General features: G+C 59.2%; 51 protein-coding genes and 1 pseudogene (1 of these 52 only partly in view). 37 read left to right on the top strand and 15 right to left on the bottom strand.

Annotated features, from left to right (window positions below; all coding sequences use genetic code 11):
• Window positions 1-82 precede the first annotated feature (82 nt).
• The 7 genes from ACL2XF_RS00530 to ACL2XF_RS00500 all read left to right on the top strand — a co-directional run bounded on the left by ACL2XF_RS00530 (window position 83) and on the right by ACL2XF_RS00500 (window position 8767).
• Window positions 83-853: a glutamine amidotransferase gene (locus ACL2XF_RS00530; RefSeq protein ID WP_413727798.1), complete on the top strand. Its 771-nt coding sequence runs from the start codon at window positions 83-85 to the stop codon at window positions 851-853.
• A gap of 52 nt (window positions 854-905) precedes the next feature.
• Complete coding sequence (locus tag ACL2XF_RS00525; RefSeq protein ID WP_413727797.1) at window positions 906-1784, top strand: nitrilase family protein; 879 nt, start codon at window positions 906-908, stop codon at window positions 1782-1784.
• A gap of 249 nt (window positions 1785-2033) precedes the next feature.
• The gene (locus ACL2XF_RS00520) at window positions 2034-3563 is read left to right on the top strand and encodes a sodium:solute symporter family protein (RefSeq protein WP_410013835.1); all 1530 of its coding nucleotides are present in this window, start codon (window positions 2034-2036) and stop codon (window positions 3561-3563) included.
• A gap of 10 nt (window positions 3564-3573) precedes the next feature.
• Window positions 3574-4347, top strand: coding sequence for a glucosamine-6-phosphate deaminase (locus tag ACL2XF_RS00515; protein WP_413727796.1), 774 nt, complete (start codon window positions 3574-3576; stop codon window positions 4345-4347).
• Complete coding sequence (locus ACL2XF_RS00510; RefSeq protein ID WP_413727795.1) at window positions 4340-5497, top strand: N-acetylglucosamine-6-phosphate deacetylase; 1158 nt, start codon at window positions 4340-4342, stop codon at window positions 5495-5497. Before ACL2XF_RS00515 ends, ACL2XF_RS00510 begins: the two co-directional genes overlap by 8 nt.
• Before the next feature lie 72 nt (window positions 5498-5569).
• Window positions 5570-6706 (top strand): ROK family protein, encoded by a 1137-nt coding sequence (locus tag ACL2XF_RS00505; RefSeq protein ID WP_410013832.1) that lies wholly within the window; start codon window positions 5570-5572, stop codon window positions 6704-6706.
• Between the two features lie 207 nt (window positions 6707-6913).
• Complete coding sequence (locus tag ACL2XF_RS00500) at window positions 6914-8767, top strand: hypothetical protein (protein ID WP_413727794.1); 1854 nt, start codon at window positions 6914-6916, stop codon at window positions 8765-8767.
• A 47-nt stretch (window positions 8768-8814) separates the two neighbouring features.
• Here the strand turns inward: ACL2XF_RS00500 and ACL2XF_RS00495 are convergent, their stop codons facing one another.
• Window positions 8815-10971, bottom strand: coding sequence for a putative bifunctional diguanylate cyclase/phosphodiesterase (locus ACL2XF_RS00495; RefSeq protein WP_410013830.1), 2157 nt, complete (start codon window positions 10969-10971; stop codon window positions 8815-8817).
• 375 nt (window positions 10972-11346) lie between these two features.
• Here ACL2XF_RS00495 and ACL2XF_RS00490 point away from each other — a divergent pair, with 375 nt between their 5' ends.
• Genes ACL2XF_RS00490 through ACL2XF_RS00480 form a run of 3 tightly spaced genes read left to right on the top strand, consistent with a single transcriptional unit; the run spans window position 11347 to window position 15510 of the window.
• Complete coding sequence (locus tag ACL2XF_RS00490) at window positions 11347-12978, top strand: MFS transporter (RefSeq protein ID WP_410013829.1); 1632 nt, start codon at window positions 11347-11349, stop codon at window positions 12976-12978.
• Between the two features lie 10 nt (window positions 12979-12988).
• A complete protein-coding gene (locus ACL2XF_RS00485) occupies window positions 12989-14098 on the top strand; it encodes an HlyD family secretion protein (protein ID WP_410013828.1) in 1110 nt (369 codons plus the stop codon).
• Entirely contained in the window at window positions 14098-15510 is a 1413-nt protein-coding gene (locus ACL2XF_RS00480; protein WP_413727793.1) for an efflux transporter outer membrane subunit, read from the top strand. Before ACL2XF_RS00485 ends, ACL2XF_RS00480 begins: the two co-directional genes overlap by 1 nt.
• Window positions 15511-15601: 91 nt before the next feature.
• Here ACL2XF_RS00480 and ompC read toward each other — a convergent pair whose 3' ends face one another.
• The 3 genes from ompC to ACL2XF_RS00465 form a co-directional block, all read right to left on the bottom strand.
• Window positions 15602-16690, bottom strand: a complete 1089-nt coding sequence (gene ompC / locus ACL2XF_RS00475; RefSeq protein WP_410013826.1) for a porin OmpC — start codon at window positions 16688-16690, stop codon at window positions 15602-15604.
• Between the two features lie 124 nt (window positions 16691-16814).
• Complete coding sequence (locus ACL2XF_RS00470) at window positions 16815-18380, bottom strand: MFS transporter (protein WP_410013825.1); 1566 nt, start codon at window positions 18378-18380, stop codon at window positions 16815-16817.
• A 326-nt stretch (window positions 18381-18706) separates the two neighbouring features.
• Window positions 18707-19357, bottom strand: a complete 651-nt coding sequence (locus ACL2XF_RS00465; protein WP_413721275.1) for a TetR/AcrR family transcriptional regulator — start codon at window positions 19355-19357, stop codon at window positions 18707-18709.
• 127 nt (window positions 19358-19484) lie between these two features.
• Here ACL2XF_RS00465 and ACL2XF_RS00460 point away from each other — a divergent pair, with 127 nt between their 5' ends.
• Window positions 19485-20306, top strand: a complete 822-nt coding sequence (locus tag ACL2XF_RS00460) for an alpha/beta fold hydrolase (protein ID WP_413727792.1) — start codon at window positions 19485-19487, stop codon at window positions 20304-20306.
• A gap of 27 nt (window positions 20307-20333) precedes the next feature.
• Window positions 20334-21137, top strand: coding sequence for an SDR family oxidoreductase (locus ACL2XF_RS00455; RefSeq protein WP_413721277.1), 804 nt, complete (start codon window positions 20334-20336; stop codon window positions 21135-21137).
• Between the two features lie 66 nt (window positions 21138-21203).
• Here ACL2XF_RS00455 and treA read toward each other — a convergent pair whose 3' ends face one another.
• Entirely contained in the window at window positions 21204-22856 is a 1653-nt protein-coding gene (treA, locus tag ACL2XF_RS00450) for an alpha,alpha-trehalase TreA (protein WP_410013824.1), read from the bottom strand.
• 187 nt (window positions 22857-23043) lie between these two features.
• Window positions 23044-23283 (bottom strand): hypothetical protein, encoded by a 240-nt coding sequence (locus ACL2XF_RS00445; protein WP_413727791.1) that lies wholly within the window; start codon window positions 23281-23283, stop codon window positions 23044-23046.
• A 64-nt stretch (window positions 23284-23347) separates the two neighbouring features.
• Between ACL2XF_RS00445 and fucO the strand changes: the two genes are divergently transcribed.
• Window positions 23348-24499: a lactaldehyde reductase gene (gene fucO / locus ACL2XF_RS00440; RefSeq protein WP_413721278.1), complete on the top strand. Its 1152-nt coding sequence runs from the start codon at window positions 23348-23350 to the stop codon at window positions 24497-24499.
• Window positions 24500-25527: 1028 nt separating this feature from the next.
• On the opposite strand, the gene ACL2XF_RS00435 is transcribed toward fucO, so the two are convergent.
• Complete coding sequence (locus ACL2XF_RS00435) at window positions 25528-25728, bottom strand: hypothetical protein (protein ID WP_410013822.1); 201 nt, start codon at window positions 25726-25728, stop codon at window positions 25528-25530.
• 474 nt (window positions 25729-26202) lie between these two features.
• On the opposite strand from ACL2XF_RS00435, the gene ACL2XF_RS00430 reads away from it, so the two are divergent.
• Both ACL2XF_RS00430 and ACL2XF_RS00425 read left to right on the top strand, forming a co-directional pair.
• Window positions 26203-26778, top strand: a complete 576-nt coding sequence (locus tag ACL2XF_RS00430; protein WP_413727790.1) for a S1 family peptidase — start codon at window positions 26203-26205, stop codon at window positions 26776-26778.
• A gap of 81 nt (window positions 26779-26859) precedes the next feature.
• Window positions 26860-27954, top strand: a complete 1095-nt coding sequence (locus tag ACL2XF_RS00425) for a LacI family DNA-binding transcriptional regulator (protein ID WP_413721280.1) — start codon at window positions 26860-26862, stop codon at window positions 27952-27954.
• A 14-nt stretch (window positions 27955-27968) separates the two neighbouring features.
• Here the strand turns inward: ACL2XF_RS00425 and ACL2XF_RS00420 are convergent, their stop codons facing one another.
• A complete protein-coding gene (locus ACL2XF_RS00420; protein ID WP_413727789.1) occupies window positions 27969-28298 on the bottom strand; it encodes a DHCW motif cupin fold protein in 330 nt (109 codons plus the stop codon).
• Window positions 28299-28375: 77 nt separating this feature from the next.
• A complete protein-coding gene (locus tag ACL2XF_RS00415) occupies window positions 28376-29014 on the bottom strand; it encodes an RpiB/LacA/LacB family sugar-phosphate isomerase (protein ID WP_410013818.1) in 639 nt (212 codons plus the stop codon).
• Between the two features lie 613 nt (window positions 29015-29627).
• Here ACL2XF_RS00415 and ACL2XF_RS00410 point away from each other — a divergent pair.
• Window positions 29628-29975 carry a helix-turn-helix domain-containing protein gene (locus ACL2XF_RS00410; protein WP_413727788.1) on the top strand — a complete coding sequence of 116 codons (348 nt, stop codon included), beginning with the start codon at window positions 29628-29630 and terminating at the stop codon, window positions 29973-29975.
• Between the two features lie 307 nt (window positions 29976-30282).
• Here ACL2XF_RS00410 and ACL2XF_RS00405 read toward each other — a convergent pair whose 3' ends face one another.
• On the bottom strand, window positions 30283-31851 hold the full coding sequence (locus tag ACL2XF_RS00405) for a hypothetical protein (RefSeq protein WP_410013816.1): 1569 nt from the start codon (window positions 31849-31851) through the stop codon (window positions 30283-30285).
• A gap of 158 nt (window positions 31852-32009) precedes the next feature.
• Between ACL2XF_RS00405 and ACL2XF_RS00400 the strand changes: the two genes are divergently transcribed.
• From ACL2XF_RS00400 to ACL2XF_RS00385, 4 genes are all read left to right on the top strand, one after another.
• On the top strand, window positions 32010-33290 hold the full coding sequence (locus ACL2XF_RS00400; protein WP_413727787.1) for a Gfo/Idh/MocA family protein: 1281 nt from the start codon (window positions 32010-32012) through the stop codon (window positions 33288-33290).
• A gap of 297 nt (window positions 33291-33587) precedes the next feature.
• On the top strand, window positions 33588-34280 hold the full coding sequence (locus ACL2XF_RS00395) for an ABC transporter ATP-binding protein (RefSeq protein ID WP_413721285.1): 693 nt from the start codon (window positions 33588-33590) through the stop codon (window positions 34278-34280).
• A 71-nt stretch (window positions 34281-34351) separates the two neighbouring features.
• Entirely contained in the window at window positions 34352-35284 is a 933-nt protein-coding gene (locus tag ACL2XF_RS00390) for an ABC transporter substrate-binding protein (protein WP_413723489.1), read from the top strand.
• A gap of 8 nt (window positions 35285-35292) precedes the next feature.
• The gene (locus tag ACL2XF_RS00385) at window positions 35293-36945 is read left to right on the top strand and encodes an ABC transporter permease (RefSeq protein ID WP_413727786.1); all 1653 of its coding nucleotides are present in this window, start codon (window positions 35293-35295) and stop codon (window positions 36943-36945) included.
• A gap of 62 nt (window positions 36946-37007) precedes the next feature.
• Here the strand turns inward: ACL2XF_RS00385 and ACL2XF_RS00380 are convergent, their stop codons facing one another.
• The gene (locus ACL2XF_RS00380; RefSeq protein WP_413721287.1) at window positions 37008-37334 is read right to left on the bottom strand and encodes a glucose PTS transporter subunit EIIB; all 327 of its coding nucleotides are present in this window, start codon (window positions 37332-37334) and stop codon (window positions 37008-37010) included.
• Window positions 37335-37689: 355 nt separating this feature from the next.
• On the opposite strand from ACL2XF_RS00380, the gene ACL2XF_RS00375 reads away from it, so the two are divergent.
• The 4 genes from ACL2XF_RS00375 (at window position 37690) to epmB (ending at window position 41294) form a co-directional block, all read left to right on the top strand.
• Window positions 37690-38211, top strand: a complete 522-nt coding sequence (locus ACL2XF_RS00375) for a hypothetical protein (protein ID WP_413727785.1) — start codon at window positions 37690-37692, stop codon at window positions 38209-38211.
• A 10-nt stretch (window positions 38212-38221) separates the two neighbouring features.
• The gene (locus ACL2XF_RS00370; protein WP_410013810.1) at window positions 38222-38671 is read left to right on the top strand and encodes a DUF421 domain-containing protein; all 450 of its coding nucleotides are present in this window, start codon (window positions 38222-38224) and stop codon (window positions 38669-38671) included.
• Between the two features lie 445 nt (window positions 38672-39116).
• Window positions 39117-39905, top strand: a complete 789-nt coding sequence (locus tag ACL2XF_RS00365) for a fatty acid desaturase family protein (protein WP_410013809.1) — start codon at window positions 39117-39119, stop codon at window positions 39903-39905.
• A gap of 366 nt (window positions 39906-40271) precedes the next feature.
• On the top strand, window positions 40272-41294 hold the full coding sequence (gene epmB, locus ACL2XF_RS00360; RefSeq protein ID WP_410013808.1) for an EF-P beta-lysylation protein EpmB: 1023 nt from the start codon (window positions 40272-40274) through the stop codon (window positions 41292-41294).
• Between the two features lie 49 nt (window positions 41295-41343).
• On the opposite strand, the gene ACL2XF_RS00355 is transcribed toward epmB, so the two are convergent.
• Window positions 41344-41760, bottom strand: coding sequence for a winged helix-turn-helix transcriptional regulator (locus ACL2XF_RS00355; RefSeq protein WP_413727784.1), 417 nt, complete (start codon window positions 41758-41760; stop codon window positions 41344-41346).
• Window positions 41761-41862: 102 nt separating this feature from the next.
• Between ACL2XF_RS00355 and ACL2XF_RS00350 the strand changes: the two genes are divergently transcribed.
• Window positions 41863-42984, top strand: a complete 1122-nt coding sequence (locus tag ACL2XF_RS00350) for an NADH:flavin oxidoreductase (RefSeq protein ID WP_410013806.1) — start codon at window positions 41863-41865, stop codon at window positions 42982-42984.
• A gap of 393 nt (window positions 42985-43377) precedes the next feature.
• Window positions 43378-43875, top strand: a complete 498-nt coding sequence (locus ACL2XF_RS00345; protein ID WP_410013805.1) for a ferritin-like domain-containing protein — start codon at window positions 43378-43380, stop codon at window positions 43873-43875.
• Window positions 43876-44192: 317 nt separating this feature from the next.
• Here the strand turns inward: ACL2XF_RS00345 and ACL2XF_RS00340 are convergent, their stop codons facing one another.
• Window positions 44193-44702: a ferritin-like domain-containing protein gene (locus ACL2XF_RS00340; protein WP_410013804.1), complete on the bottom strand. Its 510-nt coding sequence runs from the start codon at window positions 44700-44702 to the stop codon at window positions 44193-44195.
• Window positions 44703-45139: 437 nt separating this feature from the next.
• On the opposite strand from ACL2XF_RS00340, the gene urtA reads away from it, so the two are divergent.
• The 10 genes and pseudogenes from urtA (at window position 45140) to cho (ending at window position 55327) form a co-directional block, all read left to right on the top strand.
• The gene (gene urtA, locus ACL2XF_RS00335; RefSeq protein ID WP_413721289.1) at window positions 45140-46408 is read left to right on the top strand and encodes an urea ABC transporter substrate-binding protein; all 1269 of its coding nucleotides are present in this window, start codon (window positions 45140-45142) and stop codon (window positions 46406-46408) included.
• Window positions 46409-46553: 145 nt separating this feature from the next.
• Window positions 46554-48140, top strand: a complete 1587-nt coding sequence (gene urtB / locus ACL2XF_RS00330) for an urea ABC transporter permease subunit UrtB (RefSeq protein WP_413727783.1) — start codon at window positions 46554-46556, stop codon at window positions 48138-48140.
• Entirely contained in the window at window positions 48140-49216 is a 1077-nt protein-coding gene (urtC, locus tag ACL2XF_RS00325) for an urea ABC transporter permease subunit UrtC (RefSeq protein ID WP_410013801.1), read from the top strand. Before urtB ends, urtC begins: the two co-directional genes overlap by 1 nt.
• Window positions 49213-50010 (top strand): urea ABC transporter ATP-binding protein UrtD, encoded by a 798-nt coding sequence (gene urtD / locus ACL2XF_RS00320; protein WP_410013800.1) that lies wholly within the window; start codon window positions 49213-49215, stop codon window positions 50008-50010. Before urtC ends, urtD begins: the two co-directional genes overlap by 4 nt.
• Window positions 50011-50095: 85 nt before the next feature.
• Window positions 50096-50794 (top strand): urea ABC transporter ATP-binding subunit UrtE, encoded by a 699-nt coding sequence (gene urtE / locus ACL2XF_RS00315; protein ID WP_410016740.1) that lies wholly within the window; start codon window positions 50096-50098, stop codon window positions 50792-50794.
• A gap of 78 nt (window positions 50795-50872) precedes the next feature.
• Window positions 50873-51271: pseudogene (gene nikR / locus ACL2XF_RS00310) on the top strand (nickel-responsive transcriptional regulator NikR); the annotation flags it as partial.
• Window positions 51272-51596: 325 nt separating this feature from the next.
• Window positions 51597-52676, top strand: coding sequence for a cobalt transporter CbiM (gene cbiM / locus ACL2XF_RS00305; RefSeq protein WP_413721291.1), 1080 nt, complete (start codon window positions 51597-51599; stop codon window positions 52674-52676).
• A 3-nt stretch (window positions 52677-52679) separates the two neighbouring features.
• Window positions 52680-53543, top strand: coding sequence for a cobalt ECF transporter T component CbiQ (gene cbiQ / locus ACL2XF_RS00300; protein ID WP_413721292.1), 864 nt, complete (start codon window positions 52680-52682; stop codon window positions 53541-53543).
• A 29-nt stretch (window positions 53544-53572) separates the two neighbouring features.
• Entirely contained in the window at window positions 53573-54358 is a 786-nt protein-coding gene (locus ACL2XF_RS00295; RefSeq protein ID WP_413727782.1) for an energy-coupling factor ABC transporter ATP-binding protein, read from the top strand.
• Window positions 54359-54463: 105 nt separating this feature from the next.
• Entirely contained in the window at window positions 54464-55327 is an 864-nt protein-coding gene (gene cho / locus ACL2XF_RS00290; RefSeq protein WP_410013796.1) for an excinuclease Cho, read from the top strand.
• Here the strand turns inward: cho and ACL2XF_RS00285 are convergent.
• Both ACL2XF_RS00285 and ACL2XF_RS00280 read right to left on the bottom strand, forming a co-directional pair.
• Window positions 55324-55839 (bottom strand): DUF1097 domain-containing protein, encoded by a 516-nt coding sequence (locus ACL2XF_RS00285; RefSeq protein ID WP_413727781.1) that lies wholly within the window; start codon window positions 55837-55839, stop codon window positions 55324-55326. The genes cho and ACL2XF_RS00285 overlap by 4 nt on opposite strands.
• A gap of 433 nt (window positions 55840-56272) precedes the next feature.
• Window positions 56273-56734 carry an Lrp/AsnC family transcriptional regulator gene (locus ACL2XF_RS00280; protein ID WP_413727780.1) on the bottom strand — a complete coding sequence of 154 codons (462 nt, stop codon included), beginning with the start codon at window positions 56732-56734 and terminating at the stop codon, window positions 56273-56275.
• Between the two features lie 150 nt (window positions 56735-56884).
• Here ACL2XF_RS00280 and yedA point away from each other — a divergent pair, with 150 nt between their 5' ends.
• Window positions 56885-57671, top strand: the 5' portion of a protein-coding gene (gene yedA / locus ACL2XF_RS00275) for a drug/metabolite exporter YedA (RefSeq protein ID WP_413727779.1). It continues 152 nt past the right edge of the window; 787 of the gene's 939 nt are visible here — the first part of the coding sequence; its start codon is at window positions 56885-56887; the stop codon falls past the right edge of the window.

The following is a 57671-nucleotide window of genomic DNA, read 5'->3' as shown; positions in this document are numbered from 1 at the left end:
AAACGGTTCAACTTCTCTTAAATGCTGCGCTAAAAAGGGGCGGGCCGCACAAAAATGATCCATGCCTGTGGAGGGTAATAACATGAGTCGGAAACAGATATTATTAGTGGGAGAGACATGGGTGTCGTCAGCGACCCATTTCAAGGGATTTGATCAGTTCGGCAGCGTCACCTTTCATTCGGGCGCCAAGGCGATCATCGCGGCGCTGGCCGGTACGGAATTTGCCCTGACCCATATGCCGGCGCACGTGGCGGTGGAGGAATTCCCTTTTACCGGGCAAGAGCTTAGCCGTTATGACGCCATCCTGCTGTCGGATATCGGCGCCAACTCGCTGCTGCTGCATCCGGATGTCTGGCTGCACGGTAAAACGGTGGCCAATCGTCTTGACTTACTGCGCGACTGGACTGCCGCCGGCGGTGCCCTGGCCATGTTCGGCGGCTACCTGAGCTTCCAGGGCATCGACGGCAAGGCGCGCTGGCACCGCACCGCCGTGGAGCAGGCGCTGCCGGTGGAATGCCTGCCTTATGACGACCGCATCGAGGTGCCGCAGGGGTTCCGTCCGGTTATCGACCCGCGAAAGCAGGGACATGCGCTATTTAACAATATTACCGGCGATTGGCCGCTGCTGCTGGGCGCCAACGAGGTGGTGCCCAAGGACGGCAGCGATGTGTTGGCGCGCCTGCCGGATGAGCTGGGCGGACACCCGCTGCTGGTGACCGGTGCCCACGGGCGCGGGCGCACGCTGGTCTGGACCTCGGATATCAGCCCCCATTGGCTGCCGCAGAATTTTATCGACTGGCCCGGTTATAAACAGCTGTTGCTCAACATGCTGGGCTGGCTGACCACCCGTTAATCCGCCGATTAGCAGGGATCCTCGTTACCGACATTATCCTCCGGAGGCCGCCATGGCGCCTAAACCGAATGAAGCCTTAGTCACCGTAGCCTGCTTGCAAATGGAGCCGGTTTTTGGCGAGACCGTGCGCAACGTCAACACCTCCATCGCCATGATCGAACAGGCGGCGGCGCGGGGGGCGAATCTGATGGTGTTGCCCGAGCTGTGCAATACCGGCTATGTGTTCGCCACCCGCGACGAAGCCTTCGCGCTGGGAGAAGCGCTGCCAGACGGCCCTTCCTGCCGCGCCTGGATCGACTGCGCCCGCAGGCTGGGGGTGTATATTGTCGCCGGCATCACCGAGCGCGAGGGCGAACTGCTGTATAACGCCGCCGCTATCATCGGGCCGGAAGGGTTTATCGGCCGCTACCGCAAAGTGCATCTGTGGGGGGATGAAGCTATTTATTTCGCGCCGGGCAACCTGGGTTTCCCGGTATTCAAAACCCGCATCGGCACCCTGGGGTGCCATATCTGTTATGACTGCTGGTTTCCGGAAAGCTTCCGCCTGGCGGCATTGCAGGGTGCCGAGATTGTCTGCGTCCCCACCAACTGGGTGCCGATCCCGGGCCAGGATCCCAACCGCGAGGCCATGGCCAATATCATCTGCATGGCGGCGGCGCATACCAATTCGGTATTTGTAGCGGCGGCGGATCGGGTAGGCGTGGAACGCCATCAGCCTTTTATCGGCCAGAGCCTGATTGTCGGCTATACCGGCTGGCCGGTGGCGGGACCGGCCAGCGCCACGGATACCTATATCATCATGGCGACCATTAACCTGGCCGATGCCAAACGTCATCGCAACTGGAACGCCTTTAACCAGGTGCTGCGCGACCGCCGCACCGATGTGTATGATCAGATGCTCGGAACGTCCCATCAACCGGGCAATTTTTAGCCGCGGCGGCGGGTCATATCAAAGTCCTATGGCCCGCCTCCTGCGCCGGCAGATAAATGTGATATAACTCTCTTTCGGGCTTCTCAAGCTATGCTAACGTCAATTAGTCATTATTTAGGATTAATTTAGCTATCAATGAGAAGATTCCAAATAAAAATTTAATCAATTAGTCCTAATTAAGGATTATATGTCGCGCTGGGCGGTCACGCTGCCTCGTTGCGCTAACCCCACCCGCTACCGGAGTGAGCTATGAACGGAACAGATTATGTGGTCATGGCGCTGTATGCGCTGATGATTGTGGCGATCACGCTTTGGGCCATGCGCAAAGTGGGCAGCACCAAGGACTTTTTTGCCGCCGGCGGTAAAATGCCCTGGTGGCTTTCCGGCATTTCACATCATATGTCGGGTTATAGCGCGGCGGTGTTCGTGGCTTACGCCGCGGTGGCCTACAGCTATGGCATCACCATTTATTTCTGGTGGGCGCTGCCCATTTCCATTGCGGTGTTTATCGGCTCGTTTATTTTCGCCCCGCGCTGGGCGCGGCTGCGCATCCACATGCATATCGAATCGCCGATGGAATATCTCGCCACGCGCTACAATGTGCCGACGCAACAGCTGCTGGCCTGGAGCGGCGTGCTGCTGAAAACCTTTGATGTCGGCGCCAAGTGGGCGGCCATCGCCATTATCATTAATGTCTTCACCGGGCTCGCGCCGGTATACGGCATCGCGATATCCGGCGCATTATGCCTGTTTTATACCGTGATGGGCGGGTTATGGGCCGATGCCTGCAACGACTTCGGCCAGTTTATCGTGCAGTTTATCGCGGCCATCGTGATGGTGGTGGCGGTGGCGGCCCATCTGGGCGGCGCGCACGAACTGCTCACCGTCTGGAACCAATTGCCGCCGGCCCATACCGATATTATCCGCGAGCCCTATACGCTCGGCTTTATGCTGGCCTATTTTGTCATCTATACCCTCAGCTACAACGGCGGCACCTGGAACCTGGCGCAGCGGTTTATCGCCTCGCCGCGCGGGCGGGACGCGCACAAGGCCGCCCTGCTGTCCTCGGTGTTGTACCTGGTATGGCCGCTGGTGCTGTTTTATCCCATGTGGGCGGCGCCGGTACTGTTCCCCCATATCGCCGATCCGACGCAATCCTACTCCATCATGGCGATGCAGCTATTGCCCAACGGCCTGATAGGTCTGGTGCTGGTGGCGATGTTTACCCATACCCTGTCGATGACCTCATCGGACTCCAACGCCATTACCGCCGTGGTCACGCGCGATATCCTGCCGGTTTTGTTTCCGCGCCGGTTCGGCAACGGCCAGTCTTCCCTGGTGGTGGCGCGGGTAACCGTGGTGCTGTTTATCCTGACCACCCTGCTTATCGCGGTTAACGCCAGCCGGTTCGGCGGCGTGCTGACCCTGCTTATCGTCTGGTTCGGCGGCCTGGTCGGCCCCATCTCGATCCCCATGCTGCTCGGCCTGCTGCCCTGGTTCAGAAAATGCGGCCCGACGGCGGCCATTGCCTCATGGGCGGCCGGGGTGGCGGCATTTTTCGCGGTAAAATTCGTCGTGCCGGGCATGAGCACCACGCAAATCGTCGCCATCCCGGTCTTCACCTCGTTGATTGTCTATACGCTGGCGGGGATGTTGCGGCGTAGTCCGGTCAGCCCGCAGGTGGACATTCTGCTGGCCGCGTTAAACCAGGATCAGGGCACGGCGCAGGCTGCCGAACCCATCCACAACCTGCGTAAACCCGAATCCGGCCAAAACTAAGGAGCTTGGTATGTCATTGCCGCTACTGAACCGTCGGTGCGAGAATTTATCCGTCCAGGTGTTTGCCGATCGCCGGCAAATGGGACGCCACGCCGGCGAGGCCGCCGCCGCCTGCCTGCGTAACCGCCTGAACGCCCAGGATAACGTCAGGATTATTTTTGCCGCCGCCCCTTCGCAAAATGAGTTCCTGGCCACCCTGGCGGCGGCCGGGGATATAGACTGGTCGCGGGTGACGGCGTTTCATATGGATGAATATATCGGCCTGCCCGCCGATTCACCGCAGCGCTTTAGCCACTATCTTAAGCGGCATCTGTTCGATATCGTCCGCCCCGGGCAAGTCCATCTGATCCCGACGGGCGACGCAGGCCGCGTGTGCCGCGAATATGCCGCGCTGATTAGCCGCGCGCCGGTGGATATGGTTTGCCTGGGGGTGGGAGAAAACGGCCATCTGGCGTTTAACGATCCGCCGGTGGCGGATTTTCACGATCCCGCCGTCATGAAAGTGGTGGCGCTGGACCCGGTCTGCCGCCAGCAGCAGGTCAACGACGGCTGCTTCGGCGAGATAAACGCGGTTCCCACCCACGCGCTGACCCTGACCATGCCCACCCTGATGGCGGCATCGCGCCTGTTTTGCATGGTGCCGGGCAGCAGCAAACGCGCGGCGGTGCGCGCCATGCTGGCGTTGCCGGTAACCACCGCCTGCCCCGCCACCGTTCTGCGTACCCACCCCGCCTGTTCACTGTTTACCGACGTAGACGCGTATGGAGAGCTAACGCATGGATAAGGTTTGTATCCGCGGCAGGGATTACCGGGAGTTAACCAGCATCGAGATCCACGCCGCCGGCGGGCTGATCCGTGAAATACGGCCGCTGCCGCAGGATGATAGCCTGCCCATCCTGGCGCCCGGTTTGGTGGATTTGCAGGTCAACGGTTATGCGGGGGTTGATTTTAACCGTTGCCCGATTGATGAACAGGCGGTACTGGAGGTCACCCGGGAATTATGGCGACAGGGCGTCACCACCTTCCTGCCCACGGTCATCACCAACGGCGATGAGCAGATCGCCGGGATGGCGGCGGCGATTGCCAATGCCCGCCGGCGCTTTGCCCCGGTCGGGCAAAGCGTGGCCGGAATCCATCTGGAAGGGCCGTTTCTTTCTCCCGAGGACGGACCACGCGGCGCGCATGACAAACGTTTTGTCAAAGCACCGGACTGGACGCTGTTTCAACGCTTCCAGCGCGCGGCGCAGGGCGATATACGCCTGCTGACCCTGTCGCCCGAATGGCCGCAGGCCCCTGGATTTATCCGCCGCTGCGCGCAAGCCGGGGTGGTGGTCGCCTTAGGTCATACCGCCGCCGACGCGTTACAGATAGACGCGGCGGTCGAGGCCGGCGCCACGCTGTCCACCCATTTGGGCAACGGGGCGCATTTGCTGCTGCCGCGCCACCCCAACTATATCTGGGAGCAACTGGCGCAGGACCGGCTGTGGTGCGCCATGATTGGCGACGGCGAACATTTGCCGGCGTCGGTCATGAAGGTTTTTATGCGCGTCAAAGGTGAACGCGGCATCCTGGTGAGCGACGCCACCAGCCTGGCCGGCATGCCGCCCGGACGCTACCGGCTGCATATCGGCGGCGAGGTGATCCTGAGCGACACGGGGCGCCTGGCGATGGCCGATAACCCGCGGTTGCTGGCGGGATCGGCGCGCTCATTACTGTACGGGGTGAATAATCTGCTCCGCCTGGGCCTGGCCACGCGCCGCGAGGCGTGGGAGATGGCGTCGGTACGTCCCTCGGCGCTGCTTAACCTGCCGACGCGGCATGGTCTGGCGGTTGGCGCCCCGCTGGACGCAGTGGCGCTTGACGAAGACCGGCGCGGCGGATTGTCCGTGCTGGCCGTTTATCAGCGGGGAGAATGCGTCTGGCGGGATGAATAGGTTTTTCCGGGCATCAATGGTTATGCCATAATGCCCGCTGATATTCAGCCGGAGGTTAGGGTAAGCCAGCCTATGAAAGAGCCAGGAAAAGGACCCGCGCTGCTGCGCCAGTACAATGAAAAGCATGTCCTGTCTTTCTTGCGGCAACAGCGCGTCAGTTCGCGCCTGGATATTGCCCGCGCGCTGTCGTTAAGCAAAAATACCATTTCGCTGATCGTGGATGATTTTATCGCCCGGGGCTACGTTGCCGAACTGGGCGTGGCCCAATCCAACACCATCGGCCGCCCCAAAATCCATATTGCGCTGCTGCCGGATAAAATGAAGGCGGCGGGCATTATGGTCGAGCGCCAGCAATTGCACTGGGCGGTCTATGACTATTTTTCCGAGGTCATCGAGCAGCAAACGCTGGCTATCGATACCGTCGCCCCCGGCCCGGTATTGGCGGAAATCACGCGCGTCGTCCAATGGATGCACCGGCGTTATCCCGAACTTATCGGCATCGGCGTGGGCTTTCCCGGTATTATCGATCCGCTTGCCGGCGTGATGCACGTATCGTCGCATCTGGGCTGGCAACAGGTCGACCTCCTGGCGACCCTGGGCGAAACCGTGCCGATACCGGTCGGCGTGATGAATATCGTCAAGGCGGCGGCGCTGGTATCGCGCCAGCAAGGCACCCGGCAGCCGGGAGCCGAACCCGGTTTTTACCTGCGGATCGCCGAGGGCATCGGCGGCGCGCTGCTGACCGAACAGGGCGTTTATTATGGCGGCAGCTGGACCGCGGGCGAAGTCGGGCACCTGAACGTCGCCGCCGACGGGCCGCTTTGCACCTGCGGACAACGCGGCTGCCTGGAATCGTTAATCGCACTCAGGGCCATCAATGCGCAGCTGGATCAGCTGCAGCCGGGGCTGCAGTGGGCCAATCGCGCGGCGGCGCCGCAGATAGTGGAACAGGTTATCGGCCGGGCGGGCGAATTGCTCGGCAAGGCGCTCAGCCAGATCATCCATCTGGTCAACCCGCGCACCCTGCTTATCGACTGCGCCTATAATGCCTCGTCGCTGTTTACCGAACAGGTATTGGCCACGGCGCGCCGTACCACCCTCTCTTTTGCCTACGGCCATACGCAAATCCGCTTTCTCTCCCATAGCTATGACCCGGCCCAGGGACTGGCGCTGGCCATGATCCAACGCTTCGAGCGCATTAATTTGTAGCGGCGGTACGCGCCGCCGCAAAGCAACACCGGATTAACCGCCGGTGCGGCAAGGCAACGGGTTTAATGTTCATTGTTAATTGGTATAGCTTCAGTTATTTAAGATGCGGCAGTCAATATAATGGGGATGTATCAATTTTGTGATAGACCGGTACTTTAATAATCCCCAAAAATAATTAGCATATACTATTTATCAAATAAATAGCTGATGCGTTTTTACCGCTACGAAAAGGTAGAATTTTCGATGAGAGGAATATCCTCGTCCCTTGGTTTTATTTCCGGTGTCGTTAAACATCGGGATATCGAAGAATATAATAAAACCATCGCCGGACGGTCATTACTTGCCAAGGGGCCATTATTTGAAAATACGATGCCGTGGAAAATACACAATCCACGAAGAGAGCTGCCAGCCCTTATCCCTATCCGTAAAAACGGCAGGCCGGCCACAGCCAGAGCGGAAAACGATTCTCAAGTCAATCGCCCCCCCGTCAAAAGGCATAGGATTGAAGGCAATACCTTCTCTGGCGGACTGGTGGCGATTAACAATCGCCAACCGCCAGATTCAGGCGCTCCGCCTCGCTATTGTCCTGCCGATAGCGCTCTGCCCGCAGGGCGTACCCTCCCTATAAATCCGCTGCAAACAAAAAACCAGGAGGATATCTGGCAGGTTAAGCGGGGATTAAGGACGATGAAAGAAAAATTAGCCAAGGAGATTTTACGCAATAACCAATCACGCAGACTGATTCAGCTAGCAGATGAGGCGCAGGCACACAGACAAGAACATCACCTGCACGCCAGTGAGATTACGTCAGCACATTCCGCCACGCCACATCAATGCCAGATATGCGCGCTTTTGGCTACCTACCATCAATTACTGACCGTAATGGAAACCGCAAAGGCGCAATCGGGCGTGCTTAACCTAGATCAGGACGGCCAACGCCAAAATAGCGACACCGTTCTTTTAACACTCGCATCCGTACTGCATCACCTCATCAGAGAAGACAGCGATAAACTGCTCGACGTTATCCGTTCCCTTGCCGGGGTTCGCATTGCGGGCCTACCTGACTCGCAGGAAACGGCAAACAAAACTGCAACCCGCCCCAGTCCGGATGTTGCAGCGCATCTCTATGAGGTCCTCACCATTAGCCCGTCATATCTGGAAAAAACATGGCAGATAAAAGACCATATCATTAAGCTGCTCGAAGAATTAAATAAGACGCTGGCGCAAAATACCGGTCTTCGCCGGCTAATGGGGAAGTCCCCGTTGACCGCCCACGCTGATGGCCACGTGCATACATTCACTCTCCAGGATGCCGATATGCAACATCCCGACAAATGCAATATTTGCGTGTTCTGGACGCATTACAATAATTTTTTCCAAGGATTGAAGCGCAATCCACAGCCTTGCACTTCCGCGAAAGAATATCATGCCCGCTATCGCGATTTAAACTCTGGGGTTTTTAAATTAACCCATACCCTGTTATCAATGCTGAAAAAGGATAATGATACCCTGCTCGACAGTCTGGCGCATCATGCGATAACCGCCGACAACCCAGGTGACCCGCCCATGAAAAACATTTCATGGGCGGACATTACAGCAGCCTTAACTATCGACCCGAAAGTGGTGATGGCCGGAAGCGACATGCCGCGCATTAACCCTGCTTTAGGCAAAATGCTGAATATAGAATCACAGATAAACCGTATAAAATCCGAATTCGCCGATATGCTGTCGCTCGATTTCCGGCTGCGCCAGCAGTTGGCGCAACATTCAGGTCCTGGAACACCCGCCATGCATTTTCATGCCAACGCATCAGAGACAATAGACTACAACACCGCTCATCAATGCTATTTTTGCCGGCTTTGCACGCTTTACAACCGTGAACTGTACCCTCCATCCCGGCCGGACACGCGGTTACATGCGCATAGCAGCGGAAATCCCCCCACCGGTCTCGACAATCATTGGCGGATTTTCAGCTTAACGCACTTACTGCTGACGCATCTGAAAAACGATACCCAGACCCTGCAAGACAGCCTGCCTTATTATCGAGATATAAAGGCTTAACGTCCTTATGCCCTGCGCCAGCAAACACGCGCGCTTTTGACGTCACCTCAGCGCACCAGTCCCAGGCGTTCGGCGAAATCATCGGCCGGCATCGGTTTGCCGAACAGAAAACCCTGCGCTTCCAGGCAGCCTTTTTTCTTCAGGCGTTCGCATTGTTCAAGCGTTTCCACGCCCTCGGCGATCACCTCCAGCTTAAAGCTGCTGCCCAGGTACAGGATAGCGCGGACGATGGCGGCGTCGGGGGGAGAATCCACCATGGCGCGCACAAAGGTTTGGTCCACCTTCAGGCGGGTCACCGGGTAATGTTTCAGCATGCTCAGAGAAGCATAGCCGGTGCCGTAGTCGTCAAAAGCGATGCCGACGCCGTACGCGCGCAGTTCCCTTAGCGGCTTCAGCATATGTTCATCGTGGCGCAGGATGATATTTTCCGTAATTTCCAATTCCAGCGCCTGCGGGGGTAAGCCGGTTTCCTGCAGGATGGCGCGTACCTGTTGCGCCAGCGTGCCGGTCCTGAACTGGGCGCTGAACAGATTCACGCCCATGCGAAACTCGGTTACGCCCCGATCGCGCCAGGTCGCCGCCTGGCGACAGGCGGTCCTGATCACCCATTCCCCGACGCGCTCGGCCCAGGGACCGGACTCCAGCGCCGGAATAAATACCGCCGGACCCAGCAACCCCTTCTCCGGATGGCGCCAGCGCAGCAGGGCTTCCGCGCCGACGATGGCGTTATCGGCCAGCCTCACCTGCGGCTGGTAAAACAGTTCGAATTCATCCCGATCGTATGCCCTGCCCAGTTCCCCCTGGTAAGAGCGCTTGGCCTGTGATAATTCACGCAGTTCCCGGGTAAAAAAACGGCGGCAGTGGCGGCCGTCGGCCTTGGCCTGGTAAAGCGCCAAATCGGCGCTGGTCAGCAGTTCCTGGATGGTCAGACCGTGGACGGGATACAGCACAATGCCGACGCTGGCGCCGATATTGACCGGCTGGCCGTCGATGGTGACAATCTTGTTGATTTCATCAATGATATGATCGGCGATTTCCGCCGCCCTCTTGGCATCGGACAGTCCGGGAAGCAACAGGGCGAATTCGTCGCCGCCCATACGCGCGACCACGTCGCCCGAGCGCACGCAGTTTTGCAGCTTGAAACCCACGTCCACCAGCACCGCGTCCCCGCCCGCATGGCCCAGGTTATCGTTAACGTCCTTAAAGCCGTCCAGGTCCACCAGCATGATGATGGCGGCGTCCTCGTCCCTAAGGGTTTGCTCAAGACATAAGCCCAGCAGGGTACGATTGGCCAGCCCGGTAAGGTGATCCATATGCGCCAGTTGGAACAAGCGCTCTTCGTTGCGGCGCCGTTCGGTGATATCGCGCAGGATGGCGCCAAAGGTGATGCGATCGTGGTCCACCCACGAAGACGCGGACAGTTCCACCGGGATCCAGACGCCGTCGGCGGAGCGCACTTTCAGTTCCAGGGTGCTGCCGCGCTGTGTGCCGTCGCCGGCGCCGGCCAGGCGCTGCAGACGGCCGACCAGGCCGTCCGGCACCAGCACGCTGACGTTGCATCCGATAATCTGTTCGCTGCTATACCCCAACAGTTTGCCCGCCGCCGCGTTCCAAAAGGTGATGATGCCTTTATCGTCGGCGCAGACAATGGCGTCGGGGGACGTATGGGCAATATTTTCGAAACGAAACTGGCTGGCGTTGCGCGCGCGTTCCAGACGCCGCATTTCCAGCCGGTCCAGGACCAGCGCGGCCAGGTCGTGCATATTTTGCCTATCGCCCGCGCTCAGCCCCGGCCGGGGCACGCGGTCGATAATACACAGCGTGCCGAGGGCGACCCCATCCTGATTGCGTAACGGAATACCGGCGTAAAAACGGATAAAAGGCTCCCCGGTCACCAAGGGATTATCCCGGAACTGCGGATCCTTATGGGTATCCGGAATCACCATGATATCGTGCCGGCGAATGACGTGCGCGCAAAACGAGATATCGCGCGGCGTTTCGCAGGAGGCGATGCCGATACTGGCGGCAAACAGCTGGCGTTCGGCTTCGATCAGCGAAATGAGCACAATAGGCACTTTAAAAATATTGGCGGTAAGGTGTACTAACCGGTTAAAGCCTATTTCCGATAATGTGGAATGGATGCCATATTCTTCCAGCACGGCAAGACGCTTTTCCTCTTCCCTATCCGACGGCGAATCATTCATGTGTGCCTCTGCGAATCACGTCAAAAATAATAATTAAAAAAATAAATTATTTCATGCATCAGGGTTATATCGGCATGATGAAGGCAACGCTTGAGTCATTGTCGCGTAAGCGTTGTGACGGCACGCTCCGATTCGTCAGATACCACACCATTTCGCGCCTGTTTTTCTTGTTAAGTATAGACAGCGCCGGCGGAATGCGGCGCAAATGACTCAATGCCGCGGTATTAGACGGCTTCACGAAAAACACCCCGAAATGAAGAAAATCATGCCAGCCCGCTAGGAACCGCCAATATGTCATGCTAGGTTTAATTTGCTATCTAATGATAAGAAATTTTGTTGTTTACTCTCAATCATTCACAACGCGGCCGGAGGACCATGGCAAAAAAAGATCCCTACGCCCCGCGCGAATGGCTGCCGCATGAGAAGCCCGCGCTTCCCGGTTCGCCCTCGACCCCGCTGCACCCCGTGCCAAAACGCATTGCGTACGGCATCGTCGGCGTGCTGGTTTCAATTACCGGCGGGCTGGGCAATGCGTTGGTGACGGCCAACCTGAGCAACCTGCAAGGCACTTTTGGCGCTTACTCCAACGAGATTGCCTGGCTGCCGGCGGTTTATCTGATGACCAATGTGTCGATAAACCTGCTCTTGGTGAAATTTCGCCAGCAGTATGGCCTGCGGGTATTTACCGAAGCCTTTTTGGTGCTGTATGTCTTAGTGGCGTTTTTTCACCTGTTTGTGAACGATCTTAATTCCGCCATCATGGTGCGCGCCGCGCACGGCATGGTGGGCGCGGCGCTGAGCTCGCTGTCGATTTACTACCAAATTCAGGCTTTTCCGGCCAGGCACCGCCTGAAGGGCCTGACCATCGGCATCGGGGCGTCGCAGGTGGCGATTCCGCTGGCGCGGCTGTTCTCCTCGGAACTGCTGGCCCTTAATGAATGGCGTGGCCTTTATCTGTTCGAGCTGGGGCTGGCCCTGCTGTCGCTCGGCGGCGTGCTGTTGCTTAAGCTGCCGCCCAGCGATCGCATCAAGGTGTTTGAGAAAAAAGACTTTCTGACGTTTATACTGCTGGCGCCCGGCATGGGGCTTATCTGCGCGGTGCTTTCCCTTGGCCGCATCGACTGGTGGTTATCCGCGCCCTGGATTGGCGTTTCGCTGGCGCTGGCCGTAGCGCTGATTACCGGCGCCATCCTGGTGGAACGCAACCGCCGCAATCCGTTGCTGAATATCCGCTGGCTCAGCAGCGGCAGTATCGTGCGCCTTGGGCTTATCATGTTGCTGATCCGTATCGTGCTGGCCGAGCAAAACACCGGCGCCATCGGCTACCTGCAGCAAATCGGCCTGCTCAACGATCAGATGCGCGGTTTGTCCCTGGCGATCCTGGCGGGTATTGTGGCCGGCATCGTCATCAGCGCCCTGACGATTAATCCCAAAAATCTCAGCCGCCCTATTATTATCGCTCTCGTGTTGATGACCTTCGCCTCGCTGATGGACGCGCAGTCCAACAGCCTGACGCGACCGGATAATCTGTATATCAGCCAGTTTTTACTCGGTTTCAGCAGCGCCTTTTTCCTGGCCCCGGCGCTGCTGGCCGGCATCGGCGGCGTGGTGGCCGAGCCGCGCAACCTGGTGAGCTTTTCAGTGCTGTTCGGCATGAGCCAGAACCTGGGCGGGCTGCTGGGATCAGCGCTGCTCGGCACATTCCAGGTCATACGCGAAAAGTTTCATTCCAGCCAGATAGCAGAGCAGCTAAGCCTGCAAAATCCCCTGGTGGCCGAGCGGGTCGGCAGCTATAGCGCCGCCTATGGCGGCGTGCTTAACGACAGCGATTTGTTAAGCGCGCAGGGACTGGCGCAATTACAGGCCGTCGCCACCCGGGAAGCCAATACGCTGGCCTATAACGATGTGTATATGCTGACCGCGGCCATTGCGCTGGCAACGCTGGTCTGGATTTTATGGCGACTGTTCCGGCTGCGGATGCAGGCCCGGCGCCAGGTTAACCATTAATGGAGCAACAATGAGTCAGCAACCCGACGGCCCGGCCACGGCGCCGGAAAAGGAAAAAAGCAGCTATGCCCGTATCCTGACCACCCTGGTGGCGGTGGCGATCGCCATTGTCGGCGTGCTGGTCATCCTCTACGCCTGGCAGTTGCCGCCGTTTACCCGCCAGGTGCAGACCACGGACAATGCGTATGTTCGCGGCCAGGTTACCGTCATCAGCCCGCAGCTCAGCGGCTATATCACTCAGGTCGCGGTACAGGATTTTGCCTGGGTGCGCAAAGGCGATCTCCTGATGACCATTGACGAGCGCATTTACCGGCAACGGGTGCATCAGGCCATGGCGCAGCGGGATATGAAACGGGCCGCGCTGGCCAATAATATTCAGCAACGGCGCAGCAGCGAGGCGGCGATTGCGCGCAACCAGGCGGCGGTGGTCAACGCCCAGGCGCAGGCGGAAAAAGCGCGCCTGGATTTAAAGCGCGTCGAGGACCTGATGTCCGACGGCTCGTTATCCGTGCGCGAGCGCGACGCCTCGCGCGCCAGCTACAGCCAGGCCAGGGCGGATATCGCCCAGGCCACGGCGGCGCTGGAGATGTCCCGGCAGGATTTGCAGACGGTCATCGTCAACCGCGCGTCGCTGGAGGCCGATGTCGCCAGCTCGCAGGCGGCGCTGGAACTGGCGCAGATTGATTTGGCCAATACCCGCATTGTCGCGCCGCGCGATGGGCAATTGGGCCAGATCTCGGTCAGGCAGGGCGCGTATGTCAGCGCCGGCACCCACCTGACGTCGCTGGTGCCCGAGCAGATGTGGGTGATCGCCAATATGAAGGAAACGCAAATGGCCGCCATCCGGCTGGGACAACCAGTCAGTATCCGGGTGGATGCACTGGACTACGCCAGCCTTAGCGGCGAGGTGGAAAATATTTCGCCCGCCGCCGGGTCGGAATTCAGCGCCATTACGGCGGATAACGCCACCGGCAACTTTGTCAAAATCGCCCAGCGCATCCCGGTGCGGATAAAAATCCACGATGATGGCCCTCTTTACCGGCGGTTGCGTCCCGGCATGTCGGTGGAAGTCAGCATCAATACCCTGAATGCCGAAAACCAGCAAGGCGAGGTACGCTGATGCCGGCGAAACCCCTCCTGCTGCGTTTATCCGCGCCCGGCCTGCTCCTGCTGCTGTGCGCCTGCCACCCTGGGCGCGAGCCGGCGGCGCAGTCAAGCCTGCTTATCCCGGCGCAGTGGCGCGAAAAGGTGGGCCCGGCGGCGCCGGTGGAGGCGCGCTGGTGGCGGGAATTTAACGATCCGGTATTAAGCCGGCTGGTTGAACAGGCTCTGCGCAATAATACCGATATCCTCACCGCCCGCGCCCGGGTTGACGAATATCGCGCCCGGCTGCGCGCGGCCAACGGCGATCGCCTGCCGTCGCTGGACGCCGGCGTCGACGGCACCCGCGCCCGGGTGCTGTCGTCGGCCACCGGCCTGCCGGTCTATAGCACGGTCTACCAGGGCACGCTGCAGGCGGGTTATGACGTGGATCTCTGGGGACGGCGGTCCGCTACCGCCGCCGCCGCGCGCGCAAGCCTGGAAGCGCAGCAGGCCGCGGCGGCGGCGGCCATGCTGACGGTGGCCTCGTCCGTCGCCTCGGGATATCTGACGCTGTACGCGCTGGACCGGCAACTGGCGTTAACCCGCGCCACCCTGGAATCACGGCGCAATTCGCTGAAACTGGCGCGCAGGCAGTTTGAAACCGGCTATTCATCGCGGCTGGAATACGTGCAGGCGCAGGCGGAATACCAGGCCGCCAGCGCCCAGATACCGCAGCTGTCGCATCAGATAACGGAACAGGAAAACGCGCTAAGCATTCTCTTGGGCGCTAATCCCGGCGCCATCCCGCGCGGCGACGATGCCGGCCGGCTGCGCCCCCTGCCCTTGCCCACCCTGCTGCCCTCGGAGCTGATGCGACGGCGTCCCGATATCATCCAGGCCGAACGGCAGCTGATTGCCGCCGACGCGACGCTAAGCTCCGCCCGCGCCGCTTTGCTGCCCTCGCTTAACCTGACCGCCTCCGGCACCCTGCAGGACAATGCCCTGGAAAAGCTTATCGATAATCCTTTCCGGCTGTGGAGCATCGGCGGCAGCGTACTGGCGCCGATGCTCAACCGCGAGGCCCTGAACGCCCAGGTGGATATCAGCGCCGCCACCCGCAACCAGGCCCTCTACAATTACGAAAAAGTGGTGCGATCGGCGTTCAGCGAAGTGAACAATAGTCTGGACGCCATCACGCGGCTAGAGGAACAGCTGACGGAAACCCGGCGGCAGGAGGACGTGGTAAGCGAGGCGTTGCGCATCGCCCATAATCGCTACCGCAACGGCTACGCGTCTTACCTGGAAGAACTGGATGCCCAGCGTACCCTGTTCGCCACCCAGGTCAGCGTAATACAGTTGCGCAACAACGTGCTGCTGGCGCAAATTGATCTTTACCGTTCCCTTGGGGGCGGCTGGCGGGTGGACGGCGATAACCTGGAGCCGCGCTAGGGCAGAAGTGAATGCGGTTCGCCGCCTGAGGGAAGACTCGGGGCGCGCGCGGCGTTGGCCCATCGCTTTGGGCCAACGCCTAACTGATTAATCAGAAATAATAAATCAGCGCCACCGCCAGCACATCGTCGGTATTGATACCGCTGTTTTTGGTGAAGTCGTTATTTTTCAGTAAATTGACTTTGTAGATAACGTCCGTGGACATGCGTTTATTGAAGAAATAAGCGCCGCCGACGGCCAGGTATTTCAGCGTATCCTGATTACCATAGCCTTCGATATCCTTACTGCGGGTTTGCAAATAACTGACGATCGGCGCCAGGCCGTTGGTGAATTGATATTGCGCCAACAGTTCCACCACCTGGGCCCGGTTGGCAAAACCATACACGCTGTGGCTGCTGCTGCCGAACGGCGTCGCGTTATAGGTTTCGGTATAGGTGGCCGCCAGGTAGATCTGGTGGGCGTCATATTTCAGGGCGCCGCGATAGGCGTCGGCTTTATCGCCATGGCCGTAGGCCAGGTTATTTTGTCCCTCGGTTCGATCGGACGTGGCAAACGTAGCGCCGGCGCTGATACCCGCGCCAAAGTCATAAATCAGCGCCGCGCCGTAGCCTTCGCCGTTCTGGCGCAGGGCATCGCGGCCGTTATTGGTTTCGGTGGCGCTGCCGTTCTTGCCCTGGTACTGGGCGGTGAGCTTCAGGCCGTCGATCAGGACGTTATTGCGATAGGTCAGCAGGTTGCTGGTACGTTTAAACATAAAATTGTCAATGCCGTAAGCGTCGCCGCCAAATTCGGGGATCACATCGGTCCAGGCGCCCAGATCGTACAGCACCCCGAAGTTACGCCCGTAATCCACCGACCCGTACTGCTGGGTGCGCAGGCCGGCGAACCCGAGGCGGGTGACGCTGGTGCTGGTGCTGCTTTCCGCCTGGTTGGCGTTGACCTGGTATTCCCACTGGCCGTAACCCGTCAGGGACGAATTAATCTCGGTCTGGCCGCGAAAGCCAAAACGGAAATAGGTTTGATCGCCATCGATGCCCGGATTATCGCTAAACATATGCAGCGTATCGACCTTGCCATACAGATCGAGCTTGTTGCCGTCTTTATTGACAATCTCGGCCGCGTTGCCGTTGCCGGCAATAAAAACCAACGGTAAAACCCACCACAGAACAGAAGATTTCATTTTATTCCAACCCTCAATTAATTAATTTAAAATAAAATTCAAATAGTGAATTGCTGTGTTACGTCCATATTTATCCCTTGGCCGGTGCGGCCAATTATTGTTTATGGCTTTTCTTTTTCAGCGTTTAAACGGCATGCTCCTGCGGTACGGCTTTTTCCGGCGCACCTTTATGGCGGTTAAGGTAGCCGATGTTGTTATTGCCCCACAGCGATTCGTATTTCATGCCGGTCAGCGTCTCCACGGTGGCCCGTGCCTCCGGCGTGATCTGCTGCGGCAGCGGATGATTGGCCGCGCGCATTTTCTGCGTTTCCAGCTGCAGGATGCGGTGGGTTTTCAGGTTCAGCTTAAAGCGCAGGGAAATAATGAAACCCGCGGTCAGCACCAGCACCGTGCCGATGCACAGGATGGCCAGGATGGCGTGGCTTACCTGCGGCAACTGCACTTTCTGCCCGGAAACGAACCCCGACAGCTGCAGGAACACCCCCACCAGCATTACCGCCCCGGCCTGGGACGCCTTGCGCGTCAGCGTCATGATGCCGGCGAAGATGCCCTCGCGCCGCTGGGCGGTGATCGCCTCGTCCACATCGGCGATATAGGTGTAGATATTCCAGGGCACATAGTTGATGCCGCCCCGGCCAAGGCCGGCCACGGCCGATACCAGCAGCAGCAGCGAGAACGTGTCGCTCAGGCCGGCGTAGTACAGCACGCCGTAGGAGAGCGCGCTCAGGCCGAACAGGGTGACCACCAGCCGGTAGGACGGCGCCGGTCCGAAGCGGATGCACAGCGGGATCATGCCGATCACCGCCACGAACTGCAGGATCGCCATCACCCCCATCAGGTTGGAGGCCACGGTGGCGCTTTGCATCAGCACGAACACCACATAATAGGTAAACACCGCGTTGAACACGTCCTGGGCGATGTAGCCGCCGAGGTACAGGCCCAGATGCTGGCGAAAGATGCGCACGCGCAGCGTGGAGGACAGTTCGATATGCAGGCGCCGCAGGCTTTGTCCCAGGGTCAGCTGCTGTTTTTCACGCTCAAGCTTTAATACCGCCTCCGATTTCAGCGCCGCCGGCCGCTCCCAGGTAAACAGGTAGACCAGGGTCAGCACCAGCGCGCAGATCACCGCGAACACCACGCTGGCGTAGAAAAAGGAAATGGCGTTGTCCTTGCCGAAATGCGACAGCAGGATGCCGGGCAAAAAGGCGGCCAGGATGGCGGACAGCTGCGCCAGGGCGATGCGCGCGCCGGAGAACTTGGATTTTTGTTTAAAATCGTCGGTCATTTCCGGCACCAGGGTTTCGTAGGGCACCAGGATCATGGTGTAGACCACGTCGAACAGCAGATAGGTCAGCAGGTAATAACCGTAGCCCATGCCGCCGACCCACATCAGGCAGTAGCTGAACACGCAGGGAATGCCGAGCAGGATAAAAAACTTACGGCGGCCGAAGCGCTTGCCCAGCCAGGTGCCGCCGAAGTTATCGGTCAGGTAGCCCATCAGCGGGCTGACCACGGCGTCCAGCACCCGGGCGCAGGCAAAGATAAAGGTGGCCTCGATGGGCGAGAGGCCGCAAAACGTGGTGTAGAAATAAAGCAGCCAGGCGGCGGTCAGGGCGGTGGTGCCCGCGCCCAGGAAATCGCCGGAGCCATAAGCCAGGTATTGCGGTAAACCTATGGAACGTATTTTCATTGCTGTGATGTCCAGGATTGTATCTGGTTAGACAAAGGTTGAAGAACACTTGAATCTGCCGGTTATAACGCGGTTCAAGATAGAACCAACCAACAATGAAAACCTTTCTGCGGTTGCCAGAACGTTGCGTCCAGTGGCAGAAAAACGAAGAGAATAACGATCGAGGTCAAAGATATAAAAAAATAGTTTATTTTTAATAAAACATCATTTTATTTAACGGCAATGGAAATAACGGCGGCGCGGCGCCCTTTATTCCGCGGGCATCCAGGCCGCCGGGTTCCTGCCCGCCGCCTGGATGTGGCGGCGAACCGCCGCCGCCCTGCCCGTCAGTTCCCCGTGGACTTAACGTCGTCCCGCCAGCGGTCCAGATAGGCCATGACCGCCCGCAGGGCTTCGTTTCGCACCGCGTTATTGATGCGGCCGTCTTGGACATAGCCGAACTTCAGGCAAGCGAAGCCAATTTCAACGGCGAGGGTCGCAACGTCGGGCGACGCCGGCAATGCCGGCAGTTCGCCCAAGCGCGCGGCCGTGTCGCGCAACAAGCGTCCGATTGATGCGTTCTTGACGGCATGGGCGGCACGGTCGGTATCGCTAAAAGAACCATTCAGCAACAGCACGCTCGCCACCGGATGGGCGTTGTAATACTCCACGCAAATATCTATCACTCTGCGCACCCACGCGCTAAGCGTACGGGCGCGGGCGGCGTCCGAATCCGCGATGGCGTCGGCAAGGCGGCGCATATGGATCTGCGAGATATGCGCGAACAGTGCGTACTTATCAGGAAAGAAGGGATAGATGCTGGCCCTAGGTACTTCCGCCAGGGCAGCAAGGGCGGGGATCGAGGTTTTTTCCGGGCCCAGTTGCTCGAGCATGCGCTCCGCCGCCTCGATGACCCGGGTCATGCGTTCCAGCGACCGTTCCTGCACGGGACGGCGCGTTCGTTTTTCCTTGGGGGGACTTGCATCAAAATCAGACATATGTTAGATTTAAAAAAAGTGACAGATGTTGGATATTAGCAGATTTCACTAAGGATGACCACGCCCTACGTCAAACCGGTACGTATGCGGGCAAAACGCTTTCTTGAACATCCAGACGGGAGAGGCCATGACAGCCGTAAACGGGGAGATCTATATCCATGTCGAGGAACAGGGCAAAAGCGACCCGACGCTTATCTTCCTGCATTATTGGGGCGGGTCGTCCCGAACCTGGCGCCACGTCATCGCCGCCCTGGCAAACGCCTGGCGCACTCTCGCCGTCGATTTGCGCGGTTGGGGTTTGTCGGATGCGCCGCGGGAGAATTATGCGCTGACCGATTTCGCCGATGACGTTGAACGGGTGATCAGGGCGCGTGGTTTGTCGGATTTCGTGCTGGTTGGGCACTCCATGGGCGGTAAGATCGCTCAATTGATCGCGTCGCGCCAGCCGGAGGGACTGGCCGGGCTGGTGCTGGTCGCTCCTTCGCCACCCACGCCGCTCGGGTTGCCGCCCGAGATGCTCGTCGGCATGGAGGCGGCGTACGCGTCCGCGGCCTCGGTTGCCGCCACCATCGACCAGGTGCTTACGGCAAAGCCTCTCACCGAAGGCCAGCGGCGTCAGGTTATCGAAGACAGTCTGCGCGGCGGCGCGGCGGCAAAAATCGCCTGGCCGCGCCACTCCAGCCAAGAGGACATTTCGGCCGCGGTAAGCGCGATTACGGTGCCGGTCCTGGTCATTGCGGGTGAATGCGATCGGGTCGACAGCGTCTCCACGCTCGAGACGGAACTGCTACCGCGTATCCCCCAGGCCAGGATGCGCGTGCTGGCGGGCACCGGACATCTATCCCCCCTGGAATCGCCCGGGGAAATCGCCGCATTGATCAGAACCTTTATTTCAGCATTGCCCAAAAACGCCATCTCGGCGCGCGTCAGACAAGCGTCACAACCCTAACCACCTGCAAAGTAAGGACCTCATAATATGTACAAGACCATTCTTATTACCGGCGCCGGCTCCGGTTTCGGCGAAGCGGCCGCCATCGGCTTGGCGCGCAACGGCCACCAGGTTATCGCCACCGTGCAATGCTCGCCGCAGGTAACGCCGTTGCGCGAAAAAGCCAAGGCTCTGGGCCTAGCCAATCTGCGGGTGGAAAAGCTTGATCTCCTCGACGCGCATGACATGGCCTACGCCCAAAGCTTCGACATCGACGTGCTTTGGAATAATGCAGGCATGGGCGAGGGCGGTCCGGTTTTCGAAATTCCGCTCGATCTCGTTCGCCATAACTACGAGGTCAACGTTTTTCTTCCGCTCGCGCTGACGCAAAGCTTCGTCAAAAAGTGGATCAGGCAGAACAAGCACGCAAAGGTTGTCTTCACCTCATCGATGAGCGGGCTGTTCTCACCCGCCAATTGGGGCGTTTACGCTTCGACCAAGCATGCGCTGGAATCCATTGCCGAGGCGATGCAGCAGGAATTGGCCGGGCACGGCATCAAAGTCCAGACCATCAATCCAGGCGCCTATTATACCGGTTTTAACGAGACCATGGCCGATACGGCCTTCCGCTGGCTCGACGACACAAACAATATTACCCGGCGAGCCGACCTGCGCGCGCAGTTCGACGAGGCGCTGGCATCGCCATTTGGCCATCTCGATGCGCGGGAAATGATTGATCGCATGATTGAAATCGTCCCCGCCGACAACGGAAAATTCCGTAACGTGGTGCCCCAGGCGGTGGAGGATATGCTGAAAGCTCAACAACTGGCGGCCTGGGACAATCAGATCTGAAAAAACCCCAAGGCGGCGCTTCGGTCGCGCCACCTTCCCCGCCGGCTTGCAGGGAACCGGGCGTTATCAGGCGCCGACGGCGGCGGCCGGTTCCAGCGTGGCCTCGGCCTGGCTGGCGGTATCCGTATAGTCCGGCATCTTGTCGTTATACATATCCAGCAGCTTAAGGGTGACGCCGTTGGTCCAGCCAAAACCGTCCTGCAGCGGATATTCGCCGCCCCCGCCTCCGCCGAGGCCGCTGCCTTCCACCACGTATTTCTCCACCAGCTTATGCTGATTGTTGAACAGCCGCTGCACGTTGCCCAGGAAACGGGTGGCAATATCTTCCGCCAGCTCGTCCAGACCATAATTGCGCAACCCCTCCACCGCGACCCATTGCAGCGGCGCCCAGCCGTTCGGCGCGTCCCATTGCTGGCCGGAAACATTGGTGGTGGTAATCAGCCCGCCCTGTTTGAGCAACTGATCGCGTATCGTCTGGGCGGTGCGGGTGGCGCGCTCCAGCGGCGCTACCTTGTTATACAAGGGGAAAACCATGGCGGCGGTCAGCTGATCGCGCAGCTTATCCTGGCGCCAGTCGAAGTCGGCGTAATACCCGCCCTCCTCGTTCCACAGGTGCAGGTTAATCGCCTGCTTACGGCGCTCCGCCCGCTGGCTGTAATAGCTGGCGGCATCATGGTTGCCGCTCAGCAGGCTGGCCTTGGCGAGCGTCTGCTCCAGATGGAAGAGCAGCGCGTTCAGATCCACCGGCAGGATGGACGTCGTGCGGATAGACGACAGCGCCAGCGGATCATCGAACCAGCGCGAGCTGAAATCCCACCCCGATGCCGCCCCAGCCCGCAGGTCCCGGTATACCTCCCCCGCCGGGCGATCCGTGGCCTCGCTGGCGGTCACGATATCGTCCATATAGGACTCGGTGCGCGGCGTATCCAGATCGTCCCAATAACGGTTTAGCAGCGCGCCGTCTTTCATGCGCACCACCCGTTCGGCGGCGGCGCCGTTCTCCAGCGCGTCGCCTCCCTCCATCCAGTACTGGTATTCTTTTTTCAGCTGCGGCAAATAGTTTTGATAGATGCCGTCCCCTTCCCTGCTCGCCAGCAAATCCACCATCAGGGCAAAAAACGGCGGCTGCGAGCGGCTCAGGTAATAACTGCGGTTACCGTTGGGAATGCGCCCATAGGTATCGATTTCATGGGAGAAATTATCGGTCATATCCACCACCAGCTCCCACTTATCGCATTCGGCCAGGCCGAGCATGGTAAAATAACTGTCCCAATAATAGACTTCGCGAAAGCGTCCGCCCGGCACGACGTAGTCCTTCGGCAGCGGCAGCAGCGAATCATAGGGCCTCACGGTGGAGGTATTGCGGGTCAGCACCGGCCACAGGGTGGTGATATGCTCGCGCAGGGTTTGCCCGTTAGGCGGCACATATTTCACCCGGTCGGTGGGGAATATAAAATTTTTCTCGACAAACGTCCGCAATTTGAAGTTCTTGCGCCGCTTTTTCGCCTGATAATCGGACAATATGGCCGCCGGGGTACGGCGCGGCACCGCATCGGCAAAGGTCTTCTGATCGGAAAATAATTTTGCCGTCTGCACATCGATGTACAACTGCCCCAATAAGGCATCCGGTCCCTGGCGTACATTGATATTATATTTATTTTTTTTTGCCAGCGCCGTTGAAAAAACCCGGCCTGACGCGGTACCCAGCGACATGCCCATGGTTAGAAATCTTCTCCAGGCCCACCTGAAAGAGCGTGTAATCATAGGTTAACTCTCCATTTTTATACGCCATCCGGCTAAACTGGCCACGGTCAGCCTTAGCATAACCCGTAGCTGATTTATAACTATAGCCACTCACGCCATAAGCTGGGGCCGGGGAGGCAAATTAGCCGGTGAAATTAGCTGGTTAGCCCGTTTCACGGCCATATTCGGAATTATCGTAACGCCCAGGCGTCCACCGCCGCGTAAACCGGCCGCCGCGCGCGCGCGGGAACACCCCCACCCCGCCAATAACAGGATAATTACATTCGCTCCCGGCATTTAGCATTAATAACAAAGCCAATATATTTCCAGGTGAAAAATATTTCATTATTCCTGATGCTTTTTTTAATTCACCGTTAATGTGAAGTGAAGCATTTAATAACACTTGTCGTCCACGACCGCAGGTGAAAATATTAACTTACCCTCCGCTATAACAAAGGTTATTTATTATGGCTAATAGAATGATCCTTAATCAAACCTCTTATTTCGGTAAAGGCGCCATCACCCATATCATTGACGAAGCGCGCACCCGCGGCTACCACAAAGCCCTGGTGGTTACCGATAAAGATCTCATCCGCTTTGAAGTGGCCACCCGCGTAACCGATCTCCTTAAACATGCCGGACTGCCCTTCCAGATTTATGATGAGGTGGTGGCGAACCCCACCATAGAGATAGTCCATAAAGGCGTTGCCGCTTTTAAGGCCGCCGGGGCGGATTATCTGATAGCCATTGGCGGCGGGTCGCCGCAGGATACCTGCAAGGCCATCGGCATTATCATCAATAATCCCGAATTTGCCGATGTCCGCAGCCTGGAAGGCGTCGCGGCCACCAAAAAACCCTGTGTGCCGATCCTGGCGGTGCCCACCACCGCCGGCACCGCCGCCGAGGTCACCATCAATTATGTTATCACCGATCGGGAAAACCGGCGCAAATTTGTCTGTGTTGATCCGCATGATATTCCGCTGGTGGCGATTATCGACCCCGATATGATGGCCAGCATGCCCGCCAGCCTGAAAGCCGCCACCGGCATTGACGCCCTGACCCATGCCATAGAAGGCTATACCACCCTCGCGGCGTGGGAACTCACCGATATGTTCCATCTCAAGGCCATAGAAATCATTGCGCGGTCCCTGCGTGATTCCGTACAAGGCAACGCGCGTGGCGTAGAGGATATGGCGCTGGGTCAATATGTCGCCGGCATGGGATTTTCCAATGTCGGCCTTGGGCTGGTGCATGGCATGGCACATCCGCTGGGCGCGTTTTATGATACGCCGCATGGAGTGGCGAACGCGGTACTGCTGCCCACCATCATGGCCTATAACGCGGCGCACACCGGGGAAAAATTCCGCCATATCGCCGTGGCGATGGGCGTTGAAGCGGCGAAGACCATGGATATCGCCCAGGCGCGCGCCGCCGCCATCAATGCGGTCAAACAGCTGTGTCATGATGTGGGTATTCCCGCGTCGCTGCGGGATCTGGGCGTGAAAAAAGAAGATATCGCGCAACTGGCCAAAGCGGCCTTCGCGGATGTTTGCACCGGCGGCAATCCCCGCGCCGCCTCGATTGCCGATATTGAACAACTGTATCAAGCGATTTTCTAACCGCGCCTGAAACCGCCTCCCGCCAACACTTATCTCAAAGCAGACGTGTTCAAGGGAGAGCCTGCCAATGGGGTTGAATCGGGCGTGCTTTTCCCGCCCGACCGAGCGCCCCATGGCGCGGTATGCCCGCCAACACCCATCTCAAAGCAGACATGTTCAAGGGAGAGCGTGCCAATGGGGTCGAATCGGGCGTGGTTTCCCCGCCCGACCGAGGCCCCATGGCGCGGTATGCCCGCCAACGCCGAACTCAACGCAGACGTGTTCAAGGGAGAGCGTGCCGATGGGGTCGAATCGGGCGTGCTTTTCCCGCCCGACCGAGCGCCCCATGGCACGGTATGCCCGCCAACACCGAACTCAATGCAGACGTGTTAAAGGGAGACCGTGCCAATGGGGTTGAATCGGGCGTGCTTTTCCCGCCCGACCGAGCGCCCCATGGCACGGTAGGCCCGCCAACACCGAACTCAACGCAGACGTGTTAAAGGGAGACCGTGCCAATGGGGTTGAATCGGGCGTGCTTTTCCCGCCCGACCGAGGCCCCATGGCGCGGTATGCCCGCCAACGCCGAACTCAACGCAGACGTGTTCAAGGGAGAGCGTGCCGATGGGGTCGAATCGGGCGTGCTTTTCCCGCCCGACCGAGCGCCCCATGGCACGGTAGGCCCGCCAACACCGAACTCAACGCAGACGTGTTCAAGGGAGAGCGTGCCAATGGGGTCGAATCGGGCGTGGTTTCCCCGCCCGACCGAGGCCCCATGGCGCGGTATGCCCGCCAACACCCATCTCAAAGCAGACATGTTCAAGGGAGAGCGTGCCGATGGGGTCGAATCGGGCGTGCTTTTCCCGCCCGACCGAGCGCCCCATGGCACGGTATGCCCGCCAACGCCGAACTCAACGCAGACGTGTTCAAGGGAGAGCGTGCCGATGGGGTCGAATCGGGCGTGCTTTTCCCGCCCGACCGAGGCCCCATGGCGCGGTATGCCCGCCAACACCCATCTCAAAGCAGACGTGTGCAAGGGAAAATACGGCAGGCTAGATCCGCTGCGCGTGATCAGAATGGATCCGGTATTCCATATCGCTCACCCGCTGCCAAACGTCGGCCGGGATATACACCGGCATATTCTCGCAGCCCATGGCGCTAAACAGGGCATCCGTCTCGGATCCGGTAAACATATCGCTGACCGGCTCTTCAGGCTGGGTGACAAACAGACGCTTTAAACGATCGACAATCATCTCGATTCTCCTGGCTGTGGACAAGAAGCCTGACCTTCCAGGGCCGGTTAACCCTGAAACGCTACCCTACCGACTGTATATGACAGTTGTACTGTTATAACCATAAATCACCACCGCGTGAAAGCACTTTTTCACCTAATCTTATACCCCATAAGGCAATGCCGCTTCCCCCGCCGCCTAAACCCGATCGCAGCGCGCGCCTAAAACGCCCCTTTGGATTAATGAGGATATATTAATAATGATCTAAGCATAATAAATATTCGCCAAAAAAAACCACACACCCATTACATCAACGCCCTGATAATGTATTATAACGGTAATTATTTTATAGGTATTTAATTATCCGCGCCCTGATATAACCCGTCACCCTGCGCCGCTGGAAATAAAAACACCTCACCCATAAAATAGAAGAAGCATATCATTTTTAACCAAAGTTAATTAATTACCTTCATACACATTACGACAGGATCAATTATGTTAAAACACTCCCACGCGCTATGGGCAGCACTATTTTTACTCACCGGCTGCTCGTACGGAAAATATGGCTTTGATAAAGACACCCGCGCTAAAGCCGATATGCGTTTTATCGGCATCCCGGCGCTGGCCGGCGCGGTCGGCACCAGCTTTCCCATCGGCGACGGCTACAGCCTCACCGCCAGGCATGTGGCCAAAATCATGATGATGGACGTGGTGGCCTACCACGAGGTCTGTGACATCGCTCTGATTCGCGCCGGCAAGGGCCGGGTGGATTTTCGCCCGGCGGTGGCCGGTGAAAATGTACGCATGTACGGTTATTCGGCGCTGAGCACGCTGCCGGTATCATCGCGCGGCATTGCCTCCTACCAGGATCATTACGACGGCTGTCCCGCCTTCGCCTCCACCTCCGGCGTGGTCCAGGGCATGAGCGGCGGGCCGGTATACGGCGATGACGGCGCGGTGGTGGGCGTGGTGATAGCCTATAATAAACGCCTGGGCGTATCGGTGTTTATCCCCTGGCAGTCCATCGGCACCTGGGTGGAAGAAAAGCGCGCGACACACCGCATGGCATAATCGCCCCGGCGGGTCGCTTTGATTTGCTCGTATCCCCGCGCCGTTGTAGCATTGTCGGCGTTCTCCTTGCCGAGCCATATCATGCCCAAGCCTAAAAACCCCCGCCCCGTCACCGCGCGCTCCACCCACGGCGTAACCCTCTTTGATGTGGCTAAACTCGCCGGCGTGGCGCCAATTACCGTCTCCCGCGTGATGAACCAGCCCAATCAGGTCAAGGACGCCACCCGGCTCAAGGTACTGCGGGTGATCGAAGAAACCGGCTACGTACGCAACCAGATCGCTGGTTCGCTGGCGTCCAATCGCACGCGCCTGGTGGCGGTGGTCGTGCCCATGCTCACCAACCCGATATTCGCCGACACCTTCCAGGCCATCGCCGCCAGGCTGGCGCAGGCAAATTACCAGGTATTGCTGGGCATTTCCGGCTATCAGGCCGCCCAGGAGCAGGAACTGCTGGAAGTGGTGCTCAGCCGCCGCCCCGACGGCATTATCCTCACCGGCACCATCCATACCGAGGTCAGCCGCAAACGCCTGCGCGCCACCGGCATCCCGGTGGTGGAAACCTGGGACATGACCGACGATCCCATTGATATGCTGGTGGGGTTTTCCCATGAGACCATAGGCCAGCGTGAAGCGCAGCACCTGCTGGCGCAGGGCTACCGCGATTTTGCCCTGATTGAGGTAGACGACCCGCGCGGCATGCGGCGCAGCAACAGTTTTATCCGCCAGCTGGCCCAGCAGGGCATCGCCCCGCTCGACCGCCAGACGTTCCACGGTTTGCCCACTCTGGAACAGGGGCGGCAAGGCCTGGTAAACCTACTGCATCTGCTGCAACGCCCGGCGGCGGCCCAGGCCGCATCCGCCGGGATACGACGGCCGCTTATCCTGGTGTGCACCTCGGATACCCTGGCGCACGGCGTCTTGACCGAGGCCGCCAGCCGGGGGATCGCCATACCCGGTCACATCGCGGTCATGGGGTTCGGCGATATGAATTTTGCCGCCCATACCTTTCCGGCGCTGTCGACGGTTAAAATCGACGGCGCGCATATCGGCCAGCGCGCGGCGGCGGCCTTGCTCGAGCGGTTAAAAGACCCCAACGGCGCACCGCCCGTGGCCATGGATGTCGGTTTTACGCTGGTGGATCGGGATAGCACCGGTCCGCTGATTGACGCGCGATAACGCGGCCCGCGCCGTCAGTCGACGATAAACAGGGTGGCGCCCCGGTCGGTATAGGACCGGTGCGCTTCCGCATTATCCGCCACCTGGTAACTGTTGCCCGGCGTCAGCGTAAAAATACGCCCGTCCGCCAGTTCGGTATGCAACTCGCCGGTGAGGCACAACAGGATATGCCCTTTGACACACCAGTGATCGGCCAGGTAACCGGCGGAATATTCCACCATACGCACGCGGATATCGCCGAAATGACAGGTACGCCAGAGGGCTTCCCCGCGCGCGCCGGCATGGTGCGTGGGGTCCACGCGCGACCAATCCGTGGTGCCGAAGGGAATATCTTTTATCTGCATGACGTCAAGCCCCGGGCCTGGATAAGCGTTTTCAGGCGGATTTCGCCCGCGGCCCGCCCCGGATGGGCGGGCTGTCGTTACGCTACCAGTGTTTCGATATAGCCGGCAATGGCTTTATCCCGGCAGTTGGCAAAGAAATATTCCTTGAATTTAGCCCCGGCGACGGCGCCCTTCAGCAAATCCTGATCGAGATCGGCCAGGATGGACAGCAAATCGCGATAGCTCACCGCTTTCACCGCATCCAGGATCTTTTTATTCCGCTGTTCCGGCACCACGCGCTCCTTGGGATACCCCTGGCCGCCGGCGGTTTCAAACAGCTTTTCGAAAATATACTGCAGGTTCAGCTCCGCGCCCCAGCCGAATCCCTTGGCAAACGGCAGGGAGATGGCATTGCCGTCGTTAATCTGGGCAAACATATAGCCGTCGGCGGGATCAATGGCCAGGCCGCAGATCACGCCCGGGAAGGAATTGCAGGCCAGCATGGCGCCGGCGCCGGTTCCGCAGCCCGTCACGACATAATCCGCCGCGCCGGAGTTCAGCAATATCGCGGCCAGGATGCCGTTCTGAACGTAGGTCAGCGTCGCCTTATCGTCGGCGGAATACATGCCGTAGTTAAACACCTGGTGACCCAGCGGCTCGACCACCTTGGTCAGGGTGGCGGCGATAAGCTCATTTTTAGCAGCCTGGCTGTTTTCGTTAATCAGTGCGATTTTCATAAAAGCGTTATCCGTAGTCAGTGAAAAGGATGAGGCGAGAATGCGTTGATGTCCTGCGGTCTTCGCTTGGCGGCCAGCCGGGCGACCTGACCGCCTGGCGTTATGATAAAGAAACCGGCATCACTATTCAATAAAATGAAATGCCGTTTTATTTTAGATTATGGCATCCCGGCGCCGGCAAAAACCGCGTTGCCGTCACGTAAAGCGCCGGTTACCGCGCGGCGCCCGGCCCGGCACAAATTAGCTTATGAGGTAATTATAATTTAATTAATGAAAATAATTACAATACCCTCCCATTGGCAACAACCGCGACCGCCGTTTTTGGGTTCTTTATCCCCTTTAATGACAATACTTCCCCAGCGCTCACTGAATTTAAAAAATTATTTTTATATCATCCCTTTTCTATTAAATGCCATGTATCAATGAATTATCCGGGTATTGCCAAGAGAACTATCTTTGTTTATAAGTCATAAGTAACCAGGATGCTCTATTACAAGGAAAATTTATGTTTCGATATATAGATTGTGGACTATCAAATGTCTGGCTAACTAACGGTTATAAGCATAAAGATACTGGAACAAGAACATCTACCGCCATTCAGGATGGGGCGGATTTGCATCGTTTAATCGCCCTGGAGTTAATTAACCGCCGCGGCCCCCTGGTGTCGTCTGAAATGCGTTTCCTGCGTCATGAGATGAATTTATCCCGCCAGTCGCTCGGCCATGAACTGGGCGTGGAAATAGCCTTTATTACCCAGTGGGAACGCAACGATCGCCGCCTGCCCCGCGACGCCGATGTCAATCTGCGCATCCTGTATGCCACCAACCGGTTAACGGATCGCGACACGACGCTCTCGGTCCATTTGCTTGCCGATGACGACTACCCGCCTTCGCCGGTGCCGATGGTATTTACCTGGGCGGATAGCGGCTGGCGGCTTAGTCCCCCTGCGGCGCGGCCCTGAGGACGCGCGACCTTTCTTGCCGCCGCCGGCGCGGCGCGCAACGACGGGGAGCTACCGCCTCTGCCGGCACGGACCGGGTTTTCCGCGCCTTTAGCGTGGTTGTGATCCAGCGCACGCTTTATCCCCTGTTAACGGGCCGACATCACCTTGCTGCCGCCGCCGCGCGTGATTGTCGTCACATTTACGCACAACACTTTATGAACCCCCTCACATTTTTCCCATTTATCCTGGCGCACGGGCCGGCGGCGACATTATGCCGGTAGGTTTTATCCCGCCAGGCGTTTAGCCTCTTCACGTCGGGGCAATATCAACGCCCCGGATGCGCCAGGGCATACAGCCGGGCCGGATTCATCATCATGCGGAGGTAAAAGGGATGGGCATCGGCGCTCTCGTCAAGCCAGCGATCGGTTTTTTCCGCGCAGCGCTCCGCGGCGGCGACGGCATCATCCAGCTCGGCGCGCAGCGCGCGGCTGCAGCCGTATTGATGGATAAACCAGTGCAGCTCGATCAGTTGCCGGACGTGGCCGAACAGGCGCGAATACCAGTCCGCCCGTTCCCAGGCCGCCGCCAGGTCACGTGTCCAGGCGGCCGGCAAAGCGGCTTCCTGCAAAAGCGCCTGTGCCATATGCCGCAGATGACGGGCCAGGAACTCCGCCTGCTGCCGTTCAAGACGGCTAAGCTCCCGCTGCGCCAGGCCCGCGGCGTTATCGTCAGCCGGAAACAGCGGCTGGAAAGACTGGCTCCAGTTGGCGCCGCGGGCGTCGGAGTGGATCAGCCGCAGCGCGTCATCCATATCCTGCGGGATCTGGCTGTGGCGATGCATTATCCGCCCCAGCAGATAAGGCGCCTTGCACATCCAGTCATAGCTGGTAAAAAACAGCTGCCGCAGTTTCTGGCGCTGGAGGCTGTCCGGCGGGCGCACCCCGCGGGTCTCGAGCCAGTCGTCGAACAACGTGGCCGCGGCGACCGGCGGCGCGCCGCTTATCATGCGCGCCAGGCCATAAAGATTGCTTTCATTGACCGAGTCCAGGAGCGAGCCGTTGTTGACCCATTCCCAGCTGATACGCACGCTAACGGCCTCCAGCCGCTCGCCAACCACCGCTTGCACCCACCCCAGCCGGCCCTGGATTTCATCAATCAGCAGGCAGGGCAGCAGGGTCCAGCCGTAATCAATGCCCCACAAATCAATATCAAGCCATATTTTGCGCTGTTCAAAAGCGCCGATGGCCGGATTATTGGCAAAGCCGGGGCGATAGTCCACCGCAGTGGCCTTCAGCGAAGCGCGCACATCGGGCGGCAGCCGCGCCAGCGTTTGCTGCAACTGCCGGCGGGGCCAGCTGTCATCGGTGTAATCACGCAGCACCAGTTTTTTATTTTGCCGCCGCAGCTGCAGGTGAAGGGATTGCAGCGGCGCGTGCCACTGCGTTTCATTAAACGCCGGCGTTTGCAGGCTGAGGATCAGTCCGTCAAACAGCGGCAGTTGCGCAAGCGACGCGCTGACCACGTCGGTATAAAAATAATACAGGAATTTTTCCCCCTGGCCGGCGTCGTCCGCCAGGGACAGTTCGGGAAATTTATGCTCGATGCGGCCGTCCTGCGGAAAGGCCTCGCCCTGCAGCCACACCGTCAGCCGCCTCGCCCGGCAATAGGCGCTCACGCGCCGCAGGTAGAGCAACGCGCCTTCCCATTCATGCTGCAGATTGGCTTTATCCGCGCCCTGGTAATGGGCCGGGGGCGGGGCCAGCAGCGCCAGGATATTTTGCTGGTGAATCACCAGGCCGGTGAAGCGGTATTTTTCCATCACCGCCGCCATTTCCAGGAAATGCGGCCAGTGCCAGATAAGCGGGGAGTTAATTTCCAGCAGACGTTGCGGCACGGTATTTTCCCTAATCAAGCGGCGCGAAGACAGCAAGGCCGGTCCAGCGGGTATAAAGCATCCGCTTTAGCCTGTCAACAGGCCGGACTTCCAGCGTTGAATCACCAGAAGACAAGACCTCATGTACTGTAATACCAGGAATACGGGAGAACGATAACATGAAAAAATATGCATTGGTCGGCACCGGCGGCCGGGCTGGGCTTTATCTGCAGGCTATCGCCGGGGAATACCGCACCCGGGGCGCGTTTGTCGCCTTTTGCGATACCAACCGCACGCGAATGGAATACGCCAACCGGTTAATCGGCGCGGCGGGCCACGACGGCGTGCCGATGTATACCGCGCTGGAGTTTGATCGCATGATAACCGAAACCCGGCCGGATACCGTCATCGTCACCTCTATCGATCGCACCCACCATCGTTATATCGTGCGCGCCATGGAATTGGGGTGCGATGTTATCAGCGAAAAACCGATGACCATCGACGAGGAAAAATGCCAGGCGATTATCGACGCCATTAACCGTACCGGCAAGAGCCTGCGCGTGACCTTTAACTACCGCTATGCCCCGCATCACAGCAAAATCCGCGAACTGCTTGCCGGCGGCGCTATCGGCGAGGTGTTTTCGGTGCATTTCGAGTGGCTGCTGAATACCCGGCACGGCGCCGATTATTTCCGCCGCTGGCACCGTGATAAGCGCAACAGCGGCGGCTTGCTGGTGCATAAATCCACCCACCATTTCGACCTGGTCAACTTTTGGCTGAACAGCGAGCCGGAAACGGTGTATGCCCAGGGAGACCTGCGTTTTTACGGCAAGGATAACGCCGAAAGCCGGGGGGTGGCGCAATTTTATTCCCGCGCCTTCGGCAGCGAGGCGGCGGCCGAAGATCCCTTCGCCCTGCACATGGATCAAAGCGAACCGCTGCGCGAGCTTTACCTCAACGCCGAACATGAGGACGGTTATTATCGCGACAAAAGCGTTTTCGACGACGGCATCAGTATCGAGGATGTCATGGGCGTGATGGTGCGCTATAAAAACAAGGCCATCATGACCTATTCCCTGAACGCCTACCTGCCGTGGGAAGGACTGAACGTGGTGTTCAACGGCAGCCGGGGCCGGCTGGAGATGAAACTGGTGGAAACGTCTTATGTGAACAGCGGCGGCGAAAAAGAGCTGGAAGGCGCTATCGAGAGCTGCTCTATACGGGTATTTCCCTTGTTCGCCGCGCCCTATGACGCTACGGTGGATTTCCTGGCCGGCGGCCACGGCGGCGGCGATAAGGTTATGCTGGCGGATGTGTTCGGCGCGCCGGCGCCGGACCCGCTGAAACGCGCGGCCAGCTACCGCGACGGCGCCATGTCCATCCTGACCGGCATTGCCGCCAACCGCTCGCTGCGCACTGAACTGCCGGTACACATTCGCGATCTGGCGGTAAAACTGTAGCCCGGCCGGACCCTGCCGTTTATCGGCCGCAACGATAAAGCCTGAATGGCGTTTTTACCGTTGCGGCAATAAAACCGTCATATTCCCTCTCTATACTCCAGCGAAGATAAAGTCCCAAAGAGGATAATACTATGTACGCCCGCCTGTCCTTAGCGCAGGGGCGAACTTCCGGTCGACGGTCAGCGCCGGAAGGTTTGTCCCGCGCCCTATTTTCCCCCAAGCGCCATTGCCGTAGCATCCCCGCCGCCAGCCGCCGCGCGCCGGCCGTTTGCCTGACGTTTCGCCCGGGGGCCCGACATGCGCAACCTCGGCGCTAACGACGGCACGCCAATCGTCATCAGCGGACTCAGCCATCAGTTTGGCGGCAAGCGCGTATTAGAGGATATCCATCTGCATGTGCCCGCGGGCACGACCCTGGCCCTGCTCGGACCCTCGGGATGCGGTAAAAGCACTCTGCTGAAATTACTGGCCGGCCTGCTGCAGCCCGCGCGCGGCGAGATCCATTTCGGCCCGCGGCTGATGGCGAGCCATAGCGTCTGTATTCTTCCCGAACAACGCGATATCGGCATGGTGTTTCAGGACTATGCCCTGTGGCCGCATATGAGCGTGGCGCAAAATGTCGCTTTCCCGCTGCGCATGCGCCGGGTGGCCCGCGCCGAACGCCGGCTGCGGGTCGACAACGCGCTGGAGCGGGTCGGCCTGGCCGCCTTCGCCGGACGCAAGCCGTCGGAGCTGTCCGGCGGCCAGCAGCAGCGGGTGGCCCTGGCCCGGGCCATCGTGGCCGAGCCCCGGGTCCTGCTGTTCGACGAACCGCTATCGAATCTCGACCGCGAACTGCGCGAAACGTTATGCGGCGAAATGGCCCGCCTGCTCCGGCAGCTCAGCATTACCGCCGTTTACGTCACCCACGATCGCGGTGAAGCGCAACAGCTTGCCCAGCATATCGCGCATATGGCGCAGGGGCGCATCGTCAATTATCACGCCACTTGAACCGGGGAAAACACATGCAGCAGACCACCCACCGTTTATTAAGCCGTATCAGCACAGGAGCTTTATCCATCATGATTGCCGCCGCCACCCTTATGGCCGCCGACGCCCGGGCGCTGACCCTCTATACCGCCGGTCCCGGCTCCCTGGCCAAAAAGCTGGCGGCCGGCTATGAGCGGCAATCGGGGACCAAGGTCGATGTTTTTCAGGCCACCACCGGTAAAGTCATGGCCCGCCTGGAGGCCGAACAGGCCAACCCGCGCGCCGATGTCCTGATTTCCGCTTCATGGGATACCGCGGAAGAACTGCAACAACGGGGATGGCTGCTGGCCTACGGCAGCCCGAACGCCGCCAGCGTGCCGGCGCAGTTTAAAACCGGCTATTATGTGGCGCAGGGCATCTCCGCCCTCGGTATCGTCTGGAACAGCGCCAGCGGTACGCCGGAGCCGCATGACTGGCAGGACCTGGCGCAGCCGGCATTCAGGGATAAGGTGACCACCCCCGATCCGGCGCTGTCCGGCGCCTCGCTGGATTTGCTGATGGGCCTGCAAAATGCCCTGGGCGAGAAAGCCTGGACATTGTTCGGACAGTTAAAGGACAACGGAATGATTATCGCCGGGCCCAATGCCCAGGCGCTGACGCCGGTACTGCAGGGCGCCAGGGCGGCGGTGTTCGGCGCGGTGGACTATGTCGCCTATAACAGCGTGCAGGAAGGCGAGTCGGTGAAAGTGATTTTCCCCTCCAGCGGCACGGTGATCGCCCCGCGTCCGATGATGATCCTGAAAACCAGCCCGCAGCCCGATCAGGCCAGGGCTTTTATCGATTATGCGCTCTCCCCGGAGGGGCAACAGCTGGTGGCAGAAGCCTGGCTGATGCCCGCGCGCAGCGATATCAGCGCCAAACGCCCGCTGTTCAGCGATTTGCGGCTGCTGCCGGCGCAGGGCGCCCAGCCCGCCACGCGTGACAAGGTGCTCGACCGGTTCGCCAAACTGTTCGGCCAGCGCTAGGCTTTGCGATGCGCGCTTTTTTCCTGCCGCTGCTGACCCTGGCGGCATTACTGGTGCTGGTGGCGCTGCCGGCGCTGTTTGTGCTGCTGCAGGCCATTTTTCCCCAGCTGGCCGCCGGCTCGCTGGCGCATGCGTTTGGCGCGGTCCCGGCCCTGTGGCGGGACCCGCAGGTGCCCGCGCTGCTCGGCGGCACGCTGCAAACCGGCCTGGGCGTGGCGCTGGCCTGCGCCCTGCTGGGCATTCCCCTGGGCGCGCTGCGCGGGTTGTTTGCCGTGCCGCTGGCGCGGGTCTGGGATGTGCTGATCCTGGTGCCATTCCTGACGCCGCCCTATATCGCCGGCTTATCCTGGATGCTGGCGTTGCAGCGGCGCGGTTACCTTGAGCAACTGACCGGCCTGCAATTAGATCGGCTCCTGTTCAGCCGCGCCGGCATGGTGCTGGTCATGACGCTGACGATTTTCCCGGTGGTCTATTTTGCGGTGTCGCGCGCCATGGCCGCGGGCGGCCACCGTCTGGCGGACGTGGCGCGGGTACACGGCGCGGGGCCGTGGCGGGCGTTTTGCCTGGTCACCCTGCCGCTGGCGCTGCCGGCCATTTTCGCCGGCCTGCTGCTGGCGTTTACCCTGGCCATCGAGGAATACGGCGTGCCCGCCGCCCTGGGCATGCGCGCCGGTGCGCCGGTGCTGACCGTCGGCATCGAGCGGCGCCTGGCGGACTGGCCCATTGATTTAACCTCGGCATCGCTGCTTTCGTTATTACTGGTGGCGCTGGCGCTGGCGGCGTACAGCATCCAGCGCACCCTGTCCGGCGGCCGTGACGTGGCCATCACCGGCGGAAAACCGGCGGCTATCGCCTCGCGGCCGCTCGGCGTATGGCGCTGGCCGGTGGTGGTGCTGTTCGGCCTGATCGCCGGCCTGGCGGTGGCGGCCCCGGTGGCCGCCATGCTGGCCACCGCGTTTTCCGCCACGGTATCCGGCGGACTGACGCCGGCCAACCTGACGCTGCGCCATTTCGGCAATCTCTTCGCGCAGCACGGCGAGGCGGCCGACGCACTGGCCACCAGCCTGGGCCTGGCGCTCGGCACCGCGCTGTTTACCGGTCTGGTGGGATTGATGGTGGCCTGGCTTATCAACAGCACCCGAGGCCGCGCCACGGCCTGTATCGACGCGCTGTCGCTGCTGCCGGCCGCGCTGCCGGGCGTGGTGGTGGGCGTCGGCCTGATCCTGGCCTGGAACCGGCGTTTCTGGCCGGTAACGCCTTATGATAGTTGGGTTATCCTGCTGCTGGCCTACAGTTGCCTGTTGTTGCCTTACCCGGTGCGCTATACGGGAGCCGCGCTGCGCCAGCTCGGATCCAGCCTGGAGCCGGCGGCCAGGGTGCACGGCGCCAGCGCCGCGCGGGCATTGCGCTATATCGTGCTGCCGCTGGTATTTCCCGCGCTGCTGGCCGCGATGCTGATGGTATTTGCCGTAGCGTCCAGGGAACTGGTGACCTCGTTGTTGCTGGCGCCGCCCGGGGTGCAAACGGTATCGGTATTTATCTGGCGCCAGTTCGAGCAAGGTTCGGTAGGCGACGGCATGGCCATGGCCAGTATCGCCATGCTGTTAAGCATGGTGGTCATGCTGACGGCGCTGGCGCTGTTACAGCGTCCGCGCCGCTAGGCCTGCGTGGGGCAACGTCCCGCCCGCCGCCGCGCGGGAACATGCAGAGGTGAAAGCGGGGCTTACTTTTCCTGGCTGCTTTCCAGGCCGAAGCGTTCCGCCAGCTCACGGCGCAGGTTATCGGACTGGCGGCCGAAGATAGCCTGCACCTCCTGGCCGATAACCACGACGCCGAGCGCGCCCAGATGCTGGATCTGGCCGGTATTGACCTTGCCCAGATCCTTGACCTTAACCCGCAGCCGAGTAATACAGGCATCGACATCCACAATGTTTTCCTGCTCGCCCAAGGCGCTAATCAAAGAGGCAATATCCGGATCACGCGGGGCAACGTTATGCTGGTGCGTCAATTTTTCTTTAAAAACACGCATAAACTCTTTGATATTGACCATTCTGGTATCCTTATAAAAGATATCGACAGGCACAAGGCGGACGTGAATCCGTAACCCGCCGCACATACCCGGAAAAACCACTGCTGCACCGGCATATCCTACCGCGATGCCGGGTTGGCGCAAAGCGTGATTCATATCCCATTCCTCTTTTATCGCCACCGGCTTGGAAAAATGTGATCCCCATACGTTTTCCGCCGTCTGGCGCCGGCTGCCGGGCCCTGCCGCGCCGCGCGCATCTCGCCCGCAGGCGTTATTTTCAGCCGCCGTTATTTTTTTACGCCTATACTTTTCAGAAGGTTAAACGAGCAGGTAACCTGGCTATCTTCTTTATCTATCGGCTTTCGAGGTAACGGAAATGGATAACGACCACTTACCCGACGACTATCGCAGCAGGCATTATCCGGTAAAAGAAAATATGCGCTTCCAGCTTTTCGCCTGGAGAATGCAGAATCTCGGCTTTGTGCTGCTGTTTATCTTTATTGCCGCGGCCTGCCTGGGACTGTTTTCCCAAGGCGTACTCAGCAATGCATCCGCGCAATCAGCCGGGGGCAATATGATCCTTGGATATGACCGCTTCGCCCGTAACAGCACGGAGACTCATTTTATAATCCGCATAAAAATCAATAAAGAAAACCAGCTTACCGCCGTCCTGCGCGGTGATATCCTCGATAATTACGATATCGAGTTTATCCAACCCACCCCCGATGTTTCGATTATCAACGATAACGCCCTGACATTAACCCAGCCGATCGCCAAAAAAGACGGCTGGCACAGTATTTACGTCACCCTAAAACCAAATAAAATGGGCTACTTCACCAATACCATCGCACTTTCCGATAATGAAAAAATAACGTTTAACCAATTAGTTTATCCTTAGGGAGAACATCATGGATATGGTATTAAGAGCGGCCTTTATTTACCTGATCCTGATCGTGGTCTTTCGCATATCGGGCAGACGCACGTTGCTTGAAATGAACAGTTTCGATTTTATTTTGCTGCTGATTATCAGCGAAGCCTGCCAACAGGCGATCCTGGGCGAGGATTTTTCGGTGATCGGCGCCACGATTTCCATCGTTACCCTGATAAGCCTTGATTTGGTGCTTTCCTGGCTGAAGGATAAATACCATATTGTCTGGCTGGCCGCCGACGGGCCGCCGCTGCTGCTGGTGGATGACGGCAAGGTGCTGGAGCTGCGCCTCAAGCGGACCAAGATTTCCCATGACGATCTGCTGACCAGCGCGCGCAAATCGGACGGCATCCTGGACCTGGACCAGATTCGTTATGCCATTTTGGAGCAAAACGGCAAAATCACCATTATTCCGAAAAAAGAGTCATAAATCCGTGGCCGCTGGCTAATATCCCTCTCCCGCCGCGTTTATCTCACCCCGCCGTGACTCACGGCGGCATAGCCACGTATAAATATTATTTTTATAATTTTATTATATTTAAATAAAATTAACTTTTTATCAATCAGTCATGCTAAATCATTTTCATCATAGCGTATTGACAGCCGGCGAATATATATTGTTATATAACTTCTGGCAACCGTATTCTCGTCCTCATATCGCTGCCTGTTTAATATTTTAAATTATTTCTGATGTTATTTTGTCATTTAATAACATCCGTGATCGCCGGGGGAAACGTTTTATGGATAAAAACGCAATATCGCATGCAATATTAAGAGAGTATAAAAGCAAGCCTATTAAATGGTTTGTTATTTATTCAGCGAAGTTTTCATTATGGGCCTGCTGGTTAGGCTTATGCGTTTACGGCATTGTGTCCGTGGACCGCTGGCCCATCCGGCTGCTCCTGCAATTGCTGCTGGGGATGGGATTTGCCCATGGCGTGGAATTGCAGCATCAGGCGCTGCACCATACAGGTTTCCGCTCCAGAAAAGCCAATCATGGCGCCGGATTTCTGCTGGGATTGCCGATGCTGGTCTCATATTCAGCCTATCGCGACAGTCATCTGTTTCATCACCGGGCGCTCGGCCGGGCGGATGACGAGGAATTTTTTAAACACGATCTACGCTCCCCGCCGCGGCTGTGGGATAGGATTAGCATTTTTTTTATGTTAAATCATTTTTATTCACAATTAATGAAGTTTATCCACGCCGTAAAAAGACGTCCCTTTCCGGTAAAAATCGCGACCAGTAACCCCCACATCCTGCGCAACGAATATCTTCTGATGGGCGGGATTTTTTTTACCGCCGCCGGCGCATCGCTGGCGGCCGGCAGTGATATTTTTATCCAGTGCTGGCTGCTTCCTCTGCTGTTTTTCGCCGCCCCCATCCATAGCTTAATAGAATTACCCGAACATTACGGCTGCGATAAGTCCAGCGTGCGGGTTTGCGACAATACCCGCACCATCCAGGCCCATCCGCTGATCAGCTGGTATACCAACGGCAATAATTATCACGTTGAACACCACCGCTTCCCCTCATTACCCATGGAACAACTGGCGCGGGTGCACCGGCAAATTAAGGGGGACCTGCGTTATTACAGCGATTCCTACCCGGCGTTTTACCGGCATATCATCAGGCAGGCCTGGCCACGCCCGCGTCGCCGATAAGCCGTATACGCGCGGCGATGTCGCCGGCGCCCATAAAGCCCAGTCGTAAATAAATAGGAATTTATATTGCTGCATATTTTGAACCAAATTCCTATAGTTTGGCGTGGGTTCATCTCATCCGCTAATAAAGACGACTTTCCATCGTTAAAAAAACACGTTAATCTAAAAGAAAATTAAGATGGCCGGCCATGACTTATCCCCACGCTGAAAAACGCGGTCACCGCCGTAGTGGCCGGGCCATCTTGAACCGTTATGGCGCGGTGATATAACCCATGCGGGGATTTTTTTCGCGGCCATCCGTTAATTAACCCAATTCATTAATTACAATAACTAATAAATCGTTAGCTTACATATAAAGAAAAAACAGTGAATAGACCTTTTAAGGCCATATCTTCCGCGGACGACTGGCAAAAACAATTATCCGAGGTTATTTCGGATCCTGATGAATTATTATCATTACTGGGGCTAAGCGATAATCCCCGTCTGCGGCAAGGCCGGCCGGCGCGCCGTCTTTTCCCGCTGCGGGTGCCACGCGGTTTTGTCAACCGCATGGAAAAGGGTAATGAACACGACCCCTTGCTGCGGCAGGTTATCACCGCGGCGGACGAATTTATCGTCACGCCGGGCTATGTCGCCGACCCGCTCGGCGAGCATGACTGCGTGATGCCGGGGCTGTTGCATAAATACCGCAACCGGGCGCTGTTGCTGGTGAAAGGCGGCTGCGCCATCAACTGCCGGTATTGCTTTCGCCGCCATTTCCCCTACCCGGAAAACAGCGGTAACAAGGCTAACTGGCGTAACGCCTTAGCCTATATCCGGGCGCATCCGCAGATCGATGAAATTATCTTTTCCGGCGGCGATCCGCTGATGGCCAGGGATCATGAACTGGCCTGGCTGGCCGACGAACTCCAGGCCATTCCCCATATCCGGCGCCTGCGCATCCACAGCAGGCTGGCGGTGGTGATACCGGCGCGCATTACGGAGCAATTATGCCGGATGCTGGCCGCTTCGCGGCTGCAGGCGATTATGGTGACGCATATCAACCATGCCAATGAGATCGACGCCGACGTTGACGGCGCCATGGGCAGGCTGCGCAACGCCGGGGTGACACTGCTTAACCAGAGCGTCCTGCTGCGCGGCGTCAATGACAGCGCCGATATCCTGGCGGCGTTAAGCAACCGGCTGTTTAACGCCGGTATCCTGCCCTACTATCTTTTTGCGCTGGATAAGGTCGCGGGCGCGGCGCATTTTATGGTGGGCGACGACGAAGCCAGGCGCATTGTCAGTACGCTATCCACCAAGGTTTCCGGCTATCTGGTGCCCCGGCTGACGCGCGAAATCAGCGGAATGCCCAGCAAGATACCGCTGTCTCTCACGCCGCCGTCCTGAACAGACGCGCGCATGAAGATGTTATCAATCCGCCCTGCGGCGGCGCGTATTAGCTATTGTGGTCGAACGTGGCCCGCGCGCGCTCCACTTCGGACAGGTACTCCACCGTCCATTGGTGCAGCGCCTGGAAAGGCTGTTTTAGCGTATGACCCAGGGGCGTAATTTGATACTCCACCGCGATGGGCGAGGCGGTAATAACGCGCCGCGCCACGATGCCGTTGCGCTCCAGACGCCGCAAACTCTGGGTCAGCGCCTTTTGCGTAATACCATCAAGACGGCGTTTGATAACGTTGAAACGCAACGGCCCGGCGCACAGGGCGGCCAGGATCAGCACCGACCACTTATCCGCAATCTGGTCGAGCAGCATGCGGCTTGGGCAATGCGCCGCGGAAAAAACCGGACAGTGCTCTCCCGGCACGGCGCTGTCGCCGGCATAGCGGATGGCGGTGTCTTCAACTTCCGACATGGTGGTTTCCTTTTGGCTACCTGGTAGCGTCAAAGTGCCTGATTGACTCGCAGTATACATAATATACCATCAAAAGCTTCACGTTAACCGGAGATGATCTGTATGCGCGCACCGCAAGTCGATATCCTGTTCCAGCCTTTGCGAATAAAATCGCTGGTATTGAAAAACCGTATCGTCATGGCCCCCATGACCCGCTCGTTTTCACCTGACGGAGTGCCGGGGGATAACGTAGCCGCCTACTACCGCCGCCGCGCCGAAGCCGATGTGGGGCTGATCCTGTCGGAAGGTACGGCAATCGACCGGCCGGCGGCCAGGAACGATCCGAACGTGCCGTTTTTCCATGGCCAGGACGCGCTGGCCGGCTGGCAACGGGTAATCGATGAAGTCCACGCCGCCGGCGGTAAAATGGGACCGCAGCTGTGGCATGTGGGCGCGGTGGCCAGTTTCCAGACCGAATGGGTGCCCGATGTGCCGGTGGAGAGTCCTTCAGGCCTGGCGGCGCCGGATATGCCCCGCGGCGAGATCATGAGCGACGAGGCCATTGCCGATACCCTTGCCGCCTATGCCCGGGCGGCTGCCGATGCCAAGCGGCTGGGTTTCGATACTTTTGAGATCCACGGCGCCCATGGCTATCTCATCGATCAGTTCTTCTGGTCCGGCACCAACCGGCGTACGGATCGTTTCGGCGGTGCCACCATTAAAGAGCGCGCCCGTTTTGCCGCCGAGGTATTAAAGGAAATGCGCGCGGCGGTCGGGCCTGAATATCCGATTATCCTGCGCGTCAGCCAGTGGAAACAGCAGGATTATGCCGCCAGGCTGGCGACCACCCCGGACGCGATGGCCGATTGGCTGGTACCGCTGGTGGAAGCGGGCGCCGACGTGCTGCACTGCTCGCAACGGCGTTTCTGGCAACCTGAATTCCCGGAGCAGGATGGGGAAAACGGGCTTAACTTCGCCGGCTGGGCGAAAAAATTGACCGGCGCCGCCACCATCAGCGTGGGTTCCGTGGGTTTGTCCGGGGATTTTATCGGCAGCTTTAGCGGGGAAAACGCCAGCCCGGTCGGATTGGATAATCTCATCGGGCGGCTGGAGCGCAATGAGTTTGACCTGATAGCGGTCGGGCGTGCGTTGATAAGCGACCCGCACTGGGCGGCCAAGGTGCGCGCCGGCGATACGGGGAATATGGCGGATTTCACCCCCGCGGCGTTGGGCGAATTATTTTAGCGGGCGGCCCCGCGGTTGCGCGGGGACCGACCAGTTGTTTCCGGTCCCCGCCCGGCAAAGATGCCTGCGCTATGCCTTTATTGTTGTCGTTTATAACACCCGCGCCGCATTAATACCCCGGCATATCGGGTAGAACATTTCTGTATTTTATCCAGGGAATTTAATCTGATAAATGCCGCCCATTTTTACCGCCGCACAAGCCCTATAATATGCGGCTGTTCCCGCCAACCTTTTGATATTAATCGCAACAATAAACTTTTATATAAAATATCGCCATGGCCGCCGCTCATGGTTTGTCTAATTCGCAACGGTATACTAGGCTTATTATTATCAGCCGACTAAGTTAACATCGCTGATTATACCTATAATCCTAACAACGTGATGGTGAGCCCGATGAATATCAAGACTCTTGAAGACCTCTTTATCCATGCCCTTTCAGATGTATACAGCGCTGAAAAGCAAATCACCCGCGCTTTGCCGAAAATGGCCCGGGCCGCTACCGATCCTCAGCTGATTGATGGCTTTAAGCTTCATCTGGAACAAACGCATGGGCAAATCGAGCGTATTGATAAACTGGTGGAAGTCACACCGAATATCAAGATTAAGCGTATGAAATGCATGGCAATGGAAGGATTAGTGGAAGAAGGCCAGGAAATTATCGACGAGGTTGAAAAAGGCCCGGTACGTGATGCAGGTCTTATTGCCGCGGCGCAAAAAGTTGAACATTATGAAATCGCCACCTACGGCACGTTAGCCACCCTGGCGGGGCTGCTGGGGTATACCGAGGCTAAAACCCTGCTGGCCGAAACGCTGCAGGAAGAAAAAGATACCGACATCAAATTATCCAAGCTGGCCAGTGTTAAAGTAAATACGGATGCCGGTAAAAAATAACCCATATCAGCATGTTAACAAGGTAAGTATTTTTATAATACATTTCACCCTGTATGGTCATAGCATTAATAGGCTCGTTTAAGGTTGAGTAAATATCATCAGCGCAAAAACCCGGTATTTATTGCCGGGTTTTTTGCATTTTAACCAACATAAAGAGCGTATTTTACGGCGCGACGCCTGGAATATTCCGGCCCGGTTGTCCCGATGAGTGGCGAAAACAATTCTTCGGGACCCGATGCGCCGCGCCGTAAGCGCAGTATGGGTTACGCCGGCAATAATTGCCCGTGCCTAAGGCCGTTATCGTGCCGGATAAGCCATTATTTTTTAGCTTCCGTATGCGGCGCCTGCGAACGCGCCAGGAATTGCCGGGTGGTTTCCGGCAGATGTTCCAGCAGCCAGGCGGCCATCGCTTTCTCCTGTTCCAGGATCTGCGTGAAAATACGTTGCCCTTCGGTATCGCCCACCGCCTGTGCCGCGGCGATAAGCGCGGTATAGGAGGCAATTTCAAAATTTTCGAAGGTATAGCCGCTAATGCCGCCTTTGATCACTTCATCGCTGGCAAACATGCCGCCCATCGCCTGGCCCATGGCCGCCACTTTGCCCGCCATATCCTTAAATGTCGAACTGGATGAATCATAACGTTTAATAACGCTTTCCACCAGACGCTGCTGCTCGATGGTTTCATCAATATGCTGTTTAATGCGGGCCTCCAGCGCCGGGTAGTGCTCAAGACGCCCCGCCATGCGTTTCAGCATGCTTTCGGCCTGTTCTTCCATGGCATGGGCATCACGCAGCCAGTCCAGATAATTGTCATGTAAATCGGCCATTTTTCACCTCTCAATCAATAACGGCATTGCGGAAATAAGAAAATTATCGGTTATCGAATAGCCTTTTCAGTTTAGCTTTCCTTATGAAACGCGCCAGTGACATGGCTATAAATTGAGCGAAGCGCGCAAACCCCGCGCACGTCTTGCCTTCGCTCCGCGGCATGCGCGCGCAAGGTCGCTAAGAAAGGACTCTGCACGGTTTTGGCGATCCCTGCCGCCCTGAAATAATCCTGAACGTGCGTGATCAGCCTGAAAAGGCGCCAGGCGCCCCGCCATGCCGCACGCGCGCCCGTATTTGGTGCAAGGCGCCGCCGCCGGCGCGGGAAAAGCCGGGCAAACGCCGCCGGGCCGCGACGCCGCAACTGGCACGGGGATTGCTTTGAACCATTCTGTCCCGCCGGCCATTGTTAATCCTCATAAATTCAGGAGTGAATTGCATGCAACGACGTAAATTACTGAAAGCCTTCGCCCTCTCCGCCACGGTTATCGGCATGGGGATCAGCTGGGGGGCGCTGGCTGCCGACACGATTAAAGTCGGCGTGATGCATTCCTTATCCGGCACCATGGCTATCTCGGAAACGCCGTTAAAAGACGTGGCGCTGATGACCATTGACGAAATCAATGCCCAGGGTGGGGTGCTGGGTAAAAAGCTGGAGCCGGTCGTGGTTGATCCGGCGTCGAACTGGCCCTTGTTCGCGGAAAAGGCCCGGCAGTTGCTGACCCAGGACAAGGTGGCGGTGGTGTTCGGCTGCTGGACCTCGGTCTCGCGCAAATCGGTGTTGCCGGTATTTGAGGAGCTGAACGGCTTGCTGTTTTACCCGGTGCAATATGAAGGCGAGGAAATGTCGCCCAACGTGTTTTATACCGGCGCGGCCCCCAACCAACAGGCTATCCCGGCGGTGGAATACCTGATGAGCGATGACGGCGGCGGCGCCAAGCGCTTCTTCCTGCTCGGCACCGATTATGTTTATCCGCGTACGACCAATAAAATTCTGCGGGCCTTCCTGCATTCTAAGGGCGTGGCGGATAAAGATATCGAGGAAGTCTATACCCCGTTCGGATATAGCGATTACCAGACCATCGTGGCCAATATCAAGAAATTCTCCGCCGGCGGTAAAACCGCGGTGATTTCCACCATCAACGGCGATTCCAACGTTCCTTTTTATAAAGAGCTGGCCAACCAGGGCATCAAGGCGACCGATGTGCCGGTAATAGCCTTTTCGGTGGGCGAGGAGGAACTGCGCGGCATCGACACCAAACCGCTGGTCGGCAACCTGGCGGCCTGGAACTATTTCCAGTCGGTGGATAATCCCACCAATAAGAAATTCGTCGCGCAATGGAAAGCCTACGCCAAGTCCCACCATCTGCCCAACGCCGATACCGTGGTCACCAACGACCCGATGGAAGCCACCTATGTCGGCATCCATATGTGGGCGCAGGCGGTGGAGAAGGCCAAGTCCACCGATGTGGATAAGGTGCGCGCGGCGATGGCCGGGCAAACCTTCGCCGCCCCGTCCGGCTTTACCCTGACCATGGATCAGACCAATCACCATCTGCATAAACCGGTGATGATTGGCGAGATCGAGTCCGACGGCCAGTTTAACGTGGTATGGCAAACCGAAGGGCCGGTGCGCGCGCAGCCCTGGAGTCCCTTTATCGCCGGCAACGATAAAAAACCCGATCATCCGGTCAAAAGCACCCAGTAAAAGGGCTTACGGATAGGGCGGGCCAGGTGTAAACACGGAAACCGGGGCCGGGCCGCGCTCTACTCTTCGCGCCCGCCCTACCCGCTTCAAACGCCTGAGGCGGCAGAGGCGCCCTCTGTTTTTGACGCAGCACGGGACGAAAAATATGCGCTATCTATCATTATTATTGCGAAGGTTCGGCCTCGGCGTGGCCTTATGCCTATGTCTGCCGGCCTTGGCTCTGGCCGGCCCCGCCGCCGATTTTGCGGCGGCCAGCCGCGCCGATCAGGCGAAATTACTCCAGGCGTGGTCAAGCGCGCCGGATGCCGCCCGTCTGCCGCTGCTGCAGGCATTGCGCCAGGAGACCATGGTGATCGACGCCGCCGGCAAACCCTTTATCCAGCAGGGCACCACGCTGACGCCGATGGAAGGCGACGCCGCGCCCACCGGCGGCGTCAAGAAAGTCTGGCTGAATAACCGCCTGCGCAACCTTATCGCCACCGCCTTGTCCGTTCACCAGTTGGTCAGCGACGATGCCCGCATACGGCTACAGGCCGCCACTGCGCTCCAGCGCGAAGCGCAGGCCGACCAGTTGCCGCTGCTGCAGGCCCGTTTACCGCTGGAAAAAGACCCGCGGGTGCATGACGCGCTGCAGATTGCCCTGGCCAATCTGCAACTGGCCGATCCCCGGCCCGAGGTGCGGCTGCAGGCGGTCACGCTGCTCGGCGAATCGGGCGATCCCGATGTCCAGGTACGTCTGCAGGCGCTGACGCAGGAGAGCGCCGAACCCGAGGCCCAAGTACGCGCGGCGGCGCTGAAAAGCCTCAAGCAGGTTCAGCGCCGGCTGATGATAGGCGACCTGCTCGGACAGGCTTTTACCGGCTTGTCCCTGGGCTCGATACTGCTGCTGGCGGCGCTGGGCCTGGCCATTACCTACGGCCTGCTGGGGGTGATTAACATGGCGCACGGCGAGATGCTGATGCTGGGCGCCTACGCCACTTATCTGGTGCAGCAGTTTATGGAGCACTACGCGCCGGGACTGCTGCCGCTCTACCCGCTGGCGGCCCTGCCGGCGGCCTTCGCCGTTACCGGCGTTATCGGCATGCTGCTTGAACGCACCGTAATCCGTCATTTATACGGTCGCCCGCTGGAAACGCTGCTGGCGACCTGGGGCATCAGCCTGGTGCTGATCCAGGGGGTGCGCATGCTGTTCGGCGCGCAAAACGTCAGCGTCGCCAACCCCGGCTGGCTCTCCGGCGGCATCCAGCTGCTGCCTAACCTGGTGCTGCCCTACAACCGCCTGGCGGTCATCTTGTTCGTGCTGTGCGTGCTGGCGCTGTGCTGGCTGCTGCTGAATACAACCCGGCTGGGCATGCATATCCGCGCGGTAACCCAGAACCGGGCCATGGCCGCCTGCTGCGGCGTGCCGACCGGCCGGGTGGATATGCTGGCCTTCGGCCTGGGTTCCGGCATTGCCGGCCTGGGCGGCGTGGCGTTGTCCCAGCTTGGCAACGTCGGCCCCGAGCTGGGCCAGGGATATATTATCGATTCGTTCCTGGTGGTGGTGCTGGGCGGGGTCGGCCAGTTGGCGGGCACCGTGGCGGCGGCGTTCGGGCTGGGCATCGTCAACAAAATCCTCGAACCCGAAATCGGCGCCGTGCTGGGCAAGATCCTGATCCTGGCGCTTATCGTGCTGTTTATCCAAAAACGTCCCCAGGGACTGTTCGCCGTCAAAGGCAGGGTCATTGACTGATGAGCCAACCCTTAACCCTCACCGGCCTGCAAAAGGCGCCCCGCACCGCCATGATCCTGGGCGCGCTGGTTTTTATCGCGCTGGTTATCCTGCCGCTGCTGGCCCTGCTGCCCGCGGCGCATCCGCTGAATATCTCCACCTATACCCTGACCCTGGTGGGCAAAATCCTGTGCTACGCCGTGGTGGCCATCGCGCTGGATCTGGTCTGGGGTTATGCCGGGCTGCTGTCCCTCGGGCATGGGCTGTTTTTTGCCCTCGGCGGTTACGCCATGGGCATGTACCTGATGCGCCAGGCCGCGGGAGACGGCCTGCCGGCGTTTATGTCCTTTTTATCGTGGAGCGAGCTGCCCTGGTTCTGGGCCGGCACCCAGCACTTTGCCTGGGCGTTGTGCCTGATTATGCTGGCCCCCGGCCTGCTGGCGTTGGTGTTCGGCTACTTTTCCTTTCGCTCCAAAATCAAAGGGGTCTATTTTTCCATTATGACCCAGGCGCTGACCTATGCCGCGATGCTGCTGTTTTTTCGCAACGAAACCGGCTTCGGCGGCAATAACGGTTTTACCGGTTTTACCACCTTATTGGGATTCCAGGTAACCGCCACCACCACCCGGGTGGGCCTGTTCCTGGTCACCGTGCTGCTACTGGCGGCGAGCCTGCTGCTGGGATTCGCCCTGGCGCGCAGTAAATTCGGCCGGGTGCTGACGGCGGTGCGCGATGCGGAAAACCGGCTGATATTCTGCGGCTACGACCCGAAGGGGTTCAAGCTGTTCGTCTGGACGCTGTCGGCGGTGCTGTGCGGCCTGGCGGGCGCCCTGTACGTGCCGCAGGTGGGTATCATCAACCCGGGTGAAATGTCGCCAACCAACTCCATCGAGGCGGCCATATGGGTGGCGCTGGGCGGCCGCGGCACGCTGGTGGGGCCGCTGCTCGGCGCCGGCATCGTCAACGGCGCCAAGAGCTGGTTTACCATGGCCATGCCGGAGTACTGGCAATTGTTCCTGGGGCTGATGTTTATCCTGGTGACGCTGCTGTTGCCGCAGGGCGTTATCGGCCTGCTGCGCAAAAGGCGGCCCGAATGAACGCGCCGGACGACCTGCTGACGCAGGCCTATCCCGCCGATATCCATCGCCTGCGGCGCGATCCGGTGTTGACGCTGGACAATATCAACGTCAGCTTCGACGGTTTCCGCGCCCTTACCGACCTGTCGCTGCAGATAGGCGTGGGCGAATTGCGCTGCATTATCGGCCCCAACGGCGCGGGAAAAACCACCCTGATGGATGTGATTACCGGTAAAACCCGTCCGCAGAGCGGCAGCGCCATTTACGATCAGCATATCGACCTGGCGCGGCTTAGCCCGGTGCAAATCGCCCAGGCCGGCATCGGCCGTAAATTCCAGAAGCCGACGGTATTCGAGGCGCTGACGGTATTTGAAAACCTGGAGCTGGCGCTGAAAACCGATAAATCGGTTTGGGCCTGCCTGCGCCATAAGCTGAGCGATGAACAGCGCGATCGCATCGACGCCATGCTCGCCACGCTGCGTCTCGCACCGCTGCGCCGGCGCCCGGCGGGCCTGCTGTCCCACGGCCAAAAACAGTTTCTTGAAATCGGCATGCTCTTGGTGCAAGACCCGCACCTGCTGCTGCTTGACGAGCCGGCCGCCGGCATGACCGATGCTGAAACCGCCTATACCGCCGAGCTGTTCCGCTCGCTTGCCGGTAAACATTCGCTCATGGTGGTGGAGCATGATATGGGTTTTGTGGAAACCATCGCCGATCATGTCACCGTGCTGCACCAGGGGCAGGTGCTGGCCGAGGGGTCGCTGCGCGAAGTGCAGGCCAACGAGCAGGTGATTGAAGTCTACCTGGGGCGGTGAGCTGATGAGCGTGATGATGCGCGGGAGGATATCGCGCATCGGCGCCGGTTATCAGGCCAGGGTTACTCATACGCAGGGGAACATAATGCTACAGGTGGAAGAGTTAAATCAGTTTTACGGCGGCAGCCATATCCTGCGCGGCCTGTCGTTCGAGGCGCAAATCGGTCAGGTAACCTGCCTGCTCGGGCGCAACGGCGTCGGCAAGACGACCCTGCTCAAATGCCTGATGGGCCTGCTGCCGGCCAAAACCGGCCGCATTCGCTGGCAGGGAGAGCTTATCAACCAGCGCCGCCCCCACCAGCGTGTGCAGGCCGGTATTGCCTATGTGCCGCAGGGACGGGAAATATTTCCGCGCATGACGGTGGAGGAAAATATCCTGCTCGGCCTGTCGCGTTTTTCCGGCGCGCGCGCCAAAGCGCCGCCGGCCTCGGTCTACGAGCTGTTCCCGGTGCTGGCGCAGATGAAAAACCGGCGCGGCGGCGATTTGTCCGGCGGCCAGCAGCAGCAGTTGGCGATTGCGCGCGCGCTGGCCTGCCAGCCGCAGTTGCTGATCCTCGACGAACCTACCGAAGGCATCCAGCCGTCGGTGATCAAGGAGATCGGCGTGGTGATCAAAACCCTTGCGGCGCGCGGCGATATGGCGATCCTGCTGGTGGAGCAGTTTTATGATTTCGCCGCCGCCCTGGCGGACAGCTACCTGGTGATGTCGCGTGGGCAGATCGTGCAGCGTGGCCTGGGCGCGGATATGGAAACCGACGGGGTGCGCGGTCTGGTGACTATCTGAGGCTAAACCTGCCGATATCCTTTGCCTGGCGGTAAAAATGTTCCACACTGTGGTTTTCCCCGATACCCGGAATGCCCTATGCAGCGATTAACCATTTCCCTCGACGACCGGCTGGCGGCCGAGCTGGACGAACTGATGCGGCTGCGCGGCTACAGCAGCCGCTCGGAGGCGTTCCGCGATATGCTGCGGCGCGACCTGGGCCAGCAGGCGGCCACCGCCAACCCCGGGGCGGCCTTTATCGCGGTGCTCAGTTACGTTTACGATCACCATGAGCGGCAACTGGCCACCCGCCTGACCGAACTGCAGCACGATCATCACGAACTGACCGTATCCACCATGCATGCCCATCTCAGCCACGACGAGTGCGTGGAGACCGCCATCCTGCGCGGGCCGCTGGGGGTATTAACCGATTTTGCCCAATCGGTGATCGCCCAGACCGGGGTGCGCCACGGCAGCATTAACCTGATACCGCTGGACGCCGCCGCCACGCAAAACGCCGCAATGATCCCGGCCGATGCCGTGACAACCGCCGATCACCGTCATGCAAGCGGCCATGATCATGATAAAGATCACCGGCATCCCCATAAACACGTTTAGGACAGCCTTCCGGTTTAGGGTAGGGAACCGTGGCGGGCGCTTAGCGGCCGGCGGGAAAGTTGACGGTTAATTGTGCTCGATCAATGAACCCGGTATGATTTTTTATGGAAAAGTATGAACGGCGGAGGCATACTGATTTCCACGAAAGTTTTGCCCCCCGGCCGCCCTGTTCGCTATGCGCGCGGCCTGAACACAGGGTTATCCGATGCATATTCCCGATGGTTATCTCAGCCCGTCCACCTGCGCCGTTGCCTTCCTGATCGCCGCCCCTTTCTGGTGGGTGGCGCAAAAACGCGTGCAACGCCTGCTGCATACCCGCCTGGTGCCATTGCTGGCGGTGGTATCGGCGTTTTGTTTTGTCATCATGATGTTTAACCTGCCGCTGCCGGGCGGCACCACCGGGCACGCGGTGGGCATGGCGGTGGCGGCCATCGTGCTGGGTCCGTGGGCGGCGGTACTGGCCGTCTCGATGGCGTTGTTTATCCAGGCGGTATTTTTCGGCGACGGCGGCATTACCGCGCTCGGCGCCAATTGCCTGAATATGGCCATCGTCGGTCCGCTGGCGGCCTACGGCCTTTACCGCCTGATTGCCGCCGGGTCGGCCATTACCGCCCGGCGGCGGGTGGTGGCGGCCACGGTGGCCGGCTACTGCGCCATTAATATCGCCGCGCTGCTGGCGGCGGTGGAGTTCGGCATCCAGCCCCTGCTGTTTACCGACGCCGCCGGAGCGCCGCTGTATGCGCCCTATCCGCTGTCGGTGGCGGTGCCGGCCATGCTGCTGGGTCACCTGACCTTTGCCGGTTTGGCGGAAGCCGTGGTAACCGGCGGTATTGTCGCTTATCTGCAAAAAGCCAACCCCGACCTGCTGCGCGCCACCGCCGGCGGCGCGTGCGTGCCCGCGCGCCTTTCCGGCTGGCGGCCGGTGCGCGCGCTGTGGCTGGGCATGGCGGTGGTGATGATCATCAGCCCGCTCGGCCTGCTGGCCGCCGGCACCGCCTGGGGGGAATGGGGCGCCGCCGACTTCCAGGATGCCGGCGCCAGGGCCGAAATCACCCGCGCCTCGGGCAATATCGCCCCGCCGCAGGGCGCGCCGGCCGGCATGCAGCGCCTGGAGGCGCTCTGGTCAGCGCCGATGCCGGACTATGCCCCGGCATTTATGCAAAACGCCCGCGTCGGGTATGTGCTGTCGGCCATTATGGGCAGCGGGCTTATCCTGCTGGCGTTTTATCTGCTGGCGCGCCTGACGCGCGCCGCGGCCTGGCGGCCGTCCTCGGGTCACCGTTAAACGGTGCGCGAACCCTCCTTCAGCCACCGGCGCGCGCCGGGAAGCCGGCATTTTATCGCGCGCCTGCTGGCGGGCCTGCTGGCGGCCATGGCGCATGCCGATGACGCCCAGACAATGGCCGACCGGCCGGGCTGGCTGCAAAGGCTGGACCCGCGCGTGAAGCTGATGGGCCTTGGCGCGCTGATTATCACCGCCGTCGCCGTGCATTCGCTGCTGGCCCTGGCCGGCCTGCTGCTGGCGGCGACGATCATGGCGCGGCTTTCGGCGCTATCGCTGGCCAGGCTGCTGCGCCAGGTATGGCTCGGCGTTTTGCTGTTTACCGGCGTGCTGGCGCTGCCGGCGCTGTTTATGGTACCCGGCGCGCCGCTCTTCGCCCTGCCCTTCACGTCGCTTACCGTCACCGCGCAAGGGCTGCGCGTGGCCCTGCTGCTGATCGGCAGGGCCGAAACGTCGGCCACCCTGGCGCTGCTGCTGGTATTGACCACCCCCTGGCCCCGCCTGCTCAAGGCCTTGCGATCGCTGCGGGTGCCAAAAGTGGCGGTGATGATCCTCGGCATGACCCATCGCTATATTTTTGTGCTGCTCAGCGGCGCGGTCGCCCTGTTTGAAGCGCGCGCCAGCCGGATGGTCGGCCCCCTGCCCGCCGGCGAGCGCCGCCGGCTGGCGGTCAATGCGGCCGGCAGCCTGCTGGAGCGCTCGTTGTATCTCAGCCAGGAGGTTCATCTGGCCATGCTGTCGCGCGGCTTTCGCGGTGAAATCAGGCTAATGGACGATTTGTGTCTGCAAAAACAGGACTGGCGCGCGGTGCCGGTGTTTATGCTGCTGGCGCTGGCCGGATTTAGCTGCCAGTGGCTGCGGCTACCCTGAATGACGCCCCGGGAACAGGAGCAATACGCATGAACCAGGCCCCATCGTTAACCACGCCGCCGGTCTATGATTTACAGCAGGTCAGCTATGCCTACCAGTCGCTGCCCGCGCTACGGGAGATCACGCTTCAGATCCGGGCGGGCCAGCGTATCGCCCTGCTCGGCGCCAACGGCTCGGGCAAGTCCACCCTGCTGCGCCTGCTGGACGGGCTTTATTTCCCCAACGCGGGCAGCGTGCGCGCGTTCGGCCGGGCGCTCGATGAACCCGCCCTGCGCGGGGACGAGGAGGCTTACGCCTTCAGGCGCCGGGTGGGACTGGTGTTCCAGAATTCCGATGTGCAATTGTTTAACCCGACGGTCTATGACGAGCTGGCCTTCGGCCCGTTGCAACTGGGGTGGGATAAACCGCGCATCGCCGGGCGTATCGACGCCATGCTGGAGCAATTCGGCATCACGCATCTGCGCCACCGTTCGCCCCATCGGTTGTCCGGCGGCGAAAAAAAACGCGTCGCCCTGGCGTCGGTATTGATTATCGAACCCGAGGTGTTATTGCTCGACGAACCCTGCAGCGGCCTGGACCCGGCAAGCCAGGGCAATATGGTGCAATTCCTGCGCGAGAGCCGCGGGCGTACGCTTATCACCGCCACCCACGATCTGGCCATTGTCCCGGACATCGCCGATCGGTGTTTTGTGCTGCGCGAAGGGCGTCTTGCGGCCCAGGGGCCGACCGCGGACATTTTAGCCGACCGGCAACTGCTGCGGGAATGTCATTTGCTCCGTCACCGGCAGGAGGATGATCACCTTCACAGGTTATAAGCCGCATAATGCCGCATAAAATAACGATCAGACGTTATTTTGCGCTGTCGTGTTAAAAAATAACCTGTTATGCTGTATAAAACAACAGTAATAAGAGTTCAGTCAGTGTATAAGCGTCTGTCCGCCACCCGCAGGGAGTTCGACCCCGCCGAGGCCTATCAGTATCCCGAACATTTGCGTCAGTATATCGACGGCCTGCCCGCCGCGCCCGGCGTGTATGTCTTTCATAGCGACAGCGACGTGATGCCGCTGTATATCGGCAAAAGCGTCAATATCCGCAGCCGGGTCATGTCGCATCTGCGCACCGCCGAAGAAGCGCGCATGCTGCGGCAATCGCGGCGCATCAGCTACCACCTCACCGCCGGGGAAATCGGCGCCCTGCTGCTTGAGGCCCAGATGATCAAGGCGCTCCAGCCGCTGCACAATAAACGGCTGCGGCGCAGTCGCCAGCTGTGCTCGATTCACCTGGCGCGCGGCATGCCCGTCATCGTCTCGGCCAAGGAGATCGATTTTGCCCGCACGCCGGATTTGTACGGCCTGTTTTCCAGCCGCCGCGCCGCCCAGCAAACCCTGCTGGATATCGGCGACAGCGAATTATTATGTTACAGCCTGCTCGGCCTGGAAAAACTCAGCCACGGACGCGCCTGCTTCCGGTTCCATCTCGGGCGCTGCGCGGGCGCCTGCTGCGGTAAAGAAAGCCCGGAGGAACACCAGCTGCGCCTGATGGACGCGCTGCAGCAGATGCGCATCGTGGCATGGCCTTACGCCGGCGCCATCGGCCTGGTGGAACACAGCGGCGATCGGCGGCAAATCCACGTGGTCAACAATTGGTTCTATCTCGGTTCGGTGGCAAGCCTTGGCGAAGCGGCGGGCCTGAGCACCGTGGCGCAGGGGTTCGACCGCGACGGCTATAAAATTCTCAGCGGGCCGATATTAAGCGGCCGCCATGAGATTATCGAACTGGGCTAAGGGATAAACCAGGCCGTGTTCCAACGCCGGTGCAGCGCCTGGCAAGCCCAACCGGCGAACCCGCCGATGGCGGATGCGCCGCACAGATCCCTAAACATGCCGGGCGCCGGTTCCAGCCCGGAGGCATAGAACGTGACCATGCCGAGGAACCAGGCCAGCGTGTTATCGACGATACGGGTCGCGCGCAGGCTTACGATAAGGATGGCCACCCAAAATACCACCAGCGGCAACGCCAGCGGCTCCAGAGCCGGCGACAACGCCGGCAGTATTATCTGGGTAACGGCCCCCAGCCCAATTCCCAGCCACAGGCAGATCATGGCGCACAGCCCGGCGCGCCAGGACGTCGGGCGCGTGAACCAGGTGATAAGGCCCGCGAACATCACCCAGACCTCCAGCGCAAGCGTCGCGCTGCCCCAGGCGGCCAGGGACGCGCTCGAGGCGGCGATGACGGTGTAAAGAATAAACTGCCCGGGGGTTTGACGTTGGACAGGTTGCGTGCGGCGGGTGTTCACGGCCGGTCTCCTTACGCGCGATGACTCTTGCTTTCAAGATAGGCGCTGGGGGAGAGGCGGTCGATGTCGTAAAATCTATAGTATCTTTGCCTGCGACGCCGGGCCGGTATGGCGGCAGGCGAAAGCGGCTATCTCAGGCGGGCGCTTGTCTGCCTGCAACGGCAGACGGCCCTGAAAAGGGCCGTCTGGGATAAAGAGGGCGGGCGGCGCATCGGCAACACCGGATGAGGCCCCCGGGGCATGCGCCACGCTTAATACAGGCTATATTTAGCCGCCTGTGCGTGGATATTGCCTTGTTCTTTCAAAAATTTGTTAAGTTTACGTATAATTTTCATTGCTGATTCCTCACATTGATCCGACATTAATGTGATGTTCATCACACTTTTCGCAGTTTAGCAAAATGAGCCGCCGTGTCAATTTTTTGTGAAGCTTATCACGCTTTTTTTAACGTCTCCGCAACCATCAGCGCCGGCGGCGCGATACGCTCCACCGGCGCCGAGAGAATGATCGACGTTTTGGTGGCGCCGAATTGGCTTACCCGCTCGATAAAGGCTTCCATCGCCGCCATATCCCTGACCGCGCCGCGGACAATCACACAGGCTTCGCCGGTTACCCGGTAGCATTGCAGGATTTCGGGGATCTGCGTCAGCATTTTCAGCGTATTTTGCCAGTGGTTATGGTTAAGGCGCAGCTCGACGATAAAGGTGATCGGCAAGCCGAGTTTTTCCAGGTTGACGTGGGCGTGGTAGCCGGTAATGACTTTTTTGGTCTCGAGCTTCGCCACCCGCTCCGCCACCGCCGGCGGCGAGAGATTAACCCGGCGCGCCAGCTCGGCATAGGTTAGCCTGCCGTTTTCCACCAGCGCCTGCAGTATCAGTTCATCATATTTATCCATAGCTTTCCCCGTTGCGCCCGCTGTTGAATCGAAGGTGTTATACGGCTATTTTCGTTGTTTAACTGGAGGATTACGACAAAAAGAATATATTAACAGCCATAAAAAAAGGTTTACTAATCATCCGAACGTTTAGGCTTAAAAGGCAGCTACATGCAATTACGCGATTCAAACGGACTGAAGCTGGTCCTGGCGCTGTTTACACTCTACATCATATGGGGTTCGACCTATTTTGTTATCCGCGTCGGGGTGGACAGCTGGCCGCCGCTGTTGATGGCCGGCGTACGGTTTTTAACGGCCGGTATTATCCTGTTCGCCGTGCTGCGCCTGAAAGGCGAGTCCCTGCCCTCGCCGCGCCAGGCGGTGAACGCGGGCATGATCGGCATCCTGCTGCTGGCGATTGGCAATGGCCTGGTGACGGTGGCCGAACATAGGCAGGTGCCGTCCGGCATTACCGCGGTGATTGTCGCCACGGTACCGCTGTTCGCCGCCTGTTTCGGCAGTATCTGGGGACTGCGCGCCACGCGCCTGGAGTGGTTCGGCATTGTTCTCGGCCTGGCCGGCATTATTTTACTCAATACCGGCGGTAACCTGACCGGCAACCCGCTCGGCGCCCTGCTGGTGATCGTGGCCTCCGTCAGTTGGGCGTTCGGCTCCATCTGGAGCTCAAGGCTTGATCTGCCCAAGGGCATGATGGTCGGGGCGGTGGAAATGATCGTGGCGGGTGCGGTGCTGCTTGTCGCCAGCCTGCTTACCGGCGAGCGCCTGACGCGGATGCCGGATACCGCGGGGCTGCTGGCCATCGGCTATCTGATCGTGTTTGGCTCGATTATCGCCATCAACGCCTATATGTTCCTGCTCTCCCACGCCCGTCCGGCACTGGCCACCAGCTATGCCTATGTCAATCCGGTGGTGGCGGTGCTGCTCGGCATGGGGTTTG

It is taken from the genome of Sodalis sp. RH19, assembly GCF_047324215.1.
Taxonomy (GTDB): Bacteria; Pseudomonadota; Gammaproteobacteria; order Enterobacterales; family Enterobacteriaceae; genus Acerihabitans.
Note: the sequence above shows the minus strand (reverse complement) of the source record. Positions and strands in the feature narration are given on the sequence as shown.

What these genes read in the sequence shown, in the direction of transcription:
- ACL2XF_RS00530 (WP_413727798.1), top strand. Translation starts at nt 83, where the DNA reads ATGAGTCGGAAACAGATATTATTAGTGGGAGAGACATGGGTGTCGTCA.
- ACL2XF_RS00525 (WP_413727797.1), top strand. Translation starts at nt 906, where the DNA reads ATGGCGCCTAAACCGAATGAAGCCTTAGTCACCGTAGCCTGCTTGCAA.
- ACL2XF_RS00520 (WP_410013835.1), top strand. Translation starts at nt 2,034, where the DNA reads ATGAACGGAACAGATTATGTGGTCATGGCGCTGTATGCGCTGATGATT.
- ACL2XF_RS00515 (WP_413727796.1), top strand. Translation starts at nt 3,574, where the DNA reads ATGTCATTGCCGCTACTGAACCGTCGGTGCGAGAATTTATCCGTCCAG.
- ACL2XF_RS00510 (WP_413727795.1), top strand. Translation starts at nt 4,340, where the DNA reads ATGGATAAGGTTTGTATCCGCGGCAGGGATTACCGGGAGTTAACCAGC.
- ACL2XF_RS00505 (WP_410013832.1), top strand. Translation starts at nt 5,570, where the DNA reads ATGAAAGAGCCAGGAAAAGGACCCGCGCTGCTGCGCCAGTACAATGAA.
- ACL2XF_RS00500 (WP_413727794.1), top strand. Translation starts at nt 6,914, where the DNA reads ATGCGTTTTTACCGCTACGAAAAGGTAGAATTTTCGATGAGAGGAATA.
- ACL2XF_RS00495 (WP_410013830.1), bottom strand. Translation starts at nt 10,971, where the DNA reads ATGAATGATTCGCCGTCGGATAGGGAAGAGGAAAAGCGTCTTGCCGTG.
- ACL2XF_RS00490 (WP_410013829.1), top strand. Translation starts at nt 11,347, where the DNA reads ATGGCAAAAAAAGATCCCTACGCCCCGCGCGAATGGCTGCCGCATGAG.
- ACL2XF_RS00485 (WP_410013828.1), top strand. Translation starts at nt 12,989, where the DNA reads ATGAGTCAGCAACCCGACGGCCCGGCCACGGCGCCGGAAAAGGAAAAA.
- ACL2XF_RS00480 (WP_413727793.1), top strand. Translation starts at nt 14,098, where the DNA reads ATGCCGGCGAAACCCCTCCTGCTGCGTTTATCCGCGCCCGGCCTGCTC.
- ompC (WP_410013826.1), bottom strand. Translation starts at nt 16,690, where the DNA reads ATGAAATCTTCTGTTCTGTGGTGGGTTTTACCGTTGGTTTTTATTGCC.
- ACL2XF_RS00470 (WP_410013825.1), bottom strand. Translation starts at nt 18,380, where the DNA reads ATGAAAATACGTTCCATAGGTTTACCGCAATACCTGGCTTATGGCTCC.
- ACL2XF_RS00465 (WP_413721275.1), bottom strand. Translation starts at nt 19,357, where the DNA reads ATGTCTGATTTTGATGCAAGTCCCCCCAAGGAAAAACGAACGCGCCGT.
- ACL2XF_RS00460 (WP_413727792.1), top strand. Translation starts at nt 19,485, where the DNA reads ATGACAGCCGTAAACGGGGAGATCTATATCCATGTCGAGGAACAGGGC.
- ACL2XF_RS00455 (WP_413721277.1), top strand. Translation starts at nt 20,334, where the DNA reads ATGTACAAGACCATTCTTATTACCGGCGCCGGCTCCGGTTTCGGCGAA.
- treA (WP_410013824.1), bottom strand. Translation starts at nt 22,856, where the DNA reads ATGGGCATGTCGCTGGGTACCGCGTCAGGCCGGGTTTTTTCAACGGCG.
- fucO (WP_413721278.1), top strand. Translation starts at nt 23,348, where the DNA reads ATGGCTAATAGAATGATCCTTAATCAAACCTCTTATTTCGGTAAAGGC.
- ACL2XF_RS00435 (WP_410013822.1), bottom strand. Translation starts at nt 25,728, where the DNA reads ATGATTGTCGATCGTTTAAAGCGTCTGTTTGTCACCCAGCCTGAAGAG.
- ACL2XF_RS00430 (WP_413727790.1), top strand. Translation starts at nt 26,203, where the DNA reads ATGTTAAAACACTCCCACGCGCTATGGGCAGCACTATTTTTACTCACC.
- ACL2XF_RS00425 (WP_413721280.1), top strand. Translation starts at nt 26,860, where the DNA reads ATGCCCAAGCCTAAAAACCCCCGCCCCGTCACCGCGCGCTCCACCCAC.
- ACL2XF_RS00420 (WP_413727789.1), bottom strand. Translation starts at nt 28,298, where the DNA reads ATGCAGATAAAAGATATTCCCTTCGGCACCACGGATTGGTCGCGCGTG.
- ACL2XF_RS00415 (WP_410013818.1), bottom strand. Translation starts at nt 29,014, where the DNA reads ATGAAAATCGCACTGATTAACGAAAACAGCCAGGCTGCTAAAAATGAG.
- ACL2XF_RS00400 (WP_413727787.1), top strand. Translation starts at nt 32,010, where the DNA reads ATGAAAAAATATGCATTGGTCGGCACCGGCGGCCGGGCTGGGCTTTAT.
- ACL2XF_RS00395 (WP_413721285.1), top strand. Translation starts at nt 33,588, where the DNA reads ATGCGCAACCTCGGCGCTAACGACGGCACGCCAATCGTCATCAGCGGA.
- ACL2XF_RS00390 (WP_413723489.1), top strand. Translation starts at nt 34,352, where the DNA reads ATGATTGCCGCCGCCACCCTTATGGCCGCCGACGCCCGGGCGCTGACC.
- ACL2XF_RS00385 (WP_413727786.1), top strand. Translation starts at nt 35,293, where the DNA reads ATGCGCGCTTTTTTCCTGCCGCTGCTGACCCTGGCGGCATTACTGGTG.
- ACL2XF_RS00380 (WP_413721287.1), bottom strand. Translation starts at nt 37,334, where the DNA reads ATGGTCAATATCAAAGAGTTTATGCGTGTTTTTAAAGAAAAATTGACG.
- ACL2XF_RS00375 (WP_413727785.1), top strand. Translation starts at nt 37,690, where the DNA reads ATGGATAACGACCACTTACCCGACGACTATCGCAGCAGGCATTATCCG.
- ACL2XF_RS00370 (WP_410013810.1), top strand. Translation starts at nt 38,222, where the DNA reads ATGGATATGGTATTAAGAGCGGCCTTTATTTACCTGATCCTGATCGTG.
- ACL2XF_RS00355 (WP_413727784.1), bottom strand. Translation starts at nt 41,760, where the DNA reads ATGTCGGAAGTTGAAGACACCGCCATCCGCTATGCCGGCGACAGCGCC.
- ACL2XF_RS00350 (WP_410013806.1), top strand. Translation starts at nt 41,863, where the DNA reads ATGCGCGCACCGCAAGTCGATATCCTGTTCCAGCCTTTGCGAATAAAA.
- ACL2XF_RS00345 (WP_410013805.1), top strand. Translation starts at nt 43,378, where the DNA reads ATGAATATCAAGACTCTTGAAGACCTCTTTATCCATGCCCTTTCAGAT.
- ACL2XF_RS00340 (WP_410013804.1), bottom strand. Translation starts at nt 44,702, where the DNA reads ATGGCCGATTTACATGACAATTATCTGGACTGGCTGCGTGATGCCCAT.
- urtA (WP_413721289.1), top strand. Translation starts at nt 45,140, where the DNA reads ATGCAACGACGTAAATTACTGAAAGCCTTCGCCCTCTCCGCCACGGTT.
- urtB (WP_413727783.1), top strand. Translation starts at nt 46,554, where the DNA reads ATGCGCTATCTATCATTATTATTGCGAAGGTTCGGCCTCGGCGTGGCC.
- urtC (WP_410013801.1), top strand. Translation starts at nt 48,140, where the DNA reads ATGAGCCAACCCTTAACCCTCACCGGCCTGCAAAAGGCGCCCCGCACC.
- urtD (WP_410013800.1), top strand. Translation starts at nt 49,213, where the DNA reads ATGAACGCGCCGGACGACCTGCTGACGCAGGCCTATCCCGCCGATATC.
- urtE (WP_410016740.1), top strand. Translation starts at nt 50,096, where the DNA reads ATGCTACAGGTGGAAGAGTTAAATCAGTTTTACGGCGGCAGCCATATC.
- cbiM (WP_413721291.1), top strand. Translation starts at nt 51,597, where the DNA reads ATGCATATTCCCGATGGTTATCTCAGCCCGTCCACCTGCGCCGTTGCC.
- ACL2XF_RS00295 (WP_413727782.1), top strand. Translation starts at nt 53,573, where the DNA reads ATGAACCAGGCCCCATCGTTAACCACGCCGCCGGTCTATGATTTACAG.
- ACL2XF_RS00280 (WP_413727780.1), bottom strand. Translation starts at nt 56,734, where the DNA reads ATGGATAAATATGATGAACTGATACTGCAGGCGCTGGTGGAAAACGGC.